Below are 57,671 nucleotides of genomic sequence, written 5' to 3'. Positions count from 1 at the left end.
GACCTCCTGCAAGGCATCCTCCGCCTCGGCGCGTTCCTTGAGGATACGGAGCAGCACACCCATGAGTTTCGCCGAACTGTCACGATAGAGCGCCCGGAACGCCCGCCGGTCACCCGCGGCGCAAAGAACGATCAGATCGGCGATGGGGTCGTCTGACATCCATCTGACGTTACGGGTTTTCGTAGTTTGTGCAAGGCGTTGGTCAGCTCTTGGTAACTGCCCACTCAGCCGAAATGCCGGGCGACGAGATGGGTCAGCTTGCGGTGCAGCCCCTGGGTGCGGTGCCGGATGTGGAGGGCGGCAAAGACCGGCTGGCGCAGATCGGGGGCGTCTTCCACGCGGGCGAAGCGCTGGGTTGCGATCAGTTCTTCCGCCGTCTTTTCGAGGACATAGCCGGAGCCCCCCATCGCAGAAAGAAGCGAGACGACCGATCCCGATTGCCCGACCGATACCGGAGCCGCGGCAAGGTCCGGGGTCATCTGGCGGTGCATCTCTTCGAAGGCGGGGGAGAAATGGGCGAAGACGAAGCGGTCGGGCTTCACTTCGCCCAAGCGGCGGGTGTCGGTCGAGATCATCCGGTAGGTCACGTCGCCCACCGACTCGAAATGCAGGTCCGGGTGGGGCTTGGGGCTGAACATCACCGCGAAGTCGAGGATGCCGGTCAGAAGGTCGGCGCACATCTGGTTGGAATAGTCGGGCTCGATGTAGAAGGCCGTTTCCGGCAGGGCCGCGCGGAACTCGGCCACCCAGTCGCCGAGATAGACGGCCGCAAGGTCGTTCTGGATGCCCAGCCGGAGGAGCTGCGCGGCACCTTGGGGGATTTGGATGCGACGGCGCGCCTCGTTCCACTGATGCCTCAGGGCGCGGGCGTGCGGCTCAAACCGCTTGCCTTCGGCGGTCAGGTCCGTACCTGCGCGCGACCGGTCGAAAAGGCGCTGGCCCACCGCTTGTTCCAGCGCCGTGACCCGAGCCGAGACGGTTGATTGCGTGATGCGCAGGCGTTCTGCCGTGCGGTGGAAGCTGCGGGTTTCGGCAAGATCGAGGAAGGTGTCGAGAAGGTCGATCTGCATGGGTTTCGCCTTTGACCGCCCCCCGGGCGCTGCCCCGGACCCCGGGATATCTGGGCAGAAAGGATGACGTGATCGGGTTTTTCGATCAATAGCCAGCTTTCGGCCGAATTGAAAGCCGATCGTCGGCGGAAGATAGTAGAGGCAATCCAAGGGAGGCGGTGATGGCGGAATTTGCTTCGGCTCGGGTGGTGATTATCGGCGGGGGGGCCGTCGGGGCCTCGGCCCTTTATCACCTGGCGAAGGCGGGGTGGACCGATGCGCTGCTTCTGGAGAAGAACGAACTGACGGCGGGCTCGACCTGGCACGCGGCGGGGAACGTTCCGACCTTTTCGTCCTCGTGGTCGATCATGAACATGCAGCGTTACTCGGCCAGCCTCTACCGGGGGCTCGGCGAGGCGGTCGGCTATCCGATGAACTACCACGTGACCGGGTCGGTCCGGCTGGGGCATTCGAAGGAACGCCTGCAGGAGTTCAAGCGCGTCGTCGGGATGGGCCGGTATCAGGGGATGGATCTCGACATCCTGTCGCCCGAGGAAATCCGCTCGAAGTATCCCTTCGTCGAGACGCATGACCTGACCGGCGCGCTTTATGACCCCTATGACGGCGACATCGACCCGGCCCAGCTGACCCAGGCGCTGGCGACCGGCGCGCGGAAGCTCGGCGCGCGCGTAGAGCGGTTCTGCCCGGTGACGGCGGCGCGCTGGACGGGGCGTGAATGGGTGCTGTCGACGCCCAAGGGCGAGGTGCGGGCCGAATATGTGGTGAACGCGGGCGGCTATTACGCGGCCAATGTCGGCGCGATGTTCGGCCGCCGGGTGCCGATGATGGTGATGAGCCACCAATACCTTCTGTTCGACACGATCCCGGAACTGGAAGCCTGGACGAAGGAGGTCGGCCACAAGCTGCCGCTTCTGCGTGACGTCGACAGCTCCTACTACCTCCGGCAGGAGAAGATGGGCTTCAACCTTGGCCCCTACGAAAACCCCTGCCGCGCGCATTGGGCGACACCCGACGACCCGATGCCCGAGGATTTCAGCTTCCAGCTTTTCCCCGATGACCTCGAACGGATCGAGTGGCACATCAACGACGCGATGGCCCGCGTTCCGCTACTCCAGCAGGCGGCGCTGACCAAGGTCATCAACGGCCCGATCCCCTATACGCCGGACGGCAATCCGCTGATCGGCCCGATGCCGGGCGTCCCGAACGCCTTCGAGGCCTGCGTCTTCACTTTCGGCATCTGCCAGGCGGGCGGGGCGGGCAAGGTGCTGGCCGAATGGGTGACCGAAGGCGGCACTGAATGGGACATGTGGTCCTGCGACCCGCGCCGCTTCACCGGTTGGGAGGATCACGATTACCTTGTTGCCAAGGGGATGGAGGTCTACGGCCATGAGTATGGCATGCACTTCCCGATGGCCCGCTGGCCCGCGGCCCCTGACCGCAAGCTTTCCCCGGTCCATGACAGGCTGAAGGCGCTGGGGGCCCAGTTCGCGCCCTACAACGGCTGGGAGCGGGCGGAGTGGTTCGCCGCGCCAGGCGACGATACGTCGTGGGAGTCCACCCAGACCTGGGGCCGCGCCGGCCCGTGGGAGCCGCGCATCAAGGCGGAGTGTGAGGCGGTGCGCGATGGCGTGGGCGTACTGGACCTGCCGGGCTTTACCCGGCTGCGGCTTGTAGGGCCGGGCGCGCGGGCGCATCTGGCAAGCATGACGGCGTCGAAACTGCCGCAACCGGGGCGCATGGGCCTGATCTACTTCGCCGACCACAGGGGACGGATCGTCACCGAGATGACCTGCATTCCCGCCAGCGACGATGACGTCGGCGTCATCACCGCCGCCGTTGCGCAGGGCCATGACGCCGACATCCTGAAGAAGGGCCTGCCTGACGGGGTGGTGCTGGAGGATTGGTCGGACAAGATCCACTGCTTTATCGTCACCGGCCCCAAGGTGCGCGATCTTCTGGCTGGGATCGCCGAGGCCGACCTGACGCTGCCCTGGCTTTCGGTCCAGTTCTCGGCCAGGGTTGCGGGCCGGGACGTGGCGCTGGTGCGGGTCTCCTTTGCCGGGGAACTCGGCTGGGAGATCCATTGCGACCGCGCGGATGCCCCTGCGATCTATGATGCGCTGCTTGCGGGCGGGGCCAAGCCCTTCGGGATGAAGGCGCTGAACGCCTTGCGGATCGAAAAGGGCTATCGTGCCTGGAAGGGTGACCTTTCGACCGACTATTCGCTGCTGGAAGGCGGGCTCGACCGCTTCATCGACTGGGGCCACGACTTCCCCGGCAAGGCAGCGCTGGCGGCCGAAAAGCAGCGTGGCGTGAAGAAGCGCTTTGTCTCGCTGAAGGTCGAGGCGGGCGAGTGCGACGCGCCCTACATGTCGACCCTCTGGCACAATGGGCAGGTCGTGGGCGAGACGACCTCGGGTGCCTGGTGCTATCGGGTGGGGCATTCGATGGCGCTGGGGATGCTGAGGACGGACCTTGCCGTGGCGGGGACCGAGATCGAGGTGGAGATCTTCGGCGAGCGGGTGAAGGCGGTCGTGCTGCCCGATGGCCCGGCCTGGGATGCGAAGAACGAGCGCATCCGGGCATGACCGCAATTCCCGCCACCATGTCTGGCGTACAGCTTGTCGGCCACGGCGGGCCCGAGATGCTTGTCTGGCGCGACGATATCCCCGTGCCGCGACCCGATGCCGACGAGGTGCTGGTCAGGGTGTTGGCGGCGGGAGTCAACATGACCGACCTCAACACGCGTCTCGGCTGGTATGGCGGTGAGGGCCGCGCCGCCGGTTGGGCGGGCGAACTGGCCTTTCCGCGCATCCAGGGCGCGGATCTCTGCGGGCGGATCGTAGCCCTTGGTGCAGGCGTCTCTGACCTGCCCATCGGCGCACGCGTCGTCTGCCCGACGAACCAGCATGAGCCGACCGCCGAGAACCCGATCCACTTCGTCTCGATCGGGTCGGAGTTCGATGGCGCTTTCGCGCAATATTGCCTCGTGAAGGCGCGGCACCTGCATGATGTCAGCGCCTCGCCTCTCTCTGATGTCGAGATCGGGGCGATGCCTTGCGCCCACGGGACCGCTCACAACCTTCTGACCCGGGCGGATGTCGCGGTGGGCGAGCGAGTTCTTGTCACCGGCGCCTCGGGCGGGGTCGGGCTGGCGGCAGTTCAGTTGGCCCTCCTGCGCGGGGCCGAGGTGACGGCGCAATGCAGCCTGGCGAAGTCGGCACCCTTGCGCGCCCTCGGGGCAACGATTCTGTCGCGTGACAGCACTCCTCCGGCGCAAAGCTTCGATGTGGTGATCGACATCGTAGGGGGCGAGGGGTTCCAGGACCGGTTGGAGGCGCTGCGACCCGGTGGACGCTATGCCACCTCAGGCGCGGTCGGCGGACCGCTGGTCAAGGGCGACCTTCGGCGTATCTACCTCAATGACCTGACGATCCACGGCTGCACCCATCAGCCGCGCGAGGTCTTTGCCGGTCTTGTCACCATCATCAACAACGCCCGCATCCGCCCCGTGGTGTCGCAGACCTACCCCATGCGCAACATCGCGCAGGCGCAGGCTGACCTTGCCGCTGGGCGCTATCCAGGCAAACTCGTTCTCGTTCCGTCGGAGCCCGCCCCATGACGATCCCTTCCAAAGCACGTGCCGTGGTCATCGGGGGCGGGGTCTCCGGCTGTTCGGTGGCCTATCACCTGGCCAAGGCGGGCTGGACCGACGTGGTGCTTCTGGAGCGGCGGAAGCTGACCAGCGGGACGACATGGCACGCGGCAGGTCTGATCGGGCAGCTGCGGGGCAGCGCGAACATGACGCGGCTCGCGAAGTATTCCGCCGACCTCTACCGGGGGCTCGAAGCAGAGACCGGTGTCGCCACGGGGATGAAGCAGGTGGGCTCGATCTCGGTCGCCCTGACGAGGGAACGGCATGAGGAACTGCTGCGCCAGGCCACGGTAGCGCGGATCTTCAACGTCGAGGTGCACGAGATCTCCCCGCAGGAGGCGAAGTCGAGGTATCCGCACCTGAACATCGACGGCGTGGTGGGCGCCGTGGCCCTGCCGCTCGACGGCCAGTGCGACCCGGCCAACATCGCGATGGCGCTGGCCAAGGGCGCCAGGATGCGGGGGGCGAAGATCTTCGAGATGACGAAGGTCACCAGGGTCACGACCGCCGGAGGCCGCGTGACGGGGGTGGACTACGAGACCGCCGATGGCCTGGGCCATATCGAGGCCGATGTCATTGTGAACTGCGGCGGGATGTGGGGCCGCGACCTTGCCGCCCAGAACGGCGTCACGCTGCCGCTTCATGCCTGCGAGCATTTCTACCTCGTCACCGAACCCGTCGCAGGCCTTGGCGACATGCCCGTCCTGCGGGTTCCGGACGAATGCGCCTATTACAAGTCGGACGCCGGCAAGATGATGCTCGGCGCCTTCGAGCCGAAAGCCAAGCCCTGGGGGATGGAGGGCATCCGGCCCGACTTCGAGTTCGACACGCTGCCCGAGGACTGGGACCACTTCGCCCCGATCCTTGAACACGCGATGCACCGGATGCCGCTCTTCCAGACCGCGGGCATCCACACCTTCTTCAACGGCCCCGAAAGCTTTACCCCTGACGACCGCTACTACCTGGGCGAGGCGCCCGAGGTGAAGGGCTACTGGATCGCCGCCGGCTACAACTCCATCGGCATCGTCTCTTCAGGCGGTGCAGGGCAGGCCCTCGCCCACTGGATCACCGAAGGCGAGCCGCCCTTCGACCTCTGGGAGGTCGATATCCGCCGGGCGCAGCCGTTCCAGAAGAACCGCCGCTACCTGAAGGAGCGCGTCACCGAGACGCTGGGCCTTCTTTATGCCGACCACTTCCCCTACCGGCAGCTCATCACCTCGCGGGGCGTCCGCCGGTCGCCGATCCATGAGCACCTGAAGGCGCGCGGCGCGGTCTTTGGCGAGGTCGCGGGCTGGGAACGCGCCAACTGGTTCGCCAACGAAGGGCAGGAACGGGAATACCGCTATACCTGGAAGCGCCAGAACTGGTTCGACAATCAGCGCGCCGAGCATATGGCCGTCCGCACCCGTGCGGGCCTTTTCGACATGACCTCCTTCGGCAAGATCCGGATCGAGGGGCGCGATGCCTGTGCCTTCCTCAACCGTATCTCCTCGGCCCAGGTGGATGTGCCCGTGGGTCGCATCGTCTACACCATGTTCCTCAATGATCGCGGGGGCATAGAGGCCGACCTTACAGTTACGCGCCTCTCTGAGACCGCCTATCTGGCCGTCGTTCCCGGTGCCACGCTGCAACGCAACCTCGCATGGATGCGGTCGACTGTTGGTGACGATTTCGCGGTCATCACCGATGTCACCGCCGCCGAGTCCGTCCTTTGCCTGATGGGCCCCGGGTCGCGTGACATCCTGGATAAGGTCTCGCCGCACGACTTCAGTAACACCGCCCATCCCTTTGGCACCGCTAAGGAAATCGAGATCGGCATGGGCCTCGCCCGCGCGCATCGGGTCACTTACGTAGGTGAGCTTGGGTGGGAGCTATACGTCAGCGCCGACCAGACCGCCCATGTCTTCGAGGCGATCATGGAGGCCCAGCCGGACCTCAAGCTCTGCGGCCTCCACACCCTCGACTCTTGCCGGATCGAAAAGGCCTACCGCCACTGGGGCCACGACATCACGGATGAGGATCATGTGCTGGAAGCCGGCCTCGGCTTCACCGTCAGCCGCAAGAAGCCCGCCTTCCTGGGCCGCGATGCGGTTCTCAGGAAGGAACAGCAGGGTCTTGACCGCCGCATGGTCCAGTTCCGCATCAAGGACCCCGAGCCGCTCCTCTTCCACAACGAAGCCATTGTCCGCGATGGAAAAATCGTCGGCCCGGTGACCAGTGGCAACTACGGTCACTTCCTCGGCGGGGCGATCGGCATGGGGTATGTTCCGGCCAAGGGGCAGACCGATGACGACATCCTCGGCTCCACCTATGAAATCGAAGTCGCGGGCCGCCGTCATGCGGCCATCGCCAGCCTCGTGCCGATGCACGATCCGAATTCCGAAAGGGTAAAGGCATGACCGACCTCTCCGATATCCCGGGCGAGACCTGCGAACCGGCCCGCGCACGTCGCTCAGGCGGGCGTCAGGCGCGTGTTGCGATGCGGGCGGCCCCCCTGTCCGAGGACATGCGCCCGGTTCGTCCCGGCATGCCCGGCGGCCAGTACAAGCCCCTGACCGAGGCGGGGGTGCAGCAGATCCACGAAGCGGCGCTCGATGCCCTTGAACAGATTGGCCTCTCTCAGGCCCCGCCCTCGGGCGTTAAGCTTCTGACCGAGGCGGGCGCGATCCAGGGCGACGATGGCCGCATCCGCTTTCCCCGCGCCTTGGTCGAGGACATGCTGGCCATCGCCGCGCGGAACATCACGCTCCACGCCCGCGATCCGAAATACGACCTGCACCTCAGCGGCACCAACGTCCATTTCGGCACGGCGGGGGCAGCGGTCCATATCGTCGATCCGGTCACGCTCGATTACCGCGAATCCACCGCCCAGGACCTGTATGACGCGGCCCGCCTGGTCGACAATCTGGACAACATCCACTTCTACCAGCGCACGATGGTCTGCCGGGATGTCAAGGATAACAAGGAGATGGACCTGAACACGCTTTACGGCTCCCTTGCTGGGACCGTGAAGCATGTGGGCACCTCCTTCTCCGATCCCTCCCATGTCGCGGACTGCTTCGACCTCATCCATATGGTCGCGGGCGGCGAAGAGAAGTGGCTGGAACGGCCTTTCGTGTCGAACTCCAACTGCTTCGTCGTCCCGCCGATGAAATTCGCCGAGGAAAGTTGCATCACGATGGAGGATTGCATCCGCCGGGGGATGCCGATGCTGCTGCTCTCTGCTGGGCAGGCCGGGGCTACGGCACCCGCACCCATCGCCCTTGCCATCGTGCAGGCGGTGGCGGAATGCCTTGCGGGCGTCGTCTACGTGAACGCGATCAAGCCCGGCGCGCCGGCGATCTTCGGCACCTGGCCCTTCGTCTCGGACCTTCGCACCGGCGCCATGTCCGGGGGCAGCGCGGAACAGGCCCTTCTGACCGCGGGCTGCGCGCAGATGCACCGCTTCTACGACCTGCCGGGCGGGGCGGCCTCGGGGATTTCCGACTCGAAGCTTCCCGATATGCAGGCAGGATGGGAGCAGGGGATCACCAACTCCCTCGCCGGCCTCGCGGGCCTCAACATGTGCTACGAGGCGGTCGGGATGCATGCCTCGCTTCTCGGCTTCTGTCTTGAAAGCCTTGTCCTTGGCGATGACCTTCTCGGTCAGGCGATGCGGCTGGTGCGTGGGATCGACGTGACGCCGGATTCAACCAGCATCGACGCAATGAAGGAGGTCTGTCTTGGCGGCCCCGGCCACTACCTCGGGTCGGACCAGACGCTGAAGCTGATGCAGACCGAATACATCTATCCCAAGGTCGGCAACCGCATGTCGCCCAAGGAATGGAACGAGGCCGGCAAACCCCTTCTCCTTGACACGGCCATCGCCCGCAAGAACTCTATCCTCGCCAAGGCGGGGTGCCGGGTCGACCCTCAGATCGACGCCGCCATCCGTGCCCGCTTCAACATCTACTTCCAGTGAGGTCGCCATGATCCCCGCCAACATGCTGAAATTCTACATCAATGGCCAATGGGTCGATCCGATCTCGAAGAACCGGATGGGGGTCGAGAACCCGGCCACGGAAGAGATCGTCTGCGAAGTTGCGATGGGCAGCGCCGAGGATGCCGACCGTGCGATTCTGGCCGCACGTGCGGCCTTCGACGGCTGGACCTACCGCCCGGTCAAGGAACGCATCGCCATCGTGAAGCGGGTGCTCGAGGTCTACAACGATCGCTACGAAGACTTCGCGCAGGTCATGTCGACCGAAATGGGCGCCCCGATCACCTGGGCACGCAACGCCCAGGCCTGGGCCGGACAGGTCCATATGGAGGCCACGATCAAGGCCGCCGAAGAGATGACCTGGGAATACAACCGCGGCTCGACCCGGATCATCTACGAAGGGATCGGGGTCTGCTCGCTAATCACGCCCTGGAACTGGCCGATGAACCAGATCGCCTGCAAGGTCGCACCAGCACTGGTCGCTGGCTGCACAATGGTGCTGAAACCCTCGGAAATTGCTCCACTTTCTGGCACGCTCTTCGCGCAGGTCTGCCATGACGCGGGCGTACCGGCCGGCGTCTTCAACATGGTCCACGGCGCGGGTCCCGAGGTCGGCGCGCGGATGTCGGTGCATCCCGAGGTCGACATGGTCTCATTCACCGGCTCGACCCGCGCGGGCACCCAGATCGCCGCCGTTGCTGCGGCGACCGCCAAGCGGGTGGCGCAGGAAATGGGCGGCAAGTCGCCGAACATCATCCTGCCCGGCGCCAACATCGCCGAGGCGGTGGCGGCAGGCGTGACGGCGGTGATGTCGAACACCGGCCAGTCCTGCGACGCGCCGACCCGGATGCTGGTGCACCGCTCGCAGCAGGCCGAGGCGCTGAAGGTCGCCAAGGAAGCCGCAGAGGCGATCGTCGTCGGCGATCCGCGCGACGAGGCGACGGTGATGGGACCCCTGGTCTCGAAGCTCCAGTTCGACAAGGTCCAGCGCCTGATCCAGGCCGGGATCGACGAGGGTGCGACCCTCGTGACCGGCGGGGTAGGCCGCCCGGCGGGCCTCAATCGCGGCTGGTTCGTCCGCCCGACGGTCTTCGGCGACGTGGTCAATTCGATGACCATCTCGAAGGAAGAGATCTTCGGGCCGGTCCTCGCGATCCAGCCCTACGACTCGATCGAGGACGCGATCACCCAGGCCAACGACACGATCTACGGCCTTGCCGCCTATATCGCCGGCCCAGTAGAGGACGCGAAACCCGTCGCCCGCCGCCTGCGCGCCGGGACCGTGAACCTCAACTACCCCGACTGGGACACCTTCGCCCCCTTCGGTGGCTACAAGCAGTCCGGCAACGGGCGCGAATATGCCGACTGGGGCATCCATGATTTCTGCGAGGTCAAGGGGATCGTCGGCTACGGCGCGGAATAAAGCCCCGATTCTAAGCAGATAAATCGGGGACGGGGGACAAAATGCACTACGGATACATCGGCCTTGGCAACCTCGGGGCCGCCTGCGCGGGCTGTCTGCTGAAGGCGGGCTTCAAGGTCACGGTCTACGACCTGAACCCGAAGCTTGCTGAGCCGCTTCTGGCTATGGGGGCGGTCCTCGCCCCCTCGGCCGAGGCGCTGGCGGGGTCGGTTGATCACGTCATCACTTGCCTCCCATCCCCGGCGGTGTCCGAGCGGGTGCTGCGGAACATCCTGCCCCACATGAAACCCGGCGCGAGCTGGGTCGAGATGTCCACCCTTGGCCGGGATGAGGTCCTCCACCTCGCCGCCGTGGCTGAGGGGGCGGGGGTGCGGATGATGGAGCTTCCGGTGACCGGCGGGGTGCATCTGGCCTACCAGGGCAAGATCACCATGCTGGCCGGGGGGGACCGCGACCTTTTCGAGCTCCATCACAAGGCGATGGAGGCGATGGGGGACCGGATCTTCCACATGGGGCCCTTGGGGTCATCCTCGATCATCAAGGTCATCACCAACATGCTGGCCTTCATTCACCTGAAGGCCACCTCCGAGGCCCTGATGCTGGCCAAACGGGGGGGGCTGGACCTTGGGCAGGCCTGGCACGCGATCAAGGCCTCGTCGGGGAATTCCTTCGTTCATGAGACGGAGGGCGCGCTGATCCTGAACGGGTCCTATGACATCGCCTTCAACATCGACCTTGCCCTGAAGGACCTTGGCTTTGCCCTTGGCTTCGGCAAGGAGTTTGGGGTTCCCCTCGACCTCGCCTCGATGACGAACCAGACCTACATCGCCGCGAAGGCGGCTTACGGGGGCGAGGCGCAGTCGCCGATGATCGCGAAGCTTCTGGAGGACCTGCTTGGCACCGACCTGCGGGCCGAGGGGTTCCCGGCGCGGCTGGAGTGATCTGACCACAGTGGTCAGAATCGGAATATTTCATGCAATCAGTGACTTGCGCGTGGTCGTTAACTTTCTGGAAAGGTGTCCGACATGGCGCTGACCGATGACACTGCCAGGCGGGCGGCGCGGCTTCTGCATCACCGGAAGGCCGGGCTGGGGCAGGGTGACCCGGTTGTCCCACCGATCACCGCTTCGGCGACCTATCACCTGCCTTCGGTCCAGTCCGGCGGGCAGTTCTACGGCCGGAACGGCAACCCGAGCTGGGACGCGGTAGAGGCGCAGCTTTCCATTCTCGAGGATGCCGAGGTGGTCAGCTTTCCATCCGGCATGGCGGCCATTGCGGCGGTGCTGTTCGCCACGCTGAAGACGGGGGACCGGCTGATCGTGCCATCCGACGGCTACTATGTGACCCGGGTGCTGTCCGAGGGGTTCCTGAAGCCACTCGGGATCGAAGTCATCCAGCTGCCGACGGTGGCCTACGAGACGGCGGACTTCTCCGGTGCGGCAGTGGTCTATCTGGAAACGCCGTCCAATCCGGGCCTCGACGTGGTGGATATCTCCGCTGTCTCGGCCCGGGCAAAGGCCGCAGGAGCCATAGTCATCGCCGACAACACCACGATGACGCCGCTTCTGCAGCGCCCGCTGGATCTTGGGGCCGACCTTGTGGTTGCCGCCGACACCAAGGCCCCGGCGGGGCATTCGGATGTGCTTTTCGGCCATGTCGCGGGGCGGGATGCTGCCCTGATGGCCCGCGTGCGCGACTGGCGGCGGATGGCCGGTGCGATCCCCGGGCCGTTCGAGGCCTTCCTTGTCCACCGGGGCATCGAGACGCTGGAGCTGCGGCTGGAACGGATGTGTGCCTCAGCCAAGACCATCGCCGGGCGGCTGGCCGATCATCCAGCGATCCGCGATCTGCGATACCCAGGCTTGGCCAGTGACCCTTCGCACCGGATGGTCGGCGGGCAAATGGCGAATGGCGGCTTCCTGATCGGCTTCACTTTGCGCAATGCGGACGTGGCGGAGGGGTTCCTGTCGCGCTGTCCCTACATCGCGCAGAGCACCAGTTTTGGCGGCACCCACAGCGCGGGGGAACGCCGGGCCCGCTGGGGGGATGTGGTGCCCGAGGGCTTCATCCGCCTGTCGATCGGGATCGAGCCGGTGGAGGTCTTGTGGGAATCAATAGGAGCAGCGCTGGAAAGTTGACGCACTCGTGGATTGTGTCAGTTCAGACGATATCGTGGCGCTAACCCTGACCGTTTGATCGGCCGTGTTGCCGTCCAGGTTCTTCCCTTCGTTTACAGAAACGCAGATTTGTGCGACTTTGCTGGCATTAGAACTGCAACCGATGACGGGTGCGGACCATGGAGTTTTCTGTCTGGTTCGATTTGTCGAAGAAGACCAAAGAGGTAGTGCCGTGGTCGGTCATACCACTGACAGGGCCTGACACCACACTTTGGGATGCGATAAAGAATTTCCCCTTGGACAGTCCGGGGGCCTCAATGCCGTTTTCGGCGCGGTTGGCGCGCGATCATCTCTGGCTGCCGACTTATGCCGAAAAGGTCGTCCGGGAATACCGGCGCTTTCTCTATCTTGTCGCGACCGAGCGCGAAATGGTGACTCCGTCGGAAGACGTGGACGAGGCCTGGCACCTTCATCTTGCCTACACGCAGTCCTACTGGGATGAGCTTTGCGGTAAGGTTCTGGGTCGTCCGTTACACCACAATCCGACCGAAGGCGAAGAGCAGATCGATAGCTTTCGAAAGGCTTACGAGCGAACCTTGTCGCGATACTACACGGTGTTCCAGGAAGCCCCGCCTTCTGATGTCTGGCCGTCCGGCGCGGACAGGTTCGCCCTTGGGGGCGGCTTTCGTACGGTTCCTCTGCGGGATTTTCGACTGGTCGGACGCCTTACTGCCGTCCGTGTCGCCAAAGTCCTTCGATACCTCGCGGCAGCGTCATTCTTCGCGCTGCCTTTTGCCCTTCTTGGTCTTGCCGCCTTTCCAGTGCCGTTCGTCATTATAGGGGGCGTCATCATCGGCTTGTTTCTGGGTGGCACGATCCTTCATCTGCTGGCTGATGTGTCACTTCCTCCCTGGGGGAAGAAGGGCCTCGGCTACACCAAGTACCGCAACGAGCCTGACACTTCAGGAGGCGGCGGTTGCGGCGGCTGCGGAGGATGCGGCTGATTGCGGCAGGATCGGCAATCCACCCTACAGTTTGAGCCGATACCGGATGTGGTCGTCCCATCCGACATACTGGTTGTAAAGCGCACGAGCCTTTTCGTTGTCGATCCGGGTGTGCCAGTAGACCCGGCCCCAGCCCCTGGCGCGGGCCAGGGCGATCAGGTCGTCGATGAGCGCCCGGCCCAGACCCTGACCGCGCGCGTCCGGTGCGACGAAGAGGTCTTCAAGGTAGCAATCCTCGGTCAGCACCCAGGTCGAGGGATGGTAGAGGTGGATTGCGAAGCCCATAACCTGCCCGTCCACCTCGGCAAGCCGCGCCTTGACCGGGGACGCGGGATCCATCAGCCGTGCCCATGTGGCGGCGGTCACCTCGGGCGAAAGGCCGACGCCGTAGTAGTCGAGATAGCCCTGCCAGAGGGTGAGGAATGCCTCGCGATCAGCAGGTGCAGCATCCCGGATCATGCGATCCGCGCCAGGATGCGGGCCCAGGAGCGGATGCCCTTGTGGAAGGACTCCACGTCGTACTTCTCGTTCGGGGAATGGATCTGGTCATCGTCCTTGGCGAAGCCAACCAGCATCGCGTCCATCCCAAGCTCGGTCTTGAAATAGCCCGCGATCGGGATCGACCCGCCTTCGCCGACAAAGACGGCGGGGAGGCCCCATTCCTCGGTCAGCGCGGCGCGGGCAGCCTCGAAGGCCGGGTCGGCGATCGACATGATCGAGGCGGGGGAGCCGTTGATCTCATCATGCCATTCGATCCGGCAATCGGCGGGGACGCGCGCCTCGGCCCATTGGCGGAAGGCTTTCAGCACCTTCGCCGGGTCCTGGCGCGAGACGAGGCGGAAGGAGACCTTGGCATGGGCCTCGGCCGGCAGGACGGTCTTGAAGCCGGCACCATTGTAGCCGCCCCAGAGGCCGTTGACCTCGGCCGTGGGCCGCGACCAGAGGATTTCCAATGGCGTGCGGTCAACCTCACCCGCCGGGATGCTCAGCCCCACGTCCCCCAGATAGGCGGCGTGGTCGAAGGCAAGAGACTGCCATTGCTGGCGTAGGGTGTCGGGAAGCTCGTCCACGTCGTCGTAGAAGCCGGGGATGGTGACGCGACCCGTGTCGTCATGGAGGTCGGCCAGAAGGCGGGACATGACATGAAGGGGGTTCCGAGCGAGGCCGCCATAGGACCCGGAGTGCAGGTCGCGCGAAGCGGCGTGCAGGGTGAACTCGGCCTTGGCAAGGCCGCGGAGCTGGGTCGAGATCGCGGGGACCTTGTCTTCGTAAAGCCCGGTATCGCAGATGAGCGCGAGATCGGCGGAAAGTTCTGCGCGGTTCTCACGCAGGAAGGGGATGAGCGAGGGGGAGCCTGATTCCTCCTCACCCTCCAGAAAGATCGTGAGCTTGCCGGGAAGCGTGCCGTGGACGGCCTTCCAGGCGCGGCAGGCCTCGAAGAAGGTCATCAGCTGGCCCTTGTCGTCGGACGAGCCTCGGGCGCGGATGACACGGCCTTTCGGCGTGTCCTGAAGCGCGGGGTCGAAGGGATCGCGGTGCCAGAGGTCGAGCGGGTCGACGGGCTGGACGTCGTAATGGCCGTAGAAGAGGAGGTGGCGCTTCCCCTCGCCGCCGTGGGCGACGACCATCGGGTGGCCCGGCGTGGCGGCGGCGCGGGCGGTGAAGCCAAGGGTGGCAAGGTCGGCGACCAGCCAGTCGGCGGCGCGGGCGCAGTCGGCCTTGTAGGCGGGGTCGGTCGAGATCGAGGGGATGCGGAGAAGGTCCATCAGCCGGTCGATCGCCTGCGGCAGGTCGGAATCGATGCGGGAGAGGACGGCGTCGAGGGTCATGGGGGTGGCTTTCACGATATGTCCGGCGGGCAGCGTAGCAGGCGGCAGTCCACTGTCCAGAGCGGCCCGGTTGCACGGTCATGTGAGCAATGGGCGGGCGACAAATCGCCCCCTTGGCAAGAAGGCGGCTTGACCAAGATCAAGGTGGCGCGGCAGAAGGCCGGGCAAGACTGACGCACGGGATGCCTTTACGGGACACGGACGCATGACGATGGTGGATTACGACGCGGCGATCGAGGCGAGCCTGCAGCGCCTGCATGACGAGGGGCGCTATCGCACCTTCATCGACATCGCGCGGAGTCAGGGCCAGTTCCCGCATGCCGTCTGGACGCGTCCGGATGGCAGCACGAAGGACATCACCGTCTGGTGCGGGAACGACTACCTTGGGATGGGGCAGCACCCGGAGGTGCTGGCCGCGATGCATGAGGCGCTGGACGCCACGGGGGCCGGATCGGGCGGCACGCGGAACATCAGCGGCACCACGGTCTGGCACAAGCGGCTTGAGGCAGAGCTTGCGGACCTGCACGGCAAGGAAGCGGCGCTGGTTTTCACCAGTGCCTATATCGCGAACGATGCGACGCTTTCGACGCTGCGGACGATTTTCCCCGGGCTGATCATCTATTCCGACGCGCTGAACCATGCCTCGATGATCGAAGGCGTCCGGCGCGGGGGCGGCGAGAAGCGGATCTTCCGGCATAACGACGTGGCGCATCTGCGGGCGCTTCTGGCGGCGGATGATCCGAAGGCGCCGAAGCTGATCGCCTTCGAATCGATCTATTCGATGGATGGCGACTTCGGCCCCATCGCCGCGATCTGTGATCTCGCCGAGGAGTTCGGCGCGCTGACCTATATCGACGAGGTCCATGCCGTGGGCATGTACGGGCCGCGCGGGGCAGGGGTGGCGGAGCGCGACGGCCAGATGGGCCGGATTGACATCGTCAACGGGACGCTCGCCAAGGCCTATGGCGTCTTCGGCGGCTATATCGCGGCCTCGGCGAAGATGGTGGATGCGGTGCGGTCCTATGCGCCGGGATTCATCTTCACCACCAGCCTGCCGCCCGCGGTCGCGGCGGGGGCGGCGGCCTCGGTCCGCTTCCTGAAGGGCGAGGGCGGGGCGGCCCTGCGGGCGCGGCACCAGACGCAGGCGAAGATCCTGAAGCTGCGGCTGAAGGCGATGGGGCTGCCGATCATCGACCACGGAAGCCACATCGTGCCGGTCCATGTCGGCGATCCGGTGCACTGCAAGATGATCTCGGACATGCTTCTGGAGACGCACGGGATCTACGTCCAGCCGATCAACTTCCCCACGGTGCCGCGCGGGACCGAACGGCTGCGGTTCACGCCGTCGCCGGTGCACGGATCCGGGGACATCGACAGGCTGGTGCGCGCGATGGATGCACTCTGGAGCCATTGTGCGCTGAATCGCGCCGAAGAGGCCGGTTGACCGCTACTGTTTGTGCAAACCCTCTTGTACTGTGCTAGGGTTTCACCAATACGAGAACAGGTGAGTCGCTCGGGAAGGCGACGACACGGGCAGTCGCACCGAAGGGGACAGGGGCAGCATGATCGGTTGGAGGTCGAAGCCTTCGACAACCGAAGAGGACAAGCCAAAGGGCTTTGACGATTTCGAGTTGCGGCTGGGGGATCTCATGCGTGGCGAACGCGCCACGCTAGGAAAATCCCTGCTTGACGTCCAGCGTGAGCTGAAGATCAAGGCCACCTACATCGCTGCCATTGAAAATGCCGATCTGTCGGCCTTCGAAACGCCCGGTTTTGTCGCCGGATACGTGCGGTCCTATGCCCGCTACCTTGGGATGGAGCCGGACTGGGCCTTCGAGCGTTTCTGTGCCGAGGCTGGCTACACCGTGTCACATGGCATGTCGGCCGCTGCCGCCCCGCAACAGATCATCAAGGCCCGCACGCGGTCGGACCTTTCGGACCCGCTGGCCAACCCGAATGCCACCTTCATCCCGCGCGGCGAGGCGATCTGGAGCCGGGTCGAGCCCGGTGCCGTTGGTTCGATTGCGGTCCTGGTCGCGTTGATCGGGGCTCTTGGTTACGGCGCATGGTCCGTTCTGCAAGAGGTGCAGCGTGTGCAGCTGGCCCCGGTTGAGGAAGCCCCGACCGTCGTTGCCCAAATCGACCCACTGGAGAATGCAGGAACCATCGCGCCGCCGGTTGTCGCCGCGCGTCCGGCCGATTCCGAACTGGCCGAAGGCGAGGTGCCGGTCGATGTGATGGACCGTCTTTACCGTCCGCAGGCGCTGGATGTGCCGGTCCTGACTTCACGCGACGGACCGATCGCCGCGATCAACCCGCGCGAAACCGGCGTTCTGGCCGACGCCAGCACTGCCCTTGGCGTCGATGCGGCGGTTGCCGAGGCCCTGGGTGCCGATGTGCAGGTCGTGGCCGAAGCGCAGCAGGGCGTCGAGGTTCTGGCGGTGCGGCCGTCCTGGGTAAGGGTGAATGCGGCCGATGGAACCGTCCTGTTCGAGAAGATACTCGATGCGGGTGAGCGCTATCAGGTGCCGCAGCTTGACTCTGCGGCGGTCTTCCGTACCGGCAACTCGGGTTCGATCTACTTCGTGATCAACGGGGTGGCGCATGGTCCGGCAGCGCCCGGGGCAAATGTGGTGAAGGATATCCCGCTTGCCGCGGATGTTCTGGCTCAGACCTTCGCGCCCGCCGACTGCACGCTGGACGAGGCCCTGAGTCAGGTTGCCTCACAGGTGACCGACCTCAACACGGTTCCGCTCTGCCCCTGAGGATTTTCCCGTCGACGTGACCGGCTGTCGCGGTGTCCGAGGTTGCCGCCGCGGGCCGACTTGCCTATCGTTGCGCCAGACCAATCCGAGGCCGACGATGACCCACAACCCGATCCGTCCCTGGCGCAACATCGACCGCCGCAAGTCGCGCCAGATCCGCGTCGGCAAGGTGCTGGTGGGCGGTGATGCGCCGATCAGCGTCCAGACCATGACCAACACGCTGACGACCGATGTCGCCGCCACGATCGAACAGATCCAGCGCTGCGCGATTGCCGGGGCGGACATCGTGCGCGTCTCGACCCCGGATCAGGAAAGCACCCGCGCGCTGAAGGAGATCGTGCAGGAGTCGCCCGTTCCGATCGTTGCGGACATCCATTTCCACTACAAGCGAGCCATCGAGGCGGCCGAGGCGGGGGCAGCCTGCCTGCGGATCAACCCGGGCAACATCGGTGACGCAAAGCGGGTCGCCGAGGTGGTGCGCGCGGCAAAGGACCACGGCTGTTCTATCCGCATCGGGGTGAATGCCGGCAGCCTCGAAAAGCACCTGCTGGACAAGTATGGCGAACCCTGCCCGGATGCGATGGTCGAAAGCGGGCTCGACCATATCAAGCTTTTGCAGGACAACGACTTTCACGAATTCAAGATCAGCGCCAAGGCATCTGACGTGTTCATGGCCGCCGCAGCCTATCAGCAGCTTGCCGGTGTGACCGATGCGCCGATCCACCTTGGGATCACCGAGGCCGGGGGCCTGATTTCGGGCACCGTGAAATCGGCCATCGGGCTGGGAAGCCTGCTCTGGTTCGGAATCGGCGACACGATCCGGGTTTCCCTTTCGGCGGATCCGGTGGAAGAGGTGAAGGTCGGCTTCGAGATCCTGAAATCGCTTGGCCTGCGCACGCGTGGCGTGCAGATCATCAGCTGCCCCAGCTGCGCGCGGCAGGGGTTCGACGTGATCAAGACCGTCGAGGCCTTGGAAAAGCGGCTGGAGCACATCAAGACCCCGATGAGCCTGTCGATCATCGGCTGCGTGGTGAACGGCCCCGGCGAGGCCTTGATGACCGACATCGGCTTTACCGGCGGCGGCGCGGGCAAGGGCATGGTCTATGTCGCCGGCAAGCAGGACCATACCCAGTCGAACGACGGGATGATCGACCACATCGTTGAACTGGTCGAGAAGAAGGCCGCCGAGATCGAGGCGGCCGAAAAGCTGGCCGCGGAATGACTACCCTGCCGGAAATCCGGCGCTGGGAAGAGCTTGAACAGGCCGAGTGGTCCTACCAGGGTTCAGACGAGAAGATGTGCCGCGACGCCGATTACGGGCGGCATTTCGGGTTCAAGTCGCTGGGCATCCATCATGTGCGGCTGATGCCGGGGCATCGCACGTCCTTTCCCCATGCCGAAAGCGCCGAAGACGAGTTCATCTATGTCATCTCAGGCACGCCGGATGTCTGGATCGACGGATATCTGCATCGACTGCGCCCCGGCGATGCCGTCGGTTTCCGGGCGGGAACCGGGGTAGCGCACAGCTTCCTGAACAACTCTGGGGCCGAGGTCAGGCTGATCGTCGCGGGCGACATGCCGCGCGCCGAAAACCGTGTGGTCTATCCCCTGAACCCCGACCGCCGCCCCTTGCGTGACGACTGGTGGGAAGACGCGCCCCAGCGCCCCCTCGGGCCGCATGACGGGCGGCCCGGCGGGCAGCAGGAGGGGCGTTAGCCTTCGCTGCGCGCTTCGGCCACGATGCCGCGCAGGTCCTCAAGCGGGACATAACCGCGCAGCATCTGATCCTTCAGGACAAAGGTGGGGGTGCCGCTGATCGCCATTTCGTCCGCCAGCGCGTGGTTGGCGGCGATGACCGACATGACCTCGTCGGTTCCCATCCGCTCCAGGATCGGCGCGGGGTCATGGCCAAGTTCGGTCGCAAGGCGGCCCAGCGTCTCTGGTGTCGGCTCGCCCCGAAGGGTGATCAGCGCGTCATGGGCGGCCTTGTAGGCGTCGTTGCCATGCAGAAGGCGGACCGCGATGGCGAATTGCGAGGAGAGAAGCGAGGCCTCGCCAAGGATTGGGAATTCCTTGATCACGTAGCGGATGTTGCCGTCGCTGGACACCAGTTCCTTCACTTCGTCATGGGCCTTGCGGCAGTAGGAACAGCGGTAGTCCATGAACTCGACCAGGGTGATGTCGCCCTGAAGATTGCCGCCGACCCAGTCCGAGGGGCTGGCGAAGATGTCCGAAGCGCGCGTCTGCACGATCAGCGCGTCGCGTTCCAGTTCCGCCTGCGCCTCGCGTTCCTGAAGAACATTCATCGCTTCGACCAGGACCTCGGGGTTCTCGATCAGGTAGGCGCGGATCTCGGCGCGGAAGGCTTCGCGTTCTTCGGCAGTCATCTCGGCCGCGACTGGCATGGCAAGAAGCCCGGTCAGAAGGGCGGTTGTCGCGGCAAGGCGGCGCATGGTGTGTCCTTTCGGGTTGCGGGGCGCACGATAGGGGGCGGGCCAGCGAAAGATCAAGCCGTGACAGGCCGATGTCGCCGGTTTGTGAAGGCTGGGCGAAGTTTACTTTCGCGGCGCGAACGGGGATAAGGCGGGCGATGCGGTGTCTTTCCCTGCTCTTCCGCGCGGCCGTCGCGCTTTGGCTTGCTGCCGTTCCGGTGGCCGCACAGGATTTGTCGGCGCTGGCGCGGCTGGTGCCGGACCGTTCGGCGATTGCGTCGGCCGGGCAGGCGCTGGAACTGCGCCTCGCGATCAGCCAGCCAGTGCCCTGGCGGATTCGGCTGATGGACGCGCCGCCTCGGCTGATCCTCGACACGCGCGAGGTGGACTGGACCGGGATCGACGCCCTTCCGCTGCCTGCCGGCGTGGTTGCCCTTCGCGCGGGTGTGTTCCGGCCGGGATGGTCGAGACTGGTGGTGGAGCTGTCAGGGCCGATGGCCGTGCAACTGTCCGAGATGCAGACGCCACCCGATGCGGCCGCGATACTCGTGACGCTGGCGCCGACCGATCAGACCAGCTTCAAGGCCCTTGCCGCCAGGCCCGACCTTCCGGAATGGGCAGCGCCTGAGGCGACCGATATCCCTCCGCCCTTGCCGAAGGGGGGCGGGCCGATCACCGTGGTGCTGGACCCCGGTCACGGCGGAATCGACCCCGGAGCGACACGCGACGGCCAGACCGAGGCCGCGCTGATGCTGACTTTCGCGCGCGAGCTGAAGGAGGTTCTGGTCCGCGACGGGCGTTTTGCCGTGGTCATGACGCGCGACGACGATGTCTTCGTGCCGCTGGAAACCCGCACCTCGATCGCGCGCGAGGCCGAGGCCGATATCTTCCTTTCGCTCCACGCCGATGCGCTGGCCGAGGGCGAGGCAAGCGGGGCGACGGTCTATACCCTGGACGAAGATGCCACCGACGCCGCCAGCGCCGCCCTTGCCGAACGGCACGACCGCGACGACCTTCTGGCGGGGATCGACCTTTCCGACCAGGACGACCTCGTGGCCGAAGTCCTGATGGACATGGCCCGGACCGAGACCGAACCGCGCACCGACCGGCTGGCCGAAGCGATCGTCCGGGCGATCAAGGCGGCCGAAATCCGGATGCACCGCAACCCGCGCCAGACCGCCGGATTTTCCGTTCTGAAGTCGCCCGACATACCTTCGGTCCTGCTGGAGCTTGGCTTCCTGTCTTCGGCCCGCGATTTCAGCCGCCTCATCGAGCCCGACTGGCGCGCCCGGATGGCCGAGGCGATCCGCGTGGCCCTTGTCGACTGGTCGAAAGACGAAGCCGCCCTGCGCGCCCTGACCTCACCCTGAGGCGCAAGGGACGCAGAAGCCTGCCGTTGCCCGAAACGTGACCGCCCAAGCTTTTGACCTTGGCCTGCGTCTGGTATAGGGGAACAGGAAATCGGCAGGAGCAGCGGGTGTTACGGTTCATCGGGTCAGTCTTGGGCGGGATCTTCTCGGCGGTCACGCTGGGGCTGATCTTTGCCGCGCTGACGCTGGGTGGCATTTTCTTCATGTATTCCCGCGACTTGCCGTCGATCGAAAGCCTGTCGCAATACACGCCCGCCACAATCAGCCGGATCTATTCCGGCGAAGGCGAGATCATCGACGAATTTGCCCGCGAACGGCGTCTTTTCGTGGCCTCGGAAGACATCCCCGACCTGGTGAAGCAGGCCTTCATCAGCGCCGAGGACAAGAACTTCTACACCCACCACGGCTATGACACCCGCAGCATGGTCGCCGCCTTCGTCGAGGCGGTGCAGACGCGGGGCGAGCGGGTGCGCGGTGCCTCGACCATCACCCAGCAGGTGATGAAGAACTTCCTGCTGTCCTCTGACCGCACGGCGGAACGCAAGATCAAGGAAATCATCCTTGCCGCGCGGGTCGAGACCGCGATGTCGAAGGAAAAGATCCTTGAGCTCTATCTCAACGAGATCTTCCTTGGGCAGAACTCCTACGGGGTCGCAGCGGCGGCGCAGACCTATTACAACAAGTCTTTGGCCGAGCTGACGGTCGAGGAAGTGGCCTATCTTGCGGCCCTGGCCCAACGCCCCGGCAACCTGCACCCCGTGCGCCAGAAGGACGAGGCGCTGGCCCGCCGCGCCTATGTGCTGGGCGAGATGCGCGACAACGGCTACATCGACCAAGCGACCTATGAGGCGGCCAAGGACGCGCCCCTGCTGACCGTCCAGAACGGCGACTATGAGGCCTTCCGCGAAACCCTGCCGCCGCGCAACTACTTTACCGACGAGATCCGCCGTCAATTGTCGGGCACCTTCGGCGAGGAAGAGTTCTTCTCGGGCGGCCTGACCATCCGCGCGACGGTCGATCCGTTCCTTCAGGAAGAGGCCGCCGCCGCCCTGCGTGAGGGGCTGGAGCAGTATGATCGCGCCGCCGGCGTCTGGCGCGGTACCGGCAAGACACTGCCGCCCGAAGCACTCGGCTCCGAGGCCGACTGGCGCGCCGCGCTGGAAAAGACCGAGGTGCCGCGCGATGTCCCGTCATGGTTCCCCGCCGTGGTCCTTGAAGTGGGTGAGACGAGCGCCCGCGTCGGTATCGAGGGCGTGGCCGAGGATGAGGACGGGCACTTCATCCCCGCCGAGGACGTGACCTGGGCCCGCAAGCGCCAGGCCGACGGCAGCCTTGGCCGCCGGGCGCTGGTGGCGGGAGATCTCGTATCGGTGGGCGATGTCGTCCTTGTCCGGGCGGTCACCAATGATGACGGTACCTTCTCCCGCTGGTCGCTGCGGCAGGTGCCCGAGGTGCAGGGCGCCTTCATGGCGATGGACGTGAACACCGGCCGCGTGCTGGCGATGCAGGGGGGCTTCTCCTACCAGGACTCGGTCTTCAACCGCACGACGCAGGCCACGCGGCAGCCGGGGTCAAGCTTCAAGCCCTTCGTCTATGCGGCGGCGCTCGATTCGGGCTTCACGCCGGCCACGATCGTTGTCGATGCGCCGATCGAGATCGACACTCCGCAGGGCCTCTGGACGCCGAAGAACGCGTCGAACCGGTTTTATGGCCCAACGCCGCTGCGCACCGGGATCGAGCAGAGCCGGAACCTGATGACCGTGCGGATCGCGCAGGAAATCACCATGCAGACCGTCGCGGGCTATGCCGAACGCTTCGGCGTCTATGACCGGATGGGACCGTTCCTCGCCAACGCGCTTGGCGCGCAGGAGACCACACTGTTCAAGATGGTTGCCGCCTATGCGATGTTCGCCAACGGCGGCGAGCGGGTTGAACCCACGCTCGTCGACCGGGTCCAGGACCGCTATGGCAGGACGATCTACCGCCACGACCAGCGGGTCTGCGAGGATTGCACCCGGCCCGACCTGCCGCAGGGGCAGGGCGTTCAGATCACCTCGAACCGCGAGCGGGTGATGAACGCAGTCACCGCCTACCAGCTGACCAGCATGATGGAAGGTGCGGTCCAGCGCGGCTCGGCCAGCCGGATCGACCTGCCGGTCCCGATCGCCGGCAAGACCGGGACCACGAACGATGCCAAGGACGTGTGGTTCGTCGGCTATTCCTCGAACATCGTCGCCGGTTGCTACATCGGCTTCGACCAGCCCCGGACCCTTGGCGAAAGCGCCTATGGCGGCACGCTCTGCGTCCCCGTCTTTCAGGACTTCATGGAAGATGCCGTGAAGAAGTTCGGCGGTTCGGCCTTTGCCGTGCCCCCCGGCGGTTATTTCCGCAAGATCGACCGTTTCAGCGGCATGCCCTTGCCTGACGACGCCACCGGGGACAACGTGATCTCCGAATACTTCCGCGAAGGCGAGGATCCGATATTCGGCTTCACGGCCATGGTGGACGGCGGTTTCGCGATGGGCGAGAACCTGCCGCTTTTCGCCAACGGCGAGAGCGATGCTGGCGCGACCAGCGGCACCACCGTCACCAATGCCGAAGGCGAAAGTGTCGTCGTACCGAAGAAGGCCGACTTCGGCACCGTCTCGTCCGGCGGACTTTACTGACCCCTTCGCCCGCACACTGTCCGTGCCCTTGCCCGGGCGCGGTCAAAGCCTTATGACCGCCGCCGACACCAGGACTGGACCCGAACCCGAAGATGCGCGCTGAAACCGAAGGCAATGTCGAAGCGATCCGGAAATCGCTCAATCTTCTCGCCCAGCGGATGGACTGGGAGACGGCGCCACACCGGCTTGAGGAATTCGACGCCCTGATCGAGGCGCCCGACCTCTGGAACGACCCTGCCAAGGCGCAAAAGCTGATGCGCGACCGGCAGGCGCTTCTGGACGCGGTTAACGCTTACAAGCTGATCGACGGGTCCTTGCGCGAAAATGTCGAGCTGATCGAGATGGGCGAGGCTGAAGGCGATGTCGAGATCGTTGCCGAAGCCGAGGGCGCGCTGGCCGAACTCGTGAAGACCGCCGAGGCGAAAGAGCTTGAGGCGCTTCTGAACGGCGAGGCGGATGCCAACGACACCTTCCTAGAAATCAACGCCGGCGCGGGCGGCACCGAAAGCTGCGACTGGGCCTCGATGCTGGCGCGGATGTATGTCCGCTGGGCCGAAAAGCGCGGCTACACCGTGGAACTCCAGTCGGAAAGCGAAGGCGACGGCGCGGGGATCAAATCGGCCAGTTACAAGATTTCCGGCCACAACGCCTATGGCTGGCTGAAGACCGAGGCCGGGGTGCATCGTCTGGTCCGCATCTCGCCCTATGACTCCGCGGCACGGCGGCACACCTCATTCTGCTCGGTCTGGGTCTACCCGGTCGTCGACGACAACATCGAGATCGAGGTGCAGGACAAGGACATCCGCATCGACACCTTCCGGTCCTCCGGCGCGGGTGGCCAGCACGTGAACAAGACCGACTCGGCGGTCAGGATCACCCACTTCCCGTCCGGGATCGTGGTGACATCCTCGCTGAAGTCGCAGCACCAGAACCGCGACATCGCGATGAAGGCGCTGAAATCACGGCTTTACCAGATCGAGCTCGACAAGCGCACCGCCGCGATCAACGAAGCGCATGAGAACAAGGGCGACGCCGGCTGGGGGAACCAGATCCGCTCCTACGTCCTGCAGCCCTACCAGATGGTCAAGGACCTGCGAACCGGCTACCAGACCTCGGACACCCAAGGGGTGCTGGACGGCGACCTTGATGCCTTCATGTCGGCAACCCTTGCGCTGAACGCCAGCGGCAAGAAGCGCGGCGACATCGAGGATGTCGACTGAGGGCGGCGCCCCTGCCAGCAAAATCCTTGTCTGACGCTTCATATCGCGCTTAATCTTTGGGCATGAGCGTCTCCAACCCCCCCGCCGTGCCCGAGGTCAACGAGGTCGACCTGTCCGACCTGAAGGCAAGCCTTGCCCTTGGCTGGAAGGACTTCACCAGCGCGCCGGTGCTGGGGCTGATCTTTTCCGCCGTCTACGTCCTGGGAGGCTGGCTGATCTTCTGGGCCTCGACGACCGAAGGCCAGATCTGGTGGACCCTGCCCGCAAGTGCGGGTTTCCCGATCCTCGGCCCCTTCATTGCCTGCGGCTTCTATGAAATCTCGCGCCGGCTCGAGGCGGGCGAACCCTTGTCGGCGGGCGAGATCTTTGGCGTCATCTTCCGCCAGAAGGACCGCCAGATCCCCGCCATCGCGGCGGTGATCGTGGTCTATTTCCTGTTCTGGAACTTCCTGTCGCACATGATCTTTGCGCTGTTCCTGGGCAACGCGACGATGACCAACGTGTCGTCCTCGCTGGATGTGTTCCTCACGCCGGAGGGCCTGGCGATGCTCGCCTTCGGCACGCTGGTCGGCGCGGCCTTTGCCACGCTTCTCTTCTCGCTCACTGTCGTGAGCCTGCCGATGCTCCTGGACCGCGAGGTGGATTTCGTGACGGCGATGCTGACCAGCTTTGCCCTCGTGCGGGAAAACCCGCGCGTGATGCTGGGGTGGGGGGCGCTGATCGCGGTCTGCCTTTTCCTTGGCATGCTGCCTGCTTTTCTAGGGTTGTTCATTGTCCTGCCGCTTTTCGGACATGCCAGCTGGCACCTTTACCGCCGCGCGATTTCCTGACCTTTTGCCCGATAGGGGGCCCTTGACCATCGCACGCCGCTTGCCAGCCCGCGCCCGCCCGTGCTACGCCGCCGGCATGACGACGTTGCACACCATCCGCATCTGCTGCATTACCCGCTGACCTTCGGTCGCGCGGGCGCTTCGTCATTCCCTGGATGAGAAAGCCACCCCCGCGCAAGGGTGACGTATGCCTGCGATCCAGGACGACCAAGATGACGACGATCCGCCTGACGAACTCCAAGACCCGCCGGAAAGAGGATTTCCGGCCGATCGACCCGTCCAATGTGCGGATGTATGTCTGCGGCCCCACGGTCTATGACCGCGCCCATCTTGGGAACGCCCGACCCGTCGTGGTCTTCGACACGCTCTACCGGCTCCTGCGCCATGTCTATGGCGCGGATCACGTGACCTATGTTCGCAACTTCACCGACGTCGACGACAAGATCAACGCCGAGGCCCTGCGCCGCCAGAAGGCAGGCGCGCCGGGAACGCTGGAGGACCTGATCCACCAGCGCACCGAAGAGACCATCGCCTGGTACCACGCCGACATGGACGCGCTCGGGGCCCTGCGGCCGAACCACGAGCCGCGGGCCACCGAATACATCGGCCAGATGATCGCGATGACCGCAGGCCTGATCGCGAGCGGCCACGCCTATGAGGCGTCGGGCCATGTCCTTTTCCGGGTGCGCAGCTACAAGGACTACGGCAAACTTTCCGGCCGCAGCGTCGACGACATGATCGCCGGGGCAAGGGTAGAGGTCGCGCCCTTCAAGGAAGACCCGATGGACTTCGTCCTGTGGAAACCCTCATCGGGCGAGGAACCCGGCTGGTCGTCACCCTGGGGCAGGGGCCGCCCCGGCTGGCACATCGAATGCTCCGCCATGGCGCATGAGCTTCTGGGAGAGTCCTTCGACATCCACGGCGGCGGCCTCGACCTCCAGTTCCCCCACCACGAGAACGAGATCGCCCAATCCGCCTGCGCCCACCCCCACGGCGATTTCGCCCGCTACTGGCTGCATAACGAGATGCTGCAGGTCGAGGGGAAGAAGATGTCCAAGTCCTTGGGCAACTTCTTCACGGTGCGGGACCTCTTGGATCAGGGCATCCCGGGCGAGGTGATCCGGTTCGTGTTCCTCATGACGCATTACCGCAGCCCGATGGACTGGACGGCGGAGAAGGCGCGGCAGGCCGAGGCGACCTTACGAAAGTGGCGGGCGGTGACGGCGTCGGTCGCGCCTGCGGCACCACTGGTGGGGGTAGTCGAGGCGCTTTCGGACGATCTTAACACCGCGGGTGCGCTGGCAGTCCTGCACGCAGCGGCGGGCGAGGGGGATTGGGCGGGACTAAAGGCTTCGGCGAACCTGCTGGGCTTGCTCGGGAATGAGATGGGTGAGTGGGCTGATGTTCCTGCCGTAGACCTCGTCGTTCTCACGCATAAGCTTGCGACGCTGCGCGATGCCGCCATGCAGTCGAAGGATTTCTCTGCTGTCGATGCCTTGAAGGCGGCGCTGGTTGCTGCAGGAGTTGAGGTAAGGATGTCCAAGTCCGGCGTTGAGCTTGTTCCAGGTGCCGGTTTCGACGCAGCCAAGGTGGATGCCCTGAGATGACAGCCGCCAAGAGCCAGAACTCGCCGAAGAGCTTTGCAATGTCCTTCGAAGGATATTGGCCTCGCCCAACCGTTAACGCCACACTAACGAGAAACCATAACCCATTGTCTATGCTTGTTTTTCCAGTTTTGATCACTGTGGTCACCGCATGACCCGCGAGCGTCTCTTCCTCTTCGACACCACCCTCCGGGACGGCCAGCAGACGCAGGGCGTCCAGTTCTCGGTGGCCGAGAAGCACCAGATCGCCGCCGCCCTTGACCGGCTCGGGGTCGACCATATCGAGGGCGGCTGGCCGGGGGCCAACCCCACGGACAGCGATTTCTTTGCGTCCCCCCCGCAGACGAAGGCCACCCTGACCGCCTTCGGCATGACCCGCCGGGTGGGCCGGTCGGCCGAGAATGACGACGTCCTCGCTGCCGTCCTGAACGCGGGCACCCCCGCCGTCTGCCTGGTCGGCAAGACCCATGACTTCCACGTCACCACCGCCCTCGGCGTCACCCTCGATGAGAACCGCGAGGCGATCGCAAGCTCGATCCGCCACCTCGTCGCCAAAGGTCGCGAGGCCCTGTTCGATGCCGAACACTTCTTCGACGGCTACCGCGCGAACCCCGCCTACGCCCTTTCCTGCCTCCACGCGGCGCAGGATGCCGGTGCCCGCTGGGTCGTCCTGTGTGACACCAACGGCGGCACGCTCCCGGCCGATGTAGGCCGGATCACCGCCGAGGTCATCGCCTCCGGCCTTGCCGGCGACCGGCTGGGGATTCATTGCCATGACGACACGGGGAACGCCGTCGCGAACTCCCTTGCCGCCATCGAGGCCGGCGCCCGGCAGGTGCAGGGCACGCTGAACGGTCTGGGGGAGCGCTGCGGGAACACGAACCTCACCACCCTGATCCCGACGCTGCTTCTGAAGGAACCCTACGCCAGCCGGTTCGAGACCGGCGTGACGCCCGAGGCGCTGGCCGGACTTCTGAAAACCAGCCGCATGCTCGACGACATCCTGAACCGCGTCCCCCTGAGGTCCGCTCCTTACGTCGGTGCCTCGGCCTTCGCCCACAAGGCGGGCCTTCATGCCTCTGCGATCCTGAAGGACCCCACCACTTACGAACACATCGACCCCGCGCTTGTCGGCAACGAACGGGTCATCCCGATGTCGAACCAGGCCGGCCAGTCCAATCTCCGCGCGCGCCTTGTCGCCGCCGGGATCGAGGTCGACCCGAAAGACCCGCGCCTTGGCCGGATCATCGAGGTGGTGAAGGCCCGCGAGGACCAGGGCTATGCCTATGACGGCGCGCAGGCCAGCTTCGAACTCGTCGCCCGGCGCGAGTTGGGGCTTTGCCCGGAGTTCTTCGAGGTCAAGCGCTACCGTGTCACGGTGGAACGGCGGAAGAACAAGTACGACCGGATGGTCTCGCTTTCCGAAGCGGTGGTGGTGGTGAAGATCGGCGACCGGAAGAACATGTCGGTTTCCGACAGCATGGATGAGGACGGCCACGACCGCGGCCCGGTCAACGCGCTGGCGAAGGCGCTGGGGAAGGACCTTGGTCCCTATCAGGCCTGCATCGACGATATGAAGCTCGTCGACTTCAAGGTCCGCATCACCAATGGCGGTACCGAGGCCGTCACCCGCGTCATCATCGACTCTGAGGATGGGCAGGGCCGCCGCTGGTCGACGGTCGGGGTCAGCGCGAATATCGTCGACGCTTCGTTCGAGGCGCTGCTTGATGCGATCCAGTGGAAGCTGATCCGCGACATCGGGGCGCCGAAGTGACCGTGGCGGCCTGCGCCGCGCTGGTGGAACGGGGTGACCCGGACCGCTTCCTTGCGGTGATGGCCGCGCCTGTCACGGCAAGGGCGCAGCTTCTCCCCCTTTACGCCTTCAACCTCGAGGTCGCCCGCGCGCCCTGGGTGACCGACGAGCCGCTCATCGCCGAAATGCGCCTGCAATGGTGGCGCGACGTCGTCGCCAATGCCGCCTCGGGTGCGGCCCGGGCGCATGAGGTGGCGGGGCCGCTCCACGACCTCATCCGCGACTTCGGGCTGCCGGTCGATGTCCTTGACCGCCTGATCGCCGCCCGCCGCTGGGACATCCATAGGGAGCCGCACGAAAGCCCAGCGGCGCTGGAGGATTACCTCGAGGACACCGGGGCCGGGCTGATGTGGCTTGCCGCCCGCGCCCTCGGGGCCCCAGACGGTGCTGAGGAAGCGGTGCGAGGGTTCGGCTGGGCCACCGCAGCGGCAGGTTACCTGCGCGCTCTGGCGGACCTGCAGGCCCGGGGTCGCCAGCCGCTGCCCGAGGGGCTTTCGGTGGAAGCACTCGCATGGATGGGTCAGGACCGGCTGCAGCGGGCACGTGCTGGCCGGAAGACGATCCCCCGGGCCGTGACCTCCGCACTTCTGACCGGCTGGCAGACCGCCGGCCTGTTGCGACTGGCAGCGACCGACCCCGACCGGGTGACCGCCGGCACCCTTGCCCTAAGCGAATTCGCCCGGCGCGGCGGGCTGATCAAGGCCGCTCTGACCGGGCGCATTTAGCCAACGGCCGTCGGCTCAGGGCGGAGGCTGGGAGAAGCCAGAGATCGTCCAGACATAGGGATCAAGGTTCGTCCGGAAGTTCCCCAGTCGCGGCGCCCCGAAATCAAGGACGGTCACGACCACCGCGCTCCATACCGCGAAGAGCACCCCCAGAAGGACCGGCGCCCGCTGCTTTTTCAAGCCCAGCTGGAACCCGGCGACGGCGGCTGAAATGCAGATCATCGCCATCAGAATGTCCACCAGCCTTGGCGGCATGCCGCTGGCCAGCGACAGCCGTTCGGCCGTCGTCATGTCGAACACATGGTTGATCGCGTTCATCAGCGAGACCGTGTGCGGATCCGTTCGAACCGCCAAGAGCCCGGTCATCTCGGCCCAGATTTTCGCCTGCAGCTTGTCGGTCTCGGTGGTGAGCGTCTGCAATTCCGGTGCGCGATACCCTGCCGAGGCATAATCGAGCCTAATCTGCGCGTAGTCTTCCAGCATTGCGGCAATGCTCGCGGCACCTGGATCGGGCAGGGCGCTGGCCTGCAGCCACGCGGTGCCGATGGCATTTGCCTCTTCCAGCGCGCCCGTGCGGCGTTCGGCCATCCGTCCGGTGCCGAAGGACAGCGTCAGGGCGAGGATGAATGCCGTCAGCCCAAGGATGCCTCCGGTGACAAGGCCGGTCGCTTCCGCGCGGGGCTTTGCCTGGTCGGCGAAGCGCAAGCCAAGCCGGGTGCCGATCCAGGCCGAGACAAACTGGACCCCGATCAGGAACAGCCAGAGCAGGACCAATCCCTGCGCAGCGATGCTGAGGACCAGAGTATACATCAGCGCGCCTCCTCAGCCGGGTCGCGCGAGGTTACCGGTTGCTCCGGACGGATTGCAAGTCGGCAAGCGCTTCAGGCCCGCGACTCACTCGGGCGCAGCCAGAGCCAGATGAGCGCGCCCCCGGCAAGGACAAGGAAGGGCAGCATGGCCAGGTTGACCATCTGCCATCCGGCCTCGACCGACCCACCGGCGCAGTTCATCAGCCCGCCGGACGAGAAGCTGGCCATCGTGACGCCACCGAAGACCACAAGGTCGTTCAGCCCCTGCAGGCGGCCGCGCTCTTCGGGGCGTTGGGCGCTGGTCAGCATGGTTGTCGCCCCGATGAAGCCGAAGTTCCAGCCGATCCCCAGAAGGATCAGCGCGATGAAGAAGTTCTCAAGCTGAACGCCCGCCATCGCCACCGCCCCGGCGGCCGCAAGGATCGTGAGGCCGAGCGCGATGATCCGTTCGGTGCCGTAACGGGCGATCAAGTGTCCGGTAAAGAAGCTTGGGGCATACATGGCGAGGACATGGGCCGTCACCACATCCGCCGCGTCGCCCTTGTCGAAGCCGCAGCCCACAACGGCGAGGGGAGAGGAGGTCATCACGAGGTTCATCAGCGCATAGGACACCGTGGCGCAGATCATCGCGACAAGGATCGTCGGGTTCCGGATCAGTTCGGCCCGGCTGCGGCCGAGCGGGCTGCCCGCGGCCGGGGGCTTCGGTTTGGGGATGTTGAGGGCGAAGAAGAGGACCGAGCCGAAAAGGTTCAGCAGGATCACCGCAAGGTAGGACCCAAGGAAGGGCACCGCCATCTCATCGGCCGTGACCTTCACCAGCTGCGGCCCGACGACGGCCGACAGGAGGCCCCCCGCCATGACCCAGCTTATCGCTTTCGGGCGGAAAGCATCGGAGGCGGTATCGACGGCGGCAAAGCGGTAAAAGCCGTTTGCAGACATGTAGATACCCGACAGAAGCGCGCCGATGCAGAAGATCAGGAAGCTGCCGGTGGAAAGCCCGTAGGCCCCGATTGCTGCCCCCGCAGCACCCCCGGCCGCGCCGAAGAAGAAGCCCGCCCGCCGCCCGAAGCGCTGCATCAGCATCGACAGGGGTGTCGCGGTCAGCATGGAGCCGATCACCATCATCGTGATCGGCAGCGTCGCCCAACAGACGTTCGGCGCGAGGCTGGAGCCGGCAAGGCCCGCGATGGTGAAGATCATCGGCAGCTGCGCCCCGAGGATCGCCTGGGCGGCGACGAGGACGAGGACGTTGCGGCGGGCTATAGTGTCAGTGCTCATTGACACAGGCGTAGACCTGCCGGTCGCGCAGGGCAAGGGGAGTTGCGGGCTGGCGGCATGGATGGCAGGAAGGGGCATGGTCGGAAGGATCATCCATTCGCTGGACTGCGTGGCCGAGGGGGCTGAATGGCTTGCCTCGCGCGAACCGCGTTTTGCCTATGCCCTTGAAAACGTGGACCCATTGCCGCTTCGGCGCGAGGCGGACGGTTTCGCGGCCCTGCTTCGGGCGATCGTGGGGCAGCAGGTCTCGGTCGCCTCGGCCCGGGCGATCTGGGCGCGGCTGGAGGCGATGGGGCTGACCGAGGCGGCGGCGATGGCGGCGGCCTCGGACGACGATCTGCGCGCGGCAGGGCTTTCCCGCCAGAAGATGCGCTATGGGCGGGCGCTGGCGGAGGCTGGCCTTGATTTCAATGGCTTGCGGGAAGTTCCTGATGCCGAGGTCGTGCGCACCCTTGTCGCGGTGCCGGGGATCGGGGTCTGGACGGCCGAGATCTATGCCATGTTCGCGCTGGGTCGGGCGGATGTCTTCGCGCCGGGCGACCTTGCCCTGCAGGAGGCGGCGCGGATGTTGTTCGGTCTGGAAAAAAGGCCTAGCGACAAAGACTTGCGGGCAATGGCCTTGGACTGGTCGCCCTGGCGGTCGGTTGCGGCGCGGATCCTTTGGGCCTACTACCGAGTGGCGAAGGAACGGGAAGGGATCATCTGATGCGTGAGCTGCGGTTTGCCCGGAAGGGGCCAGAGAAGGCCGGGGCGCTGGTCGTCTTCCTGCACGGCTACGGGGCCGACGGGGCGGACCTGCTGGGGCTGGCGGACGTGCTGTCCCCGCATCTGCCGGACGTGGCCTTCATGGCCCCCGACGCGCCGGAGCGCTGCGTGGGCGGCGGGTTCGGGTTCCAGTGGTTCCCGATCCCCTGGCTGGACGGCTCGCCCGTCGCGCTGGCCGAGGCGGGGCTGGATGCGGCGGCGAAGGACCTGAACGGGTTCCTTGACGACCGGCTGTCGGAAGAGGGTCTTGGACCGGAACGCCTTGTTATTGTGGGCTTTTCCCAGGGCGCGATGATGGGCCTGCACGTCGCCCTGCGCCGGGCGGAGCCGGTTGCGGGGGTGGTGGCGATCTCGGGGCGGCTACTGCGGCCAGAGGTCTTGGCTGGGGAAGTTACCGTGAGGCCCCCGGTCCTGATCATGCATGGCGACCAGGACCCGGTGGTGCCGTTCGAGGACATGGGAAAGGCCGGCAATGCGCTGGTCGGGGCCGGTGTGCCGACCTATGGGCATGTGATGAAGGGGACAGGGCACGGGATCGCGCCGGACGGGCTGGGCGTGGCGCTGCAGTTCATCAAAGAGCGGCTCGGGCAGGGTTGACGAGAGGTGAATGCGGTGTCCGACGGGGGGCTGCTGATAAGGTGAGGTGGCGGACGCAAGGCATTGGGAGCGCTGGGTTAACCGGGTTCAATCTGGCCAGGGCGCTGGTCTTCTTTCCGTCTTCCTTTGGTCTTCCTTGCGTCTCTACGCGCGGGGAGACGGTGGGCCGCTAATCATTATGGCCGAATCGGCTGGGCTGCCCCCCACCATGACGGGGGAGCGGGTGGCAAATGGCGGTGCCGTCTCTGTCAGCTCACGCTTTCCAGATAGGCCGCGCATCCGGTGAGGGCGGCGTAGTCGTCTTCGACGACGGTGACCGAGAAGTCCTGTTCCAGCAGGTCGACCCGGCGCAGTTCGCGGAATTGCTTGCCAAGGCCCAGCGTTGCGAACGAGGGCGTCATCGCCCGGGACATGCCGCCGATCAGGTAGATCCCGCCATAGGGCAGGTGGATGAGGGCGAGGTCGGCGAGCATCTGGCCAAGGATGTGGACGTAAAGCCGCGCGGCATGGGCGGCGACGGGATCACCGGCGGCAAGGGCGGCGAGGACCTCGGCCGAGGTGAGGCTGTCGGGGCGTCCGGCCTCGGTCGCGGCGAAGGCGTGGAGGTTGGCAAGGCCGCGGCCGGCGAGCACCTCTTCCACCCCGGCATGGGGGGCGTCGCCTTCGGCGCGGAGCTTGGCCTCGATAAAGCGGAGGAGGCGGAAATCCTCATCCGTCCGCACGGGCATGTTCACATGGCCGCATTCAGACGGGGGCACAACGCGGCCCTGCGGGCCGGGATGGACCGGGGCCGCGTTGACGCCAGTGCCGAGGCCCACGACCAGCATCGGCGCGCCGGTCTTGACCGGGCCGTCGATCACCCGGCGCAGGTTCGCGGCGGGGATATGCCCAAGCGCCTGACCTTGTGCCTGCAAGTCATTGAGAATGGCCACTTTCGTGGCTCCTGTCGCCCCGGATAACTTGGCCGCATCCATCACCCAGGAAAGGTTGGTCATGGTGGCGACGCCGTCCTGCACCGGACCGGCCGCAGCGACGCAGACGCCGGTGACAGTGGCCCCGGTCTGGGCGAGGAAGTCCTTCAGCACATGGGCGATGTCTTGGCCGCGCGCCTGGTATTCGGCATTGGGGAAGCGGCGGATGGACTCGAGCCGGACCGAGGCCCCCTCGGCCAGGGCCACCCGGGTGTTGGTGCCGCCGATATCGGCGAGGATGGCAAGGGACATCGGGGCCTCCCAGTCATTGCGGGCCAGAGGCCCGGATGGTCAGTCGTTGCGCGCCAGGGCGCGGGCGAGGGCGTGATAGGAGGATTTCGGCACGCGCGCCAGAGTGTCGAAGTCGACATGCACGAGGCCGAAGCGCTTTTCGTAACCTTCCGCCCATTCGTAATTGTCGAGAAGTGACCAGTAGAAGAAGCCCTTCACATTTGCCCCATCGGCGATGGCCTGTTTCGTCGCGGCGAGGTGGGCGAAGAGGAAATCCTCGCGCACACGGTCGGTTACGGCGCCATCTTCAAGTACGTCGGCATTGGCCATTCCGTTTTCGGTGACGTAGATCGGGGTCTGGCCGACATAGTCGCGCGCCATGCGGGTCAGGAAGTGATGGAGGCCCTCGGGGTAGATCTCCCATCCCATCTGGGTCTTCGGAAGGGTTCCCTGCACGTCGCGCAGACTTGGCCAGGGCGTGCCGGGGGCATGGGCGTTGAGGTGGCGGGTGTAGTAGTTCACCCCGAGCCAGTCTAGCTTCTGCCCGATGACCTCCATGTCCGCCTCCCAGCCCGAGGGCATGTGGGGGCCGAGACCTTCGAGCACAATCTCGGGGTAGGTCTGCCGCGTGATGCCTTCGATGAACCAGCGGTTGAAGATACCGTCCCAACGGGCAGCGGCCTGAACGTCCTCGGGGCTGTCGCTGGCGGGGGTCGCGTGGTCGAAGTTCAGGACAAAGCCAAGGTTCGGCTGGCCCATCCCGCGCAGCGCCTGCACGGCAAGGCCATGGGCAAGGAGGATGTGATGCATCGCGCGGGCGGCGGCGCGGATGTCGCGCAGGCCCGGGGCATGGATGCCCATGAAATGCGAGAGCCACGCCACGCACCAGGGCTCATTGATCGTGGCGATGGCGGCGACGCGGTCGCCAAGCCGGCGGGTAACGGTTTCCGAGAAGTCGGCGAAGCGGTGGCAGGTGTCGCGGTTCGTCCAGCCGCCCTTGTCGGCAAGGGCAGAGGGCATTTCCCAGTGGTAAAGGGTCTGGAACGGCTTCAGGCCGCGTTCCAGCATCCCGTCGACCAGGCGGTCATAGAAATCAAGGCCTTCAGGGTTGACGCTCACCCCGTCCGGCATGATCCGGGCCCAGGAGGTGGAGAAGCGGTAGCCGTCCATGTTGGCGGCCTTCAGGAGGTCGAGATCGGCAGGCCACTGGTGGTAATGGTCGCAGGCGACGGCACCGTTTTCGGCCCGGACCACGTTGCCGGGGGTGGCCGAGAACGTATCCCAGTGGCAGGGTCCGCAGCCGCCGTAGGCCGAGCCTTCGATCTGGTAGGCGGCGGTGGCGGCGCCGAAGACGAAGCCTTCGGGAAAGTCGAAGCGGGTGAGCATGGCGGGCCTTGGATCAGGTTTTCAGGACGGGGCCAGTGGATTGGCCGATGATGAGCTCGGCCTCGAGAAGGCGTTGCTGCGGCCCGGCCTCGGGGTGGGCGATCACATCGAGAAGCATTTCGGCGGCAAGCCGGCCCGCCTCGCGCACCGAAGAGCGGGTGGCGGTGAAGATCGGGACATCCTCGCCGTTCTTCATGTAGGAAAGGTCATCGTCGTGGATGATGATCGACACGTCGCGGCCGACGGTGAGGCCCGCGCCTTCGACCGCGCGGCGGGCGCCCATGCCGGAGATCATCGAGGAACAGAGGATCGCGGTCGGCGGGTTCGGAAGCGCAAGCATGCGCTGCACGGCGCGGAACCCGGAGATCTCGGTCATCTCGTCCGAGGTCATGAGCTGGGGATCGGGTGGGATGCCCCGGGCAGCGAGCGCGTCAAGATAGCCGGTGCGGCGGCGGATCGCGAAATCCATGAACTCAAGCCCGTTCACAAGCGCGATGCGGGTGTGGCCGAGGTCGAGAAGGAATTCGGTCGCGCGCTGGAAGGCGCGGCGGTTGTTCACGTCGAGCCAGCAGTAAGGCTCGGTCGCGCCAGTCGCCCGGCCATGCACGACGAACGGGAGCCCGATCTCGCGCAAGAGATCGATGCGGGGATCGTGGGTACGGGGGGCGTGGACGATGACGCCGTCGACGTTGCCCTTGGACTTCAGCCCGCGATAGGTGGCCTCTTCCTCGTCATCGGGGACGACGGAGAGGACCATGTCATAGTCGTTCCGGCTGTAGGTCTCGCCCGCGCCGGCGATGAAGTCGGCGAAGACGGGGTTCACGATCTCGTGCCGGCTGGCGATCGGGATGACATGGCCCACCGCCATCGCGCGGCCGGTGGCAAGGCGGATTGCGCGGGTGTTGGGGTGGTAGTTGTGCCGTTTGGCGGCTGCCATGACGCGTTCGCGCGTGGCCTCGTTGACCTCGGGATAGCCGTTCAGCGCCCGCGACACCGTCGTCGGCGAGAGACCGAGCTTGGTCGCGAGCTCCTTGAGGTTCATCGGGGCGGTTGCTCAAAACGGTTTCAATTGCCCGGACTTTAGCCAGCGTCCATCGTCACGTCAAAGTTATTTGGCGGCTTCCGTAAACGATTACGGAGCCGCACCTGCCGGAACCTTGGTCAGCTTGCCCTGTTTGAAGGCGCTTTGGATTGACTTGCAGGGCCGGATCGGCGACGCTGCGGCATCCAAAGCGGTTTGAAGCGATTCTGCCGCTGATGGGAAGCGCCCCGCCATGAGGGCGGGGAAATCGGGAGGATAAAGATGAAGACGAAACTTCTCGTCGGCGCCGCGGCGCTGGCGCTTTCGGCTGGCGGCGCGCTGGCCCAGGACTTCAAGTTTCCCATCGGCGAAGGCGCCTTCAACTGGGACAGCTACAAGGCCTTTGACGAAGCCACCAACCTTGACGGCCAGAAGCTGACGATCTTCGGGCCGTGGCGCGGCGAGGACCAGGTGCTGGTCGAGTCGATGCTGGCCTATTTCGAGGCGGCTTCGGGCGTGGACGTGAGCTATTCGTCCTCGGAAGGCTATGAGCAGCAGATCGTGATCGACGCCCAGGCCGGTTCGCCGCCGGACGTGGCGATCCTGCCGCAGCCCGGCCTGATCGCGGACCTTGCCTCGAAGGGCCTGATCAAGCCGCTGGGTGCCGAAACGGCGCAGTGGCTGACCGACAACTACGGCGCCGGCTCCAGCTGGGCCGCGCTCGGGACCTATCCGGGTGCCGATGGCGCGCCGCAGATGTTCGCCTTCCCCTACAAGGCGGACGTGAAGTCGCTGGTCTGGTATTCGCCCGACAACTTCGCCGACGCGGGTTACACCGTGCCCACAACCTGGGAAGAGCTGAAGGCGCTGACCGAGCAGATCGTGGCCGACGGCGGCACCCCTTGGTGCATCGGGCTGGGTTCGGGCGGTGCGACCGGCTGGCCGGCGACCGACTGGGTCGAGGACATCATGCTGCGCACCCAGCCGCCGGAAGTCTATGACCAGTGGACGACCCACCAGATCGCGTTCAACGACCCGCGTGTCGTGGCCGCGATCGAGGAATTCGGCTGGTTCGCCAAGAATGACGCCCACGTGGCCGGGGGCGCTGCCGCCGTTGCCACGACCGACTTCCGCGACAGCCCGAAGGGTCTGTTCTCGTCGCCGCCGCAGTGCTTCATGCACCGCCAGGCGTCGTTCATCCCGTCGTTCTTCCCGGAAGGGACCGAGCTTGGGACCGATGCCGACTTCTTCTACTTCCCGGCTCCGGCCGAGGGTGGTCTGGGTGCACCGGTTCTGGGCGGTGGGACGCTTGCGTTCATGATGACCGACAACGAAGCCGGCAAGGCCTTCATCGAATGGCTGAAGACGCCGATCGCGCATGAAGTCTGGATGGCGCAGTCGGGCTTCGTCACCCCGCACAAGGGTGTCAACAGCGAGCTTTACGGCTCGGCCGCGCTGAAGAAACAGGGCGAGATCCTGTCGAATGCGACGACCTTCCGCTTCGACGGGTCGGACCTGATGCCGGGCGCCGTGGGTGCCGGGACCTTCTGGACCGCGATGGTCGACTTCGTGAACGGCAAGTCGGCGCAGGAAGTGGCCGACGCGGTCGAGGCCTCGTGGCCGAAGTGATCCGGCCTTAGGGCCCTTTGGCCCGGCGCTTGACCGCGCCGGGCCTTGCCGTCGCCGCAAGAAGCGACAGGCGATCTGCTCGTCCGGCCGAGACCGGATGGTGCAGGACAGAACGAATTCTCGCGGCTTGGGAGGGGCGCATGGATCCGGCACTGCAGGCAGTCATCACCATTGCCGTGGGTGTGGGCGGATGCCTCGCCTATTTCTACGGGTCGAACCTTTTCCTGGACAAGGTGCTGTTTCCGGCGCGCGGACCGCATGCAGGGCGGAACATCAACCGGGCGAACATGATCCGCCCCTGGCTGTTCCTGTTCCCGGCGGTGGTGGCGCTTGGCCTTTACCTTGCCTATCCGGTCTTTGCGACGCTGTACCTGTCCTTCACCACAGACGGTCCGGCCAACACGCGCGCCTTCGTGGGGCTGGCGAACTACGAACAGATGTTCGGAGAGCCGAAGTTCTGGGAATCGATGCGCAACAACATGCTTTGGCTGATCGTGGTGCCCGCCGCCTCGACCGCCTTCGGCCTTCTGGCCGCGCAGCTGACCGACCGGATCGCCTGGGGGAACATCGCGAAATCGCTGATCTTCATGCCGATGGCGATTTCGTTCGTCGGCGCCTCGGTGATCTGGAAGCTGATCTACGATTCCCGCGATGCCAACGTGCCCCAGATCGGGCTTCTGAACGCGATCTGGATGCAATTCGAGGGTGGCTTCTGGTCGATCCTGTTCCTGAAGATCGTGCCGGTGATCCTGCTTCTGGGCTTTGCGGCTGCGGTGGCCTGGGGTGCCTGGGTGCTGGTGCGGCCACTGGTGCAGGGGGGCGAGGGGCGCCCGAAGGGGGCTGTGCAAGGCCTGCTGCGCGTGGGCTTTGCGCTGATTGCCGCCTGGCTGGTCGTCGTGGCGCTGACCTGGGCCTTCGGGGCGGCAACGGCCCAGCACACCTATGGCCAGCCGAAGCAGTTCCTGGTCATCCCGTTCTGGAACAACTTCTTCCTGATGGCGGTCCTGATCTGGATACAGACCGGCTTTGCCATGGTGATCCTGTCCGCCGCGCTCCGGGGCGTGCCGGAAGACACGATCGAGGCCGCGATCATCGACGGGGCGAACCCGTTCCAGATCTTCTTCAAGATCAAGATGCCGCAGATCATGGGCACCATCGTCGTCGTCTGGACCACGATCACCATCACCGTGCTCAAGGTCTTCGACATCGTGCTGGCCATGACCAACGGCCAGTTCGAGACGCAGGTGCTGGCCAACTACATGTATGACAAGCTCTTCCGGGCCAATGACTGGGGCGTGGGGTCGGCCAGTGCCATGATCATCATGCTGCTCGTGACGCCGATCCTGGTCTGGAACGTCATGAACGCCCGCAAAGAAATGCGCTGAGGGGGACAGGGTCATGGACAATATCGTTGGCAAGAAGTCCGGCCTGACCTGGGCAGTCCACATCTCCACGGCACTTCTGGTGCTTTTATGGGTGATCCCGACCTTCGGGCTTTTCGTCTCGTCCTTCCGGACGGGCGACCAGATCGTGTCCTCGGGCTGGTGGCGGGCGCTTTCGACGCAGGAGCAGCAGCTGTCGCCGATCCGTATCGGTGGCGACATCGTCGAACGCGACGGCCTGTTCCTGATCGAGGGCAATCTCTTCACCAACGCGGGCACCGTGGTCAGCGCCTGGGGCACGAATGTGAACCGGCCGACCGAGTTCGCCCCCGGGGATACGGCCACGCTGGACGGCGGGCTGTCGCTGACCGTGGGGGCGGACGGGGCCTTTGTCCTGTCCTCGGCCTCGACGCTGGACGGCGTTCGCCTGCCGCGCGTGTTTACCACAGCAGCGACCCCGCCCGACTTCACGACCGAGAACTACCGGACGGTGCTGTTCAGCCCTCTTGCCGGGCAGACGATCTTCCAGGCCTTCATGAACACGGCCACGGTGGCGATCCCTGCGACGATCATCCCGATCCTGATCGCGGCCTTTGCCGCCTATGCGCTGGCCTGGATGGAGTTTCCGGGCCGTGCGCTTCTGATCGCGGCGATCGTCGGGCTGCTTGTCGTGCCCTTGCAACTGGCGCTTATCCCGCTTTTGCAGTTCCACAATGCCATCGGGATCGGGAAGGGCTACCTTGGCATCTGGCTGGCCCATACCGGGTTCGGGTTGCCTTTGGCGATCTATCTCTTGCGCAACTACATGGTCGGCCTGCCGCGCGACATCATCGAGAACGCCAAGGTCGACGGGGCGACGGATTTCCAGATCTTCGTCAGGATCATCCTGCCGCTTTCCTTCCCGGCTCTGGCAAGCTTTGCGATCTTCCAGTTCCTCTGGACGTGGAACGACCTTCTGGTGGCGCTTGTCTTCCTTGGCACCGGCAATGACCAGCAGGTGCTGACCGGCAACCTCGTGAACCTCATGGGCTCCCGCGGGGGGGATTGGGAAATCCTGAGCGCCTCGGCCTTCGTGTCGATTGCGGTGCCGCTGATCGTCTTCTTTGCGCTGCAGCGCTTCCTTGTGCGCGGGCTTCTGGCGGGGTCGGTGAAGTGACGCTGATGGAACGCGACGGGCGCAAGGTGCTGGCGGCGGACCCGGAGTGGTGGCGCGGGGCGGTGATCTACCAGATCTATCCGCGCAGTTTCCAGGATTCGAATGGTGACGGGATCGGCGACCTTGCCGGGATCACCGCGCGGCTGGAGCATGTGGCCAAGCTGGGCGCGGATGCGATCTGGATCAGCCCGTTCTTCACCAGCCCGATGAAGGACTTCGGTTATGACGTCAGCGACTATTGCGACGTCGATCCGATGTTCGGGCAGCTTGCCGATTTCGACGCGCTGGTGGCGCGGGCGCATGACCTTGGCCTGCGGGTGATGATCGACCTCGTGCTTTCCCACACCAGCGACCAGCATCCCTGGTTCAGGGAAAGCCGGAAGGACCGGACCAATGCCAGGGCGGACTGGTATGTCTGGGCCGAGCCGCGCCCGGACGGGACGCCGCCGAACAACTGGCTGTCGGTCTTTGGCGGGTCAGCCTGGGAATGGGACAGCCGACGCGAGCAGTACTACCTGCACAACTTCCTCACGTCGCAGCCCGACCTCAACCTGCACCACGTGCCCGTGCAAGAGGCGCTTCTGGACGTCGCGCGGTTCTGGCTGAAGCGGGGCGTGGACGGGTTCCGGCTGGACACGATCAACTTCTACTTCGCCGACAAATACCTCCGCGACAACCCGAGCCTGCCGAAGGAGCTGCGGAACGACAGTATCGCGCCGTCGGTGAACCCTTACAATCACCAGCTGCACCTGTTCTCGAAGAACCAGCCGGAAAACCTTGAATTCCTGCGGAAATTCCGTGCCGTCCTGAACCCCTACAATGCCGCCGCCGTTGGCGAGGTGGGGGATGCCCAGCGGGGCCTTGAGATCATGGCCGAGTATACCTCGGGCGGGGACAAGGTGCAGATGTGCTACCCGTTCGAGATGTTGCAGCCCAAGCGGCTGACGGCGGAGGGACTGGTCGAGACCTTCGCCCGGATGCAGGCCGCCGCGCCGGATGCCTGGCCCTGCTGGTCCTATTCGAACCACGACACGGTGCGCCACTTAACCCGCTGGGGCCTGACGGAAGAGGCGGCCAAGACTTATGCGACGCTTCTGGTCTGCCTGCGCGGCTCCTTGTGCCTTTATCAAGGTGAAGAGCTGGGGCTGCCGGAATCAGAGCTGGCCTTCGAGGAGTTGCAGGACCCCTACGGCATCCAGTTCTGGCCCGAATTCAAGGGCCGTGACGGGGCGCGGACGCCGATGGTTTGGGTCACGGACAACGACAATGGCGGGTTTTCGGCCGGAAAGGCCTGGCTTCCGGTGAAGCCGCCACATTTGCCGCTTTCGGTGGCCAGACAAGACCGCGACAATACCTCGGTCCTTGCACATTACCGCCGTGCCTTGGCCTTCCGCCGCGCCTATCCCTCTCTGCGCAACGGCTCGATGGACGACATCGCCGCTGCGGGTGGGGTAACGAGTTTCAGGCGCAGGGGGGATGAAGATCTCTTCTGCGCCTTCAACCTTGAGGATACCGTGGCCGAGATCGGCCTGCCCGAGGGAACCTGGACGACAATCGGAACAGACCTGGGAAGCCAGACCGCAAGCGGGGGCCGCGTGACGCTGGGCCCCTGGGGGATCTGTCTGGCAAAGCGGGCGTGAGGAGGGGAGACTGACATGGCCGATCTGGTCCTGAAAAACGTCGAAAAGGCCTATGGCGAGGTCAAGGTGTTGAAGAACATCAACCTCGACATCAAGACGGGCGAGCTGATCGTCTTCGTCGGCCCCTCGGGCTGCGGCAAGTCCACGCTTCTGCGGATGATCGCGGGGCTGGAGCGCATCACCGGCGGTGAGTTCACCATAGACGGGGTGCGGATGAACGACGTGCCCCCCGCGCAGCGCGGGATCGCGATGGTGTTTCAGTCCTACGCGCTTTACCCGCACATGACCGTACGCGAGAACATGAGCTTTGCGCTGAAGTTGGCCAAGAAAAGCCCGGCCGAGATCACTGCGGCGGTCGACAAGGCGGCGCGCATCCTGCAGCTGACGCCCTACCTTGACCGCCTGCCGAAGGCGCTGTCCGGCGGCCAGCGGCAGCGCGTGGCGATCGGCCGGTCGATCGTGCGTGACCCGAAGGTCTATCTTTTCGACGAGCCGCTTTCGAACCTGGATGCGGCCCTGCGCGTGGCGACACGGATCGAGATCGCGCAGCTGAAAGAGGCGATGCCGAATTCGACAATGATCTACGTCACCCATGACCAGGTCGAGGCGATGACGCTGGCAAGCCGGATCGTCGTCCTGACCGTGGGGCAGGGGATCGGGCAGGTCGGCACGCCGCTGGAGCTTTACGAGCGGCCGCAGAACGAGTTCGTTGCGCAGTTCATCGGCAGCCCCGCGATGAACCTCATGCCGGGCGAGATCACCGGGACGGGGGAGATCACGACCATCGCGCTCGCTGGCGGCGGGACGGCGAAGTCGACGATCCCGACGCAGGCGGCCGACAAGGGGCTGAAGGTCAACGTGGGCGTGCGGCCTGAGGATTTCGTGGCGACGGATGGCGAGGCGATCTATTCCGGCAAGGTCGAGATCACCGAGGCCCTGGGCGAGGTCACCCAGCTTTACTTCGAAAAGCATGGCCGCGAGACGCCGATCATCGCCAAGCTTCCGGGCATCCATCCGCAGCTGCGGCACCAGTCGGTCAAGCTGACGGCGGACCCGAAGAAGGTCCACCTCTTTGCGAACGGGCAGTCGCTGCTTTACCGGTAAGGGAAGGCCCATCGCTACGGCGGCGGGCTTGCATCGTTCCTTCCGCGCGGGCAGGTTGGCCGAAACGGGGAACGGTCATGGTCAGCGTCACGGACGAGATGGTGGAGACCTACCAGCGCGAGGGGGTCGTGCTGGTCAAGGGCCTGATGGACGACTGGGTCGAGATGCTGCGCGCCGGGGTGGCGCGGAACATGGCCGACCCGGGCCAGCCGATGCCGACCCTGAAACCGGGCGAGGCGGGGCGGTTCTTCGATGACTACTGCAACTGGAACCGTATCCCCGAATTCGCAGCAGCGATCCGGCAGTCACCGGCGGCCGCGGTGGCGGGGCGGCTGATGGGGTCGGAGCGGGTGCAGCTTTTCCACGATCATGTCCTGGTGAAGGAACCGGGGACGGCGAAGCCCACGCCCTGGCACAGTGACGGGCCCTACTATTTCGTCGAGGGGCGGCAGACGGTCAGTTTCTGGATCCCGCTCGATCCGGTGAAGGAGGCGTCCCTGCGCTGCGTGGCGGGGTCGCATCTTTGGGAGAAGGATGTCCTTCCGACCCGCTGGATGGCCGAGACGAACTTCTATCCGGGCGAGCACGACTACATGCCCGTCCCTGACCCCGAGGCCGAAGGGATGGTGATCCGGGAGTGGGAGATGGAGCCGGGCGATGCGGTGGCCTTCCATTTCCGCACCCTGCACGGAGCGCGGGGCAACCTTGCCGCGACCCGGCGGCGGGCGTTTTCGCTGCGGCTCGTGGGCGAGGATGCCCGCTATGTGGAGCGGCCGGGGCCGACGTCGCCCCCATTCCCCGGGCATGGGATGAAAGCCGGAGAGCGGCTGCGGGAGGACTGGTTTCCGGTATTGTCGGCGGGATAAGCGGTAAGTGACCACAGTGGTCAGAATCGGATATGTGATGAGTATCATGTACTTAGTTGTGGACGTTCAGGATTTCTTAATCCGCGCGCAGCAGGGCGGAAGGCTGTTCTCCGGGCAAGGGCGACAGGCATGACCACCGAACCGCGCCCGAAACGCTACCCGCCGCCAGAGTTTCCGCCACGGCGGCCCGCCACTTTCGCCAAGACCCCGCCGGCGATCTTTCCGCCCATCCTTGGGCTTCTGGGCCTTGCCATCGCCCTGCGGCTGGCGTTGGGGCAACTTGCCCTTGATCCCGGTGTGGCGGACCTTTTGGCCGGGGTTGCCGTTGCGCTGTGGCTTTTTGCGGCCGTCGCCTATGGGGTGAAGATCGTCCGGCGGCCTGGGGTGGTGGTCGAGGACCTGCGGGTCCTGCCGGGTCGGTCAGGGCTTGCCGCGATGACGATGGGCGGAATGGCCGCTGCGACGCTGGTCGCGCCGCATGCGACGGGTTGGGCGCAGGGGCTGATCGTCGTTGCGCTGGCGGGACATGCGGTGCTGGCAGTCCTGCTTTTGCGGCTTCTGGCGGGGCTTCCGCCCGAAGCCCGGCAGGTGAACCCCACGCTGCACCTGAGCCTTGTCGGCTTCATCGTGGCCGGTCCGGCGGCGGTTCTTGCGGGATGGCCGGGGCTGGCGATGGTGCTTTTCTGGGTGACGCTGCCGGTCGCCTTGGTGATCTGGGGGCTGAGTGTCTGGCAGTTTGCCAGGGTCGTCCCGCCGCCGCCGCTGCGGCCCTTGCTCGCGATCCATGTCGCCCCTGCGGCGCTCTTGGCCTCGGTGGCGGCCCTTCTGGGGCTGGTCACGCTGGCGATGGGTCTGGCGATTGGCGGGATGGCGCTGGCGGTGGTGCTGGCAGTCTCGGCCCGGTGGCTGCTCGGGGCCGGGGTCACGCCGATGTGGGGGGCGCTGACCTTTCCGCTGGCGGCGCTTGCGGCGGCGCTGATCCGGGTGGGGGGTATCTGGCAGAACGTGGGGATCGGCCTGACGGTGCTGGCGCTGGGGGTGATCCCGGCGATCCTGTGGTGGGTCCTGAAGCGTTGGCCGGGGGGCAAGCTTGCGGCGGTGACGAACGCGGCGGAGGCGTGAGGCGCGGCGGTCCTCCTCGTGCGCCTTCGGCTTCTCGTCGTGAGGCTGCCCTCGCGAGGAGTGCCGAAGGCATCGACGAGCGGGTGCGTCAGATCAGGGCGACCCAGGCGCGGGCGAGGGCGAGGCCGTGGGCGTCGGCGGCTTCGCCTCGGGCGCGCGCAAGGTCGGGGTGGGCGGCGATCCAGCCCGGTGCCATGCGTTCGGTCGCCTCGGGGAAGGTGCGGGTCCAGTCCGCCACCACTGTCCGGCTCGCCTCGAAATGGAACTGGGTGCCATAGGTGGCACGGCCGATGCGGAAGGCCTGGTGGCGGGCGGTGGGGCTATGGGCGAGGTGCAGGGCACCCTCGGGCAGGGTGAAGGTGTCCGAGTGCCATTGGAAGATCGGGAAGCTTTGCGGGAGAGTGCCAAGGACCGGGTCGGTTCGGCCTGCTTCGGTGAGAGTGACATCGACCCAGCCGAATTCCGGCGCGGTGCCGAGGTGGTTCTCCGCCCCGAAGGCGCGGGCGAGGACCTGGCTGCCGAGGCAGATGCCGAGGACCGGCTTGTCGGCGGCCGTGTAGGCGGCCATCAGGTCGGCGAGATGCGGCAGGTAGGGGTGTGTGTGGTCGTCGCGTGCTGACTGTTCGCCGCCGAAGACGATCAACGCGTCGGCATCGGGGCTGAGGGGCAGGGGTTGGCCCGCAAAGGGACGGTAGAGGTCTACCAGCGCGGCGGCCTCATGCAGCGCGACGCCGACCTGGCCGTGGTGGGTGATCCTTGTGTTCTCGACGATGGCGACGCGCATGGGGCCCCTCTTGGCTTGCCGGGGTAATCTGCACGGGGAGGCGGTGGGTGCAAGGGGTGCCAGAGGCCCCGGATCAGGTCGGGGGCGGGGTTCCTTTTGCTCTTGCGTCCGGGCTTGGGGCATGAAATGGGGAACCGCCAAACGACGCTTGCTCCCGGAGGGAATTCCCATGGAGATTCGTGAGGCTCTTACCTTTGATGACGTCCTTCTGGTGCCTGCGGCATCGAGTGTCCTGCCGTCGGACGCGGATACCTCGACCTTCGTGACGAAGGCGATCCGGATGAACATTCCGCTCCTGTCCAGCGCGATGGATACGGTGACCGAAGGCCGGATGGCGATTGCCATGGCGCAGGCGGGGGGGATCGGTGTGATCCACCGGAACCTCGACCCCGAGGCGCAGGCGCGCGAGGTGCGGCGGGTGAAGCGGTTCGAGTCCGGCGTCGTCTACCAGCCGATCACGCTGACGCCGGACCAGACGCTGGCGGATGCCAAGGCGCTGATGGAGCGCTATTCCATCACCGGTTTCCCGGTGGTGGACGAGAAGGGCCGGGTCCTTGGGATCGTGACCAACCGGGACATGCGCTTTGCCAGCGATGACAAGACGCCGGTGCGGGTGATGATGACCAGCGAAAACTTGGCGATCCTGAAGGAACCCGTGGACCGGGCCGAGGCGATCAGCCTGATGAAGGCGCGGCGGATCGAGAAGCTTCTGGTCACGGATGGGGCGGGGAAGCTGACGGGGCTTCTCACGCTGAAGGACACGGAAAAGAGCGTGCTCAATCCGCAGGCCTGCAAGGACGAGCTGGGGCGGCTGCGGGTGGCGGCGGCCTCGACGGTGGGGGATGCGGGGTTCGAGCGGAGCCAGGCGCTGATCGATGCGGGCGTGGACCTTGTGGTGATCGACACGGCGCATGGGCATTCCGAGGGCGTGGCCAAGGCCGTGGAGCGGATCAAGCGGTTGTCGAACAAGGTGCAGGTCATCGCCGGGAACGTGGCGACAGGCGAGGCGACGCGGGCGCTGATCGGCGCCGGGGCTGATGCGGTGAAGGTGGGGATCGGGCCAGGGTCCATCTGCACGACGCGGATCGTTGCCGGGGTTGGCGTGCCGCAGCTGACGGCGATCATGGATTCGGCCCGAGCGGCGGGGGACGTGCCGGTGATCGCGGACGGCGGCATCAAGTATTCCGGCGATTTCGCCAAGGCGATCGCGGCAGGTGCCTCCTGCGCGATGGTGGGCAGCGCGATCGCGGGGACGGATGAAAGCCCCGGTGAGGTGATCCTGTGGCAGGGCCGGTCCTTCAAGGCCTATCGCGGGATGGGCAGCCTTGGCGCGATGGCGCGGGGGTCGGCGGACCGGTATTTCCAGAAGGATGCGGCGTCCGACAAGCTGGTGCCGGAAGGGATCGAGGGGCAGGTGCCTTACAAGGGCAGCGCCGCGGCGGTCATCCACCAGATGGTCGGGGGCCTGCGGGCGGCGATGGGCTATACCGGCTGCGCGACGATTGCCGAGATGCGGACGCAGTGCCAGTTCGTGCGGATCACCGGGGCGGGGCTGAAGGAAAGCCATGTCCACGATGTGCAGATCACACGGGAAAGCCCGAACTACCGGGTGATGTGATGGTTCCTCTCGGGCGGGCGCGATGACACCGGGCGCGCGGCTTTCGGCGGCGATCGGCGTGCTGGACCGGGTGCTGGCGGGCGAGCCGGCGGAGAAGGCGCTGACCAACTGGGGCCGGGCGAGCCGGTTTGCGGGTTCGGGTGACCGGGCGGCAGTTCGGGATATCGTCTATGACGCGTTGCGGAGGAAACGGTCGGCGGCGGCCCTCGGGGGCGGCATGACCGGGCGCGGGCTGGTGCTGGGCCTGATGCGCGAGGCGGGGAGCGAGCGGCTCTTCTCGGGCGAGGGTCATGCGCCACCGCCACCCGGGGCGGGCGAGGCGGGCCGTGCGGCGGAGGGGGCCGAGGCCCTGGACCTACAGGACTGGCTGGTGCCGCTATTGCGCGAGAGCCTGGGACCAGAGCTGGAAGCGGCGGCAGCGGCCCTGCGCCAGCGGGCGCCGGTGTTCCTGCGGGTAAACCTGCGGAAGACCGATCCTGCCGGGGCGGTCGCCGCGCTGGCCGCCGAGGACATCGTGGCGGTGCCGCATCCTCTTGCCGCTTCGGCGCTGGAGGTGACGGGGAACGCGCGGAAGGTGCAGGCCTCGGCCGCCTACCGCGACGGGCTTGTGGAGTTGCAGGACGCCTCGAGCCAGGCGGTGGTCGCGGCGCTGCCCTTGGCGGAAGGGATGCGGGTGCTGGATCATTGCGCGGGAGGCGGGGGCAAGACGCTGGCGATGGCAAGCCGGGTGGACCTGCGCCTTTGGGCGCATGACGCCGCCCCGCGCCGGATGGCCGACCTGCCGGAGCGGGCGCGGCGGGCGGGGATTGCGGTGACGGTGACCGAGAGGCCCGAGGCGGCAGCGCCTTTCGATCTGGTGCTGGTCGACGCGCCCTGCTCCGGCTCGGGCAGCTGGCGGCGCGACCCGGAAGGCAAGTGGGCCCTGACGCCTGAACGGCTGGAGGAGCTGGTGTCGGTGCAGGCCGCTATCCTCGACCGAGCGGCGGCGATGGTCGGGAAGGGTGGCGCCCTCGCCTATGCCACCTGCTCACTCCTTGCGGTCGAGAACCGGGCACAGGTTGACCGGTTCCGTGCCCGGCAGGGCGGATGGGTCTGGGAGGCCGAACGGTCGTTTTCTCCGCTGGAGGGTGGCGACGGATTCTACGTCTGCATTCTCAGGCGAGCCTGAGCCCCGACACTCAACCCTTGCGCGCAGACGGGATGCCGGTATCGTTGGGAAGCGGTTAACCCGCACTTAACCCTTTCCCGGCAAGGCTGGCACGGCCGAGGTGCAGTAAGGGCAGGGCAGTGACACAGTCGGTTCGAAGGGCGATGGCTGGATTGGCGCGCATGACGGTGACCGGACTGGTCATGCTGTCGGCCATCGGCCTTGCGCTTTTGCTGATCTGGGATGCGGATGTGCCAGGCCTTGGTCCGCTGGCGGGGCTGACAGGGCTGACGGTGCTTATCGCCACGGCCATTCTTGCGATGCTTCGCCTTCTGGCAGGGGCCCGCGCTGTGGTCGAACGGCGTGACAGCTTTGCCGTGATGGGCGCCGACAGCGCGCCGTGCTTTTCAACCGATGACGCGGGACGGATCATCCTGCGGAATGCGGCAGCCGAAGCGCGGTTCGGAGATGCGCCGGACGGCATCGTCGCGGCGCTGGGTCAGGTGACGCTGTTTCCCGGATCGATTCTGACGCGGCTTCTGGAAGAGGCGCGCCGCGATGGTGCCGCACGGCAGGATCTGCCGACCGCCGACGGGATGTTGCGCCTTGCCGTGCACCGGTTCGGGGAGGACCGGTTCCTCTGGCGGGTTGACGCGTTCGGGCACCCTGCAGCGGGATCACCCGTCGCACCAAGACCGGAAGTGCCGACCGGGCGCGACGGCGGGCCGACGGATCTGGAGGAGGTTCCGGTCGCTCTTCTGTCGCTGGGCCCCGATGGCATCCTGCGTAGCGCCAATCGCGCGGCGCGGGACCTACTGTGGCAGGGCGACCTCAGGGCCGCGATGTTCCACGACATCTTCGAAGGTCTGGGACGGCCGGTGTCCGACTGGCTGTCGGATGTGGTGACCGGGCGGCTTTCCGCGGGGTCCGAGGTGCTGCGTGTCCGGCAGGCGCGGGAAGAGACCTTCCTGCAGGTCACCCTCAGCCGGTTCGACGAGGGGGGGCGACCGGGCGCGCTGGCTGTCCTGAACGATGCGACGCGGCTGAAGACGCTGGAGGCGCAGTTCGCCCAAAGTCAGAAGATGCAGGCGATCGGCCAGCTTGCAGGCGGAATCGCGCATGATTTCAACAACCTCCTCACCGCAATCGCGGGGCATTGCGATCTTCTTCTCTTGCGGCATGGCCCGGAGGCACCGGACTTTGCCGACCTTGAGCAGATCCGCCAGAACGCTAACCGGGCGGCGGCGCTGGTCGGGCAACTTCTGGCCTTTTCCCGCAAGCAGACGCTGAAGCCCGAGCGTCTGGACCTTGAGGATGTGCTGTCCGATCTTGCCCATCTTCTGAACCGGCTGGTCGTGGAACGTGTGGAGCTCCGCCTTGAGCATCTCGGGCACCAGACCGGCCGGACCCTGGGACATATCCGGGCGGATCGCCGGCAACTGGAACAGGTCCTGATCAATCTTGCGGTCAATGCGCGGGACGCGATGCCGGCAGGCGGCAGCATCCTGATCCAGACCGAACCCGTGACGCTGGGCGAGCCCCTGCGGCGCGACCGCGCCTCGGTCCCGGCGGGGGATTACTCGGTGATCCGGGTGATCGACCAGGGATCGGGGATCGCGCCCGAACATCTTGAAAAGATCTTCGAGCCGTTCTTCACCACGAAACAGATGGGCGAGGGGACGGGGCTTGGCCTGTCGATGGTCTATGGGATCGTCAAGCAGTCCGGCGGGTTCATCTTCGTCGATTCCAGCCCCGGGAAAGGCGCGACCTTTTCGCTCTACTTCCCGGTCTTTGAGGGCGAGACGGTGGTGATCAGCCCTGCGGCGCCGGACCCGCGCCGGGCCACGCTGCGGCAGGGCGACGGTGTCGTGCTTCTGGTCGAGGACGAAGCCCCGGTCCGCGCCTTCGCGGGGCGTGCGCTGCGGCTGCGGGGCTACACGGTGCTTGAGGCGGCGGATGCCGAAGAGGCGCTGTCTCTCCTCAACGATCCGGGGCTAGAAGTCGATGTCTTCGTGACCGACGTGGTCATGCCGGGGATGGACGGGCCGTCCTGGGTGCGTCAGGCGCGCGAGACGCGGCCGAATGCGCGGGTGGTCTTCATGTCGGGCTATGCCGAGGACAGCCTGTCGGAGGAACAGGCTCGGATCCCGAATTCCGTCTTCCTGCCGAAGCCGTTTTCGCTGAACCAGCTGGCCGAGACGGTGCAGGGGCAGTTCCATTAGCGGTGCGAGGCTGCGCGTCGCCTCCTAGTGCGCCTTCGGCTTCTCGTCGTTTGGGGCAGGCGAGGAGGGTCGGAGACGCCGACTAGCCTGCATGGGACACGGGGACCTAGCCTTTGAGGATCCGGGCAACTTCCGGGGCGAAATAGGTGAGGATGCCGTCGCAGCCGGCGCGCTTGAAGGCGATCAGGCTTTCCAGCATGGCCTTTTCGCCGTCGATCCAGCCGTTCGCCGCCGCCCCCCTGATCATCGCGTATTCGCCCGAGACCTGGTAGGCGAAGGTCGGCGCACCGAAGGCGTCCTTCACCCGGGCGCAGATGTCGAGATAGGGCATCCCGGGCTTGACCATCACCATGTCGGCCCCTTCGGCGAGGTCGCGGGCGACAAGGCGCAGCGCCTCGTCCGAGTTGGCCGGGTTCATCTGGTAGGTCTTCTTGTCGCCCTTGAGCGCCCCCGTCGCACCGACCGCATCGCGGAAGGGGCCGTAGAAGGCGCTGGCGTATTTGGCGGCGTAGCTGAGGATCGCCACGTCCTTGTGGCCTGCCGCCTCGAGTGCGGACCGCATGGCGCCGATGCGCCCGTCCATCATGTCGGAGGGGCCAAGGATATCGGCCCCGGACTCGGCCTGGGCGAGCGCCATCCTGACCAGCGCCTCGACGGTTTCGTCGTTCAGGATCACGCCGTCGACGACAAGGCCGTCATGGCCGTGGGCATTGTAGGGATCGAGGGCAACGTCGGTCATCACCGCCACCTCGGGCACCGCCGCCTTGATCGCCCGGATCGCGCGGTTGGCGAGGTTGTCGGGGTTCCAGGCCTCGCGACAGTCGGCGGTCTTCAGCGCGGGATCGGTGTAGGGAAAAAGGCAGACGGCCGGGATGCCAAGATCGGCGGCCTTTTGCGCGGCCTCGACCACCAGATCGACGCTGAGGCGTTCCACCCCCGGCATCGAGGCGATCGGTTCGCGCTGGCCGGCTCCATCGCGGACGAAAAGCGGCCAGATCAGGTCAGCGGCAGACAGCGTCACCTCTTGCGTCAGCGCCCGCAGCGCCGCAGTACGCCGGTTGCGGCGAAAGCGCGTCAGCGGGAAAGGGGCGTGGACTGGCTGCATGGCGGACTCCGTGGCCTGGGACGCAAGCGGGGGCTTGCAGCCCGACTGTCTGCCTGCCATGGAAAAGGCCGGGCCTCAAGATATCTAAGCGGGGCAGACCGGGACATAAGGCAGGGACGGCACGCAACGTGGAGCTGATCGATACCGTTTTCGAAGTCATCGACATGCGTTCGTTCTCGAACCTCTGGTACTGGATCGTCCTTGCAGCGCTGTGGTCTTCGGTCAGTTACTGGGTCCTGGGCGTCCCCTTTGACCTGATCCAGCAGGCCCGCCGGGAGGGTGGGCAGGTCCAGCAGGACATGCAGGACCTGGTGCGCATCAACACGACCCGCCTTCTGATGATGGTCGAGCGCGGAGGAGCGATCGCTGTTGCGCTGCTGTGCTTCTGGGTCACGGGACTTGGGCTGATGGCCTTCTACTACGATGTCGAATTCGCCCAGGCGGTGTTTCTGTTGCTGGTTCCACTGTCGCTCGTCGTCTGGCAGAGTATCCGGGTCAGCCGCCAGCTGGTCGGCAGCGAGGTTGATGCCGAAGGGCTTCACCGGTCGCTGATCCGGCACCGGCGGGTGACCCAGGTCATAGGCATGCTGTCGATCTGCGTCACCGCACTTTACGGCATGTGGCAGAACACCAGCGTTTCGATCCTGCACTGAGAGCGACATGACGGCCGAGCGTATCATTTTGGGCGGCGCGCCCGAGGGATTTGACGCCCGCCTTCTGGCCCGCGAGCTTGGGCGGGGGCGGCCGGTCATTCATGTCGCCCGCGACGACAAGCGGGCCGAGGCGATGCGGGCGGCGCTGGCGGTGATGGCGCCGGAGGTCGTGGTGCTGGACTTCCCTGCCTGGGACTGCCTGCCCTACGACCGTGTGAGTCCCAACCCCGAAATTTCGGCGCGGCGGATGGCGACGTTGTCGGTGCTGGCCGACGGACTGGCTTCGCCCTTTGTCCTTCTGACGACCCTGAACGCGGCGACCCAGAAGGTGCCGGCGCGTGAGGTGGTGCGGGCGGCCTCGTTCCGGGCGAATGTCGGGGAGCGGGTGGATGAGGCGCGGCTGAAGGGGTTTCTGGCGCGGATGGGGTTCTCGCCCGTCTCAACGGTCGCGGAGCCGGGGGACTATGCGCTCCGCGGCGGTATCGTGGACATCTACCCGCCGGGGCCGGGGGGACCGATCCGGCTGGATTTCTTCGGGGACGTGCTGGACGGGGCGCGGCGGTTCGATGCCGAAAGCCAGCGGACGATTGAGAAGCTGAAGCGGGTGGAGTTCTCGGCCGTGAGCGAGATCGTGCTGGACGAGGCGGCGATTGCGCGGTTCCGGCAGAACTACCGCATCGCCTTTGGCGCGGCGGGGACGGACGACCCGCTTTACGAGGCGGTCAGTGCGGGCCGCAAGCACCAGGGGATGGAGCATTGGCTGCCGTTCTTTCATGAGCGGCTGGAGACGCTGTTCGACTATCTGCCCGGTGCCAGCGTGATGCTGGATGATCAGGTAACCCCGGCCCGCCTGGCCCGGTGGGAGGCAATCGACGACAGCTATGACTCGCGCCACGAGGCGATGGGGGCCAAGGGGCGGATCGACACCGTCTACAAGCCGGTGCCGCCGGGGGAGCTTTACCTGGATGATGCGGCCTGGGAGGCTGCGCTGGCGGCCAGCCGCGTGGTGCAGCTTTCGCCCCTGCCGCAAAGCCCGGGGCCGGGGGTGCTGGACGCGGGCGCGCGGGTGGGGCGCAGTTTCGCGCCGGAGCGGCGGCAGGAAAAGATCAACCTTTTCGGTGCCTTGGCGGATCATGTTCGTGATCTTGCCAAGGACCGTCAGGTGGTTTTGGCGAGCTGGTCGGACGGCGCGCGCGAGCGGCTGAAGGGGCTTCTCTCTGACAACGGGCTGACTGGGGCGCAGGACATCGCCGATTTTCGCGAGGTGCCGGAGGGGAAGGGCGGCCTGTTCCTCGTCGTATGGCCGCTGGAGGCCGGGTTTGTGGCCCCGGGTCTTGCGGTGATCTCGGAGCAGGACGTGCTGGGCGACCGGATGGTCGGCAAGCCGCGCCGGAAGCGGAAGGCCGAGAACTTCCTGCGCGAGGTCGATACGCTCAGCCCCGGCGACCTGGTGGTGCATGTCGAACATGGCGTTGGTCGGTATCTGGGGATCGAGACGATCACCGCGCTGGGTGCCCCGCATGCCTGCGTGGCGCTGGAATATGCGGAGAATGCGAAACTCTACCTGCCGGTCGAGAATATCGAACTTCTCAGCCGCTACGGGCATGAGGAGGGGCTGCTTGACCGGCTTGGCGGCGGGGCCTGGCAGGCGAAGAAGGCAAAGCTCAAGGAACGGATCAAGGAGATTGCCGACCGCCTGATGCGGATCGCGGCGGAACGGGCGCTGCGCCACGCGCCGATCCTGGAGGCCCCGCATTCGATCTGGGAGGCCTTTGCGGCGCGGTTCCCGTATCAGGAGACGGATGACCAGCTGGCGGCAATCGCCGATGTGGTCGCGGACCTGGAGAAGGGCAGCCCGATGGACCGGTTGGTGGTCGGGGACGTGGGGTTCGGGAAGACCGAGGTTGCCATGCGGGCGGCCTTCGTTGCGGCGCTGTCGGGGATGCAGGTGGCGGTGATCTGCCCGACGACGTTGCTCGCGCGGCAGCACTATCGCAGCTTTGCCGAGCGGTTCCGGGGATTTCCCATTTCGGTCCGACCCTTGTCGCGCTTTGTTTCAGCAAAGGACGCGACTGCCACCCGGGCGGCGATGGCGGATGGGTCGGTCGACATCGTGGTCGGGACCCATGCGCTTTTGGCCAAGGGTGTGACGTTCAAGAAGCTCGGGCTTCTGGTCATCGACGAGGAACAGCACTTTGGCGTGGCGCACAAGGAACGGCTGAAGGAGATGCGGTCCGAGGTGCATGTACTGACCCTGACCGCGACGCCCATTCCCCGGACCCTGCAACTGAGCCTGACGGGTGTCCGGGACCTGTCGATCATCGCGACGCCCCCGGTCGACCGTCTGGCGATCCGCACGTATGTTTCCGAATTCGATACAATCACCATCCGCGAGGCGCTTTTGCGTGAACGCTTCCGCGGTGGGCAGTCGTTCTACGTGGTGCCGCGGATCGCGGACCTGCACGAGGTGGAGGACTTCCTCAAGACCCATGTCCCCGAGGTGAGCTATGTCATCGCGCATGGGCAGTTGGCGGCCGGGGATCTGGATGACCGGATGAACCAGTTCTATGACGGGAAGTATGACGTCCTGCTGGCGACGACGATTGTTGAAAGCGGACTGGATATTCCCACGGCGAACACGATGATTGTCCACCGGGCGGATATGTTCGGTCTGGGGCAGTTGTACCAGATCCGGGGACGGGTGGGTCGGTCCAAGACGCGGGCCTATTGCTACCTGACGACCAAGCCGCGCGCGCCTCTGACGCCGCAGGCGGTGAAGCGGCTGCGGCTTCTGGGCAGCCTCGACAGTCTTGGGGCGGGGTTCAATCTGGCGAGCCACGACCTTGACCTCCGCGGCGCGGGGAACCTGCTGGGCGAGGAGCAGTCGGGCCATATCAAGGAAGTCGGCTACGAGCTTTACCAGCAGATGCTGGAAGAGACGATTGCCCGGATCAAATCGGGCGAGTTGCAGGGTTTGTCAACGATTTCAGATGACTGGAGCCCGCAGTTGAACCTTGGGGTGCCGGTGATGATCCCCGAAAGCTATATCCCCGACCTCGACATCCGGCTGGGGCTTTACCGGCGGCTGTCGTCCCTGACGACCAAGGTCGAACTGGAGGGGTTTGCGGCAGAGCTGATCGACCGCTTCGGGCCTTTGCCGAAAGAGGTCAACACGCTGATGCTGATCGTGCGGATCAAGGCGATGTGCAAGCGCGCGGGGATCGCCAAACTGGATGCCGGGCCGAAGGGGGCGACGATCGCCTTCCACAACGACAAGTTCGCCAATCCGGCGGGTCTGGTGGATTTCCTGAAGGCGCAGGGCGGGGCGGCCAAGGTGAACGGCAACCGCATCGTGCTGGTGGGCGAGATGAAATCGGAAGGCGACCGGATCAAGGGCGCCTTCGCGATTGCCCGCGACCTTGCCGAGGTGGTGAAGGCCGGGAAGGCCGCTTAGGCGCGCGGTTCGCCCAAGGCCTTGAGCGACAGGATAAGCGCGATGCCGATCAGGACCGCGACGCCGACGAGAAGCGGCAGGGCGGTGCCGTTGAAGGCAAGCCCCACAGGGATCGCAAGCAGCACCGAACCCACGGTTGCGAGGGACGAGATGACCGATGCGGCAAGGCCCGCGATATGGCCGACGGGCTCCATCGCCAGCGCGTTCAGGTTGCCCATGGTCAGGCCCA

At 65.8% G+C, this 57,671-nt stretch carries 46 protein-coding genes (2 of these 46 running past the window's edge); 33 read left to right on the top strand and 13 right to left on the bottom strand.

Annotation, left to right across the window (positions count from 1 at the left end):
* Window positions 1-159 carry the start of a sigma-70 family RNA polymerase sigma factor gene (locus AC2D9V_RS14720; protein WP_484714839.1) on the bottom strand. The gene continues 378 nt to the left of window position 1, outside the view, so 159 of the gene's 537 nt are visible here — the first part of the coding sequence; it begins with the start codon at window positions 157-159; its stop codon lies off the left edge, out of view.
* 65 nt (window positions 160-224) lie between these two features.
* Window positions 225-1,070, bottom strand: a complete 846-nt coding sequence (locus tag AC2D9V_RS14715; protein ID WP_484714838.1) for a LysR family transcriptional regulator — start codon at window positions 1,068-1,070, stop codon at window positions 225-227.
* A 161-nt stretch (window positions 1,071-1,231) separates the two neighbouring features.
* Here AC2D9V_RS14715 and AC2D9V_RS14710 point away from each other — a divergent pair, with 161 nt between their 5' ends.
* The 8 genes from AC2D9V_RS14710 to AC2D9V_RS14675 all read left to right on the top strand — a co-directional run bounded on the left by AC2D9V_RS14710 (window position 1,232) and on the right by AC2D9V_RS14675 (window position 13,248).
* Window positions 1,232-3,658, top strand: coding sequence for a GcvT family protein (locus tag AC2D9V_RS14710; protein WP_484714837.1), 2,427 nt, complete (start codon window positions 1,232-1,234; stop codon window positions 3,656-3,658).
* Window positions 3,655-4,692, top strand: coding sequence for an alcohol dehydrogenase catalytic domain-containing protein (locus AC2D9V_RS14705; protein ID WP_484714836.1), 1,038 nt, complete (start codon window positions 3,655-3,657; stop codon window positions 4,690-4,692). Before AC2D9V_RS14710 ends, AC2D9V_RS14705 begins: the two co-directional genes overlap by 4 nt.
* Entirely contained in the window at window positions 4,689-7,124 is a 2,436-nt protein-coding gene (locus AC2D9V_RS14700; protein ID WP_484714835.1) for a GcvT family protein, read from the top strand. The genes AC2D9V_RS14705 and AC2D9V_RS14700 overlap by 4 nt, the downstream gene beginning before the upstream one ends.
* Entirely contained in the window at window positions 7,121-8,686 is a 1,566-nt protein-coding gene (locus tag AC2D9V_RS14695) for a trimethylamine methyltransferase family protein (protein ID WP_484714834.1), read from the top strand. The genes AC2D9V_RS14700 and AC2D9V_RS14695 overlap by 4 nt, the downstream gene beginning before the upstream one ends.
* 7 nt (window positions 8,687-8,693) lie before the next feature.
* Window positions 8,694-10,127, top strand: a complete 1,434-nt coding sequence (locus AC2D9V_RS14690; protein WP_484714833.1) for an aldehyde dehydrogenase family protein — start codon at window positions 8,694-8,696, stop codon at window positions 10,125-10,127.
* A gap of 41 nt (window positions 10,128-10,168) precedes the next feature.
* Window positions 10,169-11,068 (top strand): NAD(P)-dependent oxidoreductase, encoded by a 900-nt coding sequence (locus AC2D9V_RS14685; protein ID WP_484714832.1) that lies wholly within the window; start codon window positions 10,169-10,171, stop codon window positions 11,066-11,068.
* A gap of 84 nt (window positions 11,069-11,152) precedes the next feature.
* Entirely contained in the window at window positions 11,153-12,265 is a 1,113-nt protein-coding gene (locus AC2D9V_RS14680) for a cystathionine gamma-lyase (protein WP_484714831.1), read from the top strand.
* A 158-nt stretch (window positions 12,266-12,423) separates the two neighbouring features.
* Window positions 12,424-13,248, top strand: coding sequence for a glycine-rich domain-containing protein (locus AC2D9V_RS14675; protein WP_484714830.1), 825 nt, complete (start codon window positions 12,424-12,426; stop codon window positions 13,246-13,248).
* Window positions 13,249-13,272: 24 nt separating this feature from the next.
* Here the strand turns inward: AC2D9V_RS14675 and AC2D9V_RS14670 are convergent, their stop codons facing one another.
* Complete coding sequence (locus tag AC2D9V_RS14670; protein WP_484714829.1) at window positions 13,273-13,707, bottom strand: GNAT family N-acetyltransferase; 435 nt, start codon at window positions 13,705-13,707, stop codon at window positions 13,273-13,275.
* The gene (locus tag AC2D9V_RS14665; RefSeq protein ID WP_484714828.1) at window positions 13,704-15,077 is read right to left on the bottom strand and encodes a M20/M25/M40 family metallo-hydrolase; all 1,374 of its coding nucleotides are present in this window, start codon (window positions 15,075-15,077) and stop codon (window positions 13,704-13,706) included. Before AC2D9V_RS14665 ends, AC2D9V_RS14670 begins: the two co-directional genes overlap by 4 nt.
* A gap of 211 nt (window positions 15,078-15,288) precedes the next feature.
* Between AC2D9V_RS14665 and hemA the strand changes: the two genes are divergently transcribed.
* The 4 genes from hemA (at window position 15,289) to AC2D9V_RS14645 (ending at window position 19,558) form a co-directional block, all read left to right on the top strand.
* A complete protein-coding gene (gene hemA, locus AC2D9V_RS14660; protein WP_484715020.1) occupies window positions 15,289-16,521 on the top strand; it encodes a 5-aminolevulinate synthase in 1,233 nt (410 codons plus the stop codon).
* 118 nt (window positions 16,522-16,639) lie between these two features.
* On the top strand, window positions 16,640-17,842 hold the full coding sequence (locus AC2D9V_RS14655; protein ID WP_484714827.1) for a helix-turn-helix domain-containing protein: 1,203 nt from the start codon (window positions 16,640-16,642) through the stop codon (window positions 17,840-17,842).
* A 97-nt stretch (window positions 17,843-17,939) separates the two neighbouring features.
* Complete coding sequence (gene ispG / locus AC2D9V_RS14650; RefSeq protein ID WP_484714826.1) at window positions 17,940-19,064, top strand: flavodoxin-dependent (E)-4-hydroxy-3-methylbut-2-enyl-diphosphate synthase; 1,125 nt, start codon at window positions 17,940-17,942, stop codon at window positions 19,062-19,064.
* Complete coding sequence (locus tag AC2D9V_RS14645) at window positions 19,061-19,558, top strand: cupin domain-containing protein (RefSeq protein ID WP_484714825.1); 498 nt, start codon at window positions 19,061-19,063, stop codon at window positions 19,556-19,558. Before ispG ends, AC2D9V_RS14645 begins: the two co-directional genes overlap by 4 nt.
* Here the strand turns inward: AC2D9V_RS14645 and AC2D9V_RS14640 are convergent.
* The gene (locus tag AC2D9V_RS14640; RefSeq protein ID WP_484714824.1) at window positions 19,555-20,295 is read right to left on the bottom strand and encodes a DsbA family protein; all 741 of its coding nucleotides are present in this window, start codon (window positions 20,293-20,295) and stop codon (window positions 19,555-19,557) included. The two genes, AC2D9V_RS14645 and AC2D9V_RS14640, sit on opposite strands and share 4 nt — an antisense overlap.
* Window positions 20,296-20,432: 137 nt before the next feature.
* Between AC2D9V_RS14640 and AC2D9V_RS14635 the strand changes: the two genes are divergently transcribed.
* The 7 genes from AC2D9V_RS14635 to AC2D9V_RS14605 all read left to right on the top strand — a co-directional run bounded on the left by AC2D9V_RS14635 (window position 20,433) and on the right by AC2D9V_RS14605 (window position 30,502).
* The gene (locus AC2D9V_RS14635; protein ID WP_484714823.1) at window positions 20,433-21,644 is read left to right on the top strand and encodes an N-acetylmuramoyl-L-alanine amidase; all 1,212 of its coding nucleotides are present in this window, start codon (window positions 20,433-20,435) and stop codon (window positions 21,642-21,644) included.
* A gap of 107 nt (window positions 21,645-21,751) precedes the next feature.
* Window positions 21,752-24,310, top strand: a complete 2,559-nt coding sequence (locus AC2D9V_RS14630; RefSeq protein ID WP_484714822.1) for a penicillin-binding protein 1A — start codon at window positions 21,752-21,754, stop codon at window positions 24,308-24,310.
* 92 nt (window positions 24,311-24,402) lie between these two features.
* The gene (prfB, locus tag AC2D9V_RS14625) at window positions 24,403-25,530 is read left to right on the top strand and encodes a peptide chain release factor 2 (RefSeq protein WP_484714821.1); all 1,128 of its coding nucleotides are present in this window, start codon (window positions 24,403-24,405) and stop codon (window positions 25,528-25,530) included.
* Between the two features lie 62 nt (window positions 25,531-25,592).
* The gene (locus AC2D9V_RS14620) at window positions 25,593-26,360 is read left to right on the top strand and encodes a DUF2189 domain-containing protein (RefSeq protein ID WP_484714820.1); all 768 of its coding nucleotides are present in this window, start codon (window positions 25,593-25,595) and stop codon (window positions 26,358-26,360) included.
* A 212-nt stretch (window positions 26,361-26,572) separates the two neighbouring features.
* On the top strand, window positions 26,573-27,967 hold the full coding sequence (gene cysS, locus AC2D9V_RS14615) for a cysteine--tRNA ligase (protein ID WP_484714819.1): 1,395 nt from the start codon (window positions 26,573-26,575) through the stop codon (window positions 27,965-27,967).
* 148 nt (window positions 27,968-28,115) lie between these two features.
* Window positions 28,116-29,738: a citramalate synthase gene (cimA, locus tag AC2D9V_RS14610; RefSeq protein ID WP_484714818.1), complete on the top strand. Its 1,623-nt coding sequence runs from the start codon at window positions 28,116-28,118 to the stop codon at window positions 29,736-29,738.
* Window positions 29,735-30,502, top strand: coding sequence for a squalene/phytoene synthase family protein (locus AC2D9V_RS14605; RefSeq protein WP_484714817.1), 768 nt, complete (start codon window positions 29,735-29,737; stop codon window positions 30,500-30,502). The genes cimA and AC2D9V_RS14605 overlap by 4 nt, the downstream gene beginning before the upstream one ends.
* A gap of 15 nt (window positions 30,503-30,517) precedes the next feature.
* On the opposite strand, the gene AC2D9V_RS14600 is transcribed toward AC2D9V_RS14605, so the two are convergent.
* Window positions 30,518-31,312, bottom strand: coding sequence for a bestrophin-like domain (locus AC2D9V_RS14600; protein ID WP_484714816.1), 795 nt, complete (start codon window positions 31,310-31,312; stop codon window positions 30,518-30,520).
* A gap of 71 nt (window positions 31,313-31,383) precedes the next feature.
* Entirely contained in the window at window positions 31,384-32,589 is a 1,206-nt protein-coding gene (locus AC2D9V_RS14595) for an MFS transporter (protein WP_484714815.1), read from the bottom strand.
* 76 nt (window positions 32,590-32,665) lie between these two features.
* Between AC2D9V_RS14595 and AC2D9V_RS14590 the strand changes: the two genes are divergently transcribed.
* On the top strand, window positions 32,666-33,295 hold the full coding sequence (locus AC2D9V_RS14590) for a DNA-3-methyladenine glycosylase family protein (protein WP_484714814.1): 630 nt from the start codon (window positions 32,666-32,668) through the stop codon (window positions 33,293-33,295).
* Window positions 33,292-33,951, top strand: coding sequence for an alpha/beta hydrolase (locus AC2D9V_RS14585; protein ID WP_484715019.1), 660 nt, complete (start codon window positions 33,292-33,294; stop codon window positions 33,949-33,951). The genes AC2D9V_RS14590 and AC2D9V_RS14585 overlap by 4 nt, the downstream gene beginning before the upstream one ends.
* A gap of 248 nt (window positions 33,952-34,199) precedes the next feature.
* Here AC2D9V_RS14585 and AC2D9V_RS14580 read toward each other — a convergent pair whose 3' ends face one another.
* From AC2D9V_RS14580 to AC2D9V_RS14570, 3 genes are read right to left on the bottom strand one after another with little or no spacing between them, the layout of a single operon-like run.
* Window positions 34,200-35,174 carry a glucokinase gene (locus AC2D9V_RS14580; protein ID WP_484714813.1) on the bottom strand — a complete coding sequence of 325 codons (975 nt, stop codon included), beginning with the start codon at window positions 35,172-35,174 and terminating at the stop codon, window positions 34,200-34,202.
* Between the two features lie 39 nt (window positions 35,175-35,213).
* On the bottom strand, window positions 35,214-36,539 hold the full coding sequence (locus tag AC2D9V_RS14575) for a GH1 family beta-glucosidase (RefSeq protein ID WP_484714812.1): 1,326 nt from the start codon (window positions 36,537-36,539) through the stop codon (window positions 35,214-35,216).
* A 13-nt stretch (window positions 36,540-36,552) separates the two neighbouring features.
* A complete protein-coding gene (locus tag AC2D9V_RS14570; protein ID WP_484714811.1) occupies window positions 36,553-37,581 on the bottom strand; it encodes a substrate-binding domain-containing protein in 1,029 nt (342 codons plus the stop codon).
* 261 nt (window positions 37,582-37,842) lie between these two features.
* Between AC2D9V_RS14570 and AC2D9V_RS14565 the strand changes: the two genes are divergently transcribed.
* The 7 genes from AC2D9V_RS14565 (at window position 37,843) to AC2D9V_RS14535 (ending at window position 46,459) form a co-directional block, all read left to right on the top strand.
* Entirely contained in the window at window positions 37,843-39,189 is a 1,347-nt protein-coding gene (locus AC2D9V_RS14565; protein WP_484714810.1) for an ABC transporter substrate-binding protein, read from the top strand.
* Between the two features lie 140 nt (window positions 39,190-39,329).
* A complete protein-coding gene (locus tag AC2D9V_RS14560) occupies window positions 39,330-40,574 on the top strand; it encodes a carbohydrate ABC transporter permease (RefSeq protein ID WP_484714809.1) in 1,245 nt (414 codons plus the stop codon).
* Window positions 40,575-40,587: 13 nt separating this feature from the next.
* The gene (locus tag AC2D9V_RS14555; RefSeq protein WP_484714808.1) at window positions 40,588-41,727 is read left to right on the top strand and encodes a carbohydrate ABC transporter permease; all 1,140 of its coding nucleotides are present in this window, start codon (window positions 40,588-40,590) and stop codon (window positions 41,725-41,727) included.
* Window positions 41,728-41,732: 5 nt separating this feature from the next.
* Entirely contained in the window at window positions 41,733-43,367 is a 1,635-nt protein-coding gene (locus AC2D9V_RS14550; protein ID WP_484714807.1) for an alpha-amylase family glycosyl hydrolase, read from the top strand.
* Window positions 43,368-43,382: 15 nt separating this feature from the next.
* Window positions 43,383-44,471: an ABC transporter ATP-binding protein gene (locus AC2D9V_RS14545; protein ID WP_484714806.1), complete on the top strand. Its 1,089-nt coding sequence runs from the start codon at window positions 43,383-43,385 to the stop codon at window positions 44,469-44,471.
* 77 nt (window positions 44,472-44,548) lie between these two features.
* Window positions 44,549-45,337 carry a phytanoyl-CoA dioxygenase family protein gene (locus AC2D9V_RS14540; protein WP_484714805.1) on the top strand — a complete coding sequence of 263 codons (789 nt, stop codon included), beginning with the start codon at window positions 44,549-44,551 and terminating at the stop codon, window positions 45,335-45,337.
* Window positions 45,338-45,466: 129 nt separating this feature from the next.
* Window positions 45,467-46,459 carry an SLAC1 family transporter gene (locus AC2D9V_RS14535; RefSeq protein WP_484714804.1) on the top strand — a complete coding sequence of 331 codons (993 nt, stop codon included), beginning with the start codon at window positions 45,467-45,469 and terminating at the stop codon, window positions 46,457-46,459.
* An 88-nt stretch (window positions 46,460-46,547) separates the two neighbouring features.
* Here the strand turns inward: AC2D9V_RS14535 and AC2D9V_RS14530 are convergent, their stop codons facing one another.
* The gene (locus AC2D9V_RS14530; RefSeq protein WP_484714803.1) at window positions 46,548-47,243 is read right to left on the bottom strand and encodes a type 1 glutamine amidotransferase; all 696 of its coding nucleotides are present in this window, start codon (window positions 47,241-47,243) and stop codon (window positions 46,548-46,550) included.
* 169 nt (window positions 47,244-47,412) lie between these two features.
* Between AC2D9V_RS14530 and guaB the strand changes: the two genes are divergently transcribed.
* The 3 genes from guaB (at window position 47,413) to AC2D9V_RS14515 (ending at window position 52,230) form a co-directional block, all read left to right on the top strand.
* Window positions 47,413-48,861, top strand: a complete 1,449-nt coding sequence (gene guaB, locus AC2D9V_RS14525) for an IMP dehydrogenase (RefSeq protein WP_484714802.1) — start codon at window positions 47,413-47,415, stop codon at window positions 48,859-48,861.
* Between the two features lie 22 nt (window positions 48,862-48,883).
* Window positions 48,884-50,029: an RsmB/NOP family class I SAM-dependent RNA methyltransferase gene (locus tag AC2D9V_RS14520; RefSeq protein WP_484714801.1), complete on the top strand. Its 1,146-nt coding sequence runs from the start codon at window positions 48,884-48,886 to the stop codon at window positions 50,027-50,029.
* Between the two features lie 299 nt (window positions 50,030-50,328).
* The gene (locus tag AC2D9V_RS14515) at window positions 50,329-52,230 is read left to right on the top strand and encodes an ATP-binding protein (protein ID WP_484715018.1); all 1,902 of its coding nucleotides are present in this window, start codon (window positions 50,329-50,331) and stop codon (window positions 52,228-52,230) included.
* A gap of 106 nt (window positions 52,231-52,336) precedes the next feature.
* On the opposite strand, the gene hemB is transcribed toward AC2D9V_RS14515, so the two are convergent.
* Complete coding sequence (hemB, locus tag AC2D9V_RS14510) at window positions 52,337-53,335, bottom strand: porphobilinogen synthase (protein ID WP_484714800.1); 999 nt, start codon at window positions 53,333-53,335, stop codon at window positions 52,337-52,339.
* A 128-nt stretch (window positions 53,336-53,463) separates the two neighbouring features.
* Here hemB and AC2D9V_RS14505 point away from each other — a divergent pair, with 128 nt between their 5' ends.
* Entirely contained in the window at window positions 53,464-53,988 is a 525-nt protein-coding gene (locus AC2D9V_RS14505) for a component of SufBCD complex (protein ID WP_484714799.1), read from the top strand.
* Between the two features lie 7 nt (window positions 53,989-53,995).
* On the top strand, window positions 53,996-57,442 hold the full coding sequence (gene mfd, locus AC2D9V_RS14500) for a transcription-repair coupling factor (protein ID WP_484714798.1): 3,447 nt from the start codon (window positions 53,996-53,998) through the stop codon (window positions 57,440-57,442).
* Here mfd and AC2D9V_RS14495 read toward each other — a convergent pair.
* Window positions 57,439-57,671, bottom strand: partial view of an MFS transporter gene (locus AC2D9V_RS14495; RefSeq protein WP_484714797.1) — the end only. The gene runs 985 nt beyond the window's last position; the window shows 233 of its 1,218 coding nt (coding positions 986-1,218); its start codon lies beyond the right edge, outside the window — the gene reads right to left on this strand; its stop codon occupies window positions 57,439-57,441. The genes mfd and AC2D9V_RS14495 overlap by 4 nt on opposite strands.

This window comes from Tabrizicola sp. T46, assembly GCF_057219895.1.
Note: the sequence above shows the minus strand (reverse complement) of the source record. Positions and strands in the feature narration are given on the sequence as shown.

What these genes read in the sequence shown, in the direction of transcription:
- AC2D9V_RS14595 (WP_484714815.1), bottom strand. Translation starts at nt 32,589, where the DNA reads ATGAGCACTGACACTATAGCCCGCCGCAACGTCCTCGTCCTCGTCGCC.
- hemB (WP_484714800.1), bottom strand. Translation starts at nt 53,335, where the DNA reads ATGCAGCCAGTCCACGCCCCTTTCCCGCTGACGCGCTTTCGCCGCAAC.
- AC2D9V_RS14715 (WP_484714838.1), bottom strand. Translation starts at nt 1,070, where the DNA reads ATGCAGATCGACCTTCTCGACACCTTCCTCGATCTTGCCGAAACCCGC.
- AC2D9V_RS14670 (WP_484714829.1), bottom strand. Translation starts at nt 13,707, where the DNA reads ATGATCCGGGATGCTGCACCTGCTGATCGCGAGGCATTCCTCACCCTC.
- cimA (WP_484714818.1), top strand. Translation starts at nt 28,116, where the DNA reads ATGACCCGCGAGCGTCTCTTCCTCTTCGACACCACCCTCCGGGACGGC.
- AC2D9V_RS14535 (WP_484714804.1), top strand. Translation starts at nt 45,467, where the DNA reads ATGACCACCGAACCGCGCCCGAAACGCTACCCGCCGCCAGAGTTTCCG.
- AC2D9V_RS14695 (WP_484714834.1), top strand. Translation starts at nt 7,121, where the DNA reads ATGACCGACCTCTCCGATATCCCGGGCGAGACCTGCGAACCGGCCCGC.
- AC2D9V_RS14570 (WP_484714811.1), bottom strand. Translation starts at nt 37,581, where the DNA reads ATGAACCTCAAGGAGCTCGCGACCAAGCTCGGTCTCTCGCCGACGACG.
- AC2D9V_RS14600 (WP_484714816.1), bottom strand. Translation starts at nt 31,312, where the DNA reads ATGTATACTCTGGTCCTCAGCATCGCTGCGCAGGGATTGGTCCTGCTC.
- hemA (WP_484715020.1), top strand. Translation starts at nt 15,289, where the DNA reads ATGGTGGATTACGACGCGGCGATCGAGGCGAGCCTGCAGCGCCTGCAT.
- mfd (WP_484714798.1), top strand. Translation starts at nt 53,996, where the DNA reads ATGACGGCCGAGCGTATCATTTTGGGCGGCGCGCCCGAGGGATTTGAC.
- AC2D9V_RS14675 (WP_484714830.1), top strand. Translation starts at nt 12,424, where the DNA reads ATGGAGTTTTCTGTCTGGTTCGATTTGTCGAAGAAGACCAAAGAGGTA.
- AC2D9V_RS14640 (WP_484714824.1), bottom strand. Translation starts at nt 20,295, where the DNA reads ATGCGCCGCCTTGCCGCGACAACCGCCCTTCTGACCGGGCTTCTTGCC.
- AC2D9V_RS14685 (WP_484714832.1), top strand. Translation starts at nt 10,169, where the DNA reads ATGCACTACGGATACATCGGCCTTGGCAACCTCGGGGCCGCCTGCGCG.
- AC2D9V_RS14680 (WP_484714831.1), top strand. Translation starts at nt 11,153, where the DNA reads ATGGCGCTGACCGATGACACTGCCAGGCGGGCGGCGCGGCTTCTGCAT.
- AC2D9V_RS14520 (WP_484714801.1), top strand. Translation starts at nt 48,884, where the DNA reads ATGACACCGGGCGCGCGGCTTTCGGCGGCGATCGGCGTGCTGGACCGG.
- AC2D9V_RS14705 (WP_484714836.1), top strand. Translation starts at nt 3,655, where the DNA reads ATGACCGCAATTCCCGCCACCATGTCTGGCGTACAGCTTGTCGGCCAC.
- guaB (WP_484714802.1), top strand. Translation starts at nt 47,413, where the DNA reads ATGGAGATTCGTGAGGCTCTTACCTTTGATGACGTCCTTCTGGTGCCT.
- AC2D9V_RS14710 (WP_484714837.1), top strand. Translation starts at nt 1,232, where the DNA reads ATGGCGGAATTTGCTTCGGCTCGGGTGGTGATTATCGGCGGGGGGGCC.
- AC2D9V_RS14555 (WP_484714808.1), top strand. Translation starts at nt 40,588, where the DNA reads ATGGACAATATCGTTGGCAAGAAGTCCGGCCTGACCTGGGCAGTCCAC.
- AC2D9V_RS14580 (WP_484714813.1), bottom strand. Translation starts at nt 35,174, where the DNA reads ATGTCCCTTGCCATCCTCGCCGATATCGGCGGCACCAACACCCGGGTG.
- AC2D9V_RS14645 (WP_484714825.1), top strand. Translation starts at nt 19,061, where the DNA reads ATGACTACCCTGCCGGAAATCCGGCGCTGGGAAGAGCTTGAACAGGCC.
- AC2D9V_RS14560 (WP_484714809.1), top strand. Translation starts at nt 39,330, where the DNA reads ATGGATCCGGCACTGCAGGCAGTCATCACCATTGCCGTGGGTGTGGGC.
- AC2D9V_RS14540 (WP_484714805.1), top strand. Translation starts at nt 44,549, where the DNA reads ATGGTCAGCGTCACGGACGAGATGGTGGAGACCTACCAGCGCGAGGGG.
- ispG (WP_484714826.1), top strand. Translation starts at nt 17,940, where the DNA reads ATGACCCACAACCCGATCCGTCCCTGGCGCAACATCGACCGCCGCAAG.
- AC2D9V_RS14550 (WP_484714807.1), top strand. Translation starts at nt 41,733, where the DNA reads ATGGAACGCGACGGGCGCAAGGTGCTGGCGGCGGACCCGGAGTGGTGG.
- AC2D9V_RS14700 (WP_484714835.1), top strand. Translation starts at nt 4,689, where the DNA reads ATGACGATCCCTTCCAAAGCACGTGCCGTGGTCATCGGGGGCGGGGTC.
- AC2D9V_RS14565 (WP_484714810.1), top strand. Translation starts at nt 37,843, where the DNA reads ATGAAGACGAAACTTCTCGTCGGCGCCGCGGCGCTGGCGCTTTCGGCT.
- AC2D9V_RS14530 (WP_484714803.1), bottom strand. Translation starts at nt 47,243, where the DNA reads ATGCGCGTCGCCATCGTCGAGAACACAAGGATCACCCACCACGGCCAG.
- AC2D9V_RS14545 (WP_484714806.1), top strand. Translation starts at nt 43,383, where the DNA reads ATGGCCGATCTGGTCCTGAAAAACGTCGAAAAGGCCTATGGCGAGGTC.
- AC2D9V_RS14620 (WP_484714820.1), top strand. Translation starts at nt 25,593, where the DNA reads ATGAGCGTCTCCAACCCCCCCGCCGTGCCCGAGGTCAACGAGGTCGAC.
- AC2D9V_RS14690 (WP_484714833.1), top strand. Translation starts at nt 8,694, where the DNA reads ATGATCCCCGCCAACATGCTGAAATTCTACATCAATGGCCAATGGGTC.
- AC2D9V_RS14575 (WP_484714812.1), bottom strand. Translation starts at nt 36,539, where the DNA reads ATGCTCACCCGCTTCGACTTTCCCGAAGGCTTCGTCTTCGGCGCCGCC.
- AC2D9V_RS14590 (WP_484714814.1), top strand. Translation starts at nt 32,666, where the DNA reads ATGGTCGGAAGGATCATCCATTCGCTGGACTGCGTGGCCGAGGGGGCT.
- cysS (WP_484714819.1), top strand. Translation starts at nt 26,573, where the DNA reads ATGACGACGATCCGCCTGACGAACTCCAAGACCCGCCGGAAAGAGGAT.
- prfB (WP_484714821.1), top strand. Translation starts at nt 24,403, where the DNA reads ATGCGCGCTGAAACCGAAGGCAATGTCGAAGCGATCCGGAAATCGCTC.
- AC2D9V_RS14635 (WP_484714823.1), top strand. Translation starts at nt 20,433, where the DNA reads ATGCGGTGTCTTTCCCTGCTCTTCCGCGCGGCCGTCGCGCTTTGGCTT.
- AC2D9V_RS14655 (WP_484714827.1), top strand. Translation starts at nt 16,640, where the DNA reads ATGATCGGTTGGAGGTCGAAGCCTTCGACAACCGAAGAGGACAAGCCA.
- AC2D9V_RS14665 (WP_484714828.1), bottom strand. Translation starts at nt 15,077, where the DNA reads ATGACCCTCGACGCCGTCCTCTCCCGCATCGATTCCGACCTGCCGCAG.
- AC2D9V_RS14515 (WP_484715018.1), top strand. Translation starts at nt 50,329, where the DNA reads ATGCTTCGCCTTCTGGCAGGGGCCCGCGCTGTGGTCGAACGGCGTGAC.